The following is a 43246-nucleotide window of genomic DNA, read 5'->3' as shown; positions in this document are numbered from 1 at the left end:
GCCGGAGAGCACGGCGACCAATGCCGTTACCTACACCACGCCATGGGGCACGATCGAAAAATGCCGGATGTCGGGTAAGGGTGGAATGTTGCCGTATGGCGTGGCCGTTGGTACGACTTGGTTGCGCCACTTTCCGACCTCAGCACCTCTAAGCGCGAACGTCTGGTGTGATGCCCGATGCGCGCGTTCGTAGAGCATCTCGCTGTTACATCGCGGTGACAAAAGCACCGCCACGGTGGCGTCAACCGGTTACCAACGGCAGCAAATATCTCCGGCCTTCTGGGGGTGGCGTGTCAGCGTCCCCAGAGGCTGCGTGGGCGTGTCGCCGGTTGGCTGTTAGCGCGACGACTGGATCGCTCCACGCCTCGCAAGCGGGATAGCGAAATCTCGTGAAGGCAAGGTCAAGCTGCGTTATCCGTTCTGAATCGGCGACGGGCGGCAGCTGGGAGAGATGGATGCCATGCACGTTGAGCGTCTGGAAGTTGGCGGGGCATGGGCGCGAGGCAGCCCGCGTGCAGGCGCCTGGCCGGGCGGTGCAATGACCGCGCAGCGCCGCCTCGCAGCGATCCTGGCTTGCGACGTGGTCGGCTATTCGCGCCTGATGGAGCGCGACGAGCGCGGCACGCTCGAGCGGCTCAAGACATACCGCAAGGACCTCCTCGAACCGCTGGTCTCCGAGCATCAGGGCCGGATCGTCAAGCTCACCGGCGACGGCATGTTGTGCGAGTTCGCGAGCGTCGTCAACGCGGTGACCTCGGCGATGGCGATCCAGCAGGCTTTGGCAGAACACGAGGCGGAGACGACCGAGGAAATGCGGATTCGCTTCCGCATCGGCGTCAATCTCGGCGACGTGGTCTGCGAGGAGGACGGCGACCTCTACGGCGACGGTGTCAACATCGCCGTCCGCCTCGAAAGCATCGCCGATCCCGGCGCCGTGGTCGTCTCGGGCACCGCCTACGACCACCTTCAGGGCAAGCTTGACGGCGGCTTCACGCCGCTCGGCGACCTGCGCCTCAAGAACATCGAGCGGCCTGTGCGCGCCTATCGCGTCGAGACCGACGCCAGCGCCTCGGTGGCTGCACCGCCTCCCCTGCCCGCGAAACCCTCGATCGCGGTTCTGCCTTTCACCAACATGAGCGGCGACCCCGACCAGGAATACTTCGCCGACGGACTGGTGGAGGACATCATCACGGGATTGAGCCGGGTGAACTCCTTCTTCGTGATCGCCCGCAACTCGTCCTTCACCTACAAGGGCCGAGCGGTGGACCTGCGCCAGGTCGGGCGCGAGCTGGGCGTCCGCTACGTGCTCGAAGGTAGCATCCGCAGAGCAGGATCGCGGGTGCGTATCAGCGGGCAGCTGGTGGACGCGATCAGTGGGCACCATGTCTGGACCGACCGCTTCGAGGGCGACGTGAGCGACATCTTCGACCTGCAGGACAAGGTGACCGAGAGCGTCGTCGGTGCGGTCGAGCCGCGCATCCGGCTGGAGGAGATCAAGCAGGCGCGCATGAAGCCGACCGACTACATCGGCGCCTACGACCTCTACCTTCGTGCGCTGCCGCGCTTCTACAGCATGACGCGCGAAGGCTTCGTCGACGTGCGCCGGCTCACCAACGAGGCGCTCAGCATCGACCCAGGCTTCACCCTGGCGAAGGCACTCGGTGCCTATATCCGCAGCCTGTCCGTGAGTCAGTGCTGGCACGAGCCCGACGATATCCGCGTCGCCGTGCGCATGGCCCGCGAGGTGCTGGCGGACGCGCGAGACGACCCAACAAGCTTGCGTTTCGCCGCGCAGGTGATCGCCTACAGCGCCAAGGATTACGAGACGGCGCTAGACACGATCGAACGGTCACTGCTCCTCAACCCCAATTCGGCGCAGGGCTATACGGGCAGCGGCTGGGTGAACGCCCATTCCGGCCGCCCCCTCGTCGCGATCGAGCACTTTCACAGGGCAATGCGGCTGAGCCCGGTCGACCCCGAGAAGGGCATCGCGCTCTCCGGCATCGGGATGAGCTACCTGATGCTCGAGCGCTACGAGGAAGCGCTGGCATGGGGAGAACGCGCGCTGCGCGAGATGCCGAATTACGGCTCCTCGCACCGGGTGGTGATCATGGCGCTGGTCAAACTCAATCGGCCGGACGAAGCGCAGGCCGCGGCGCGGCGGCTGATGGAGGCGTTCCCGACTTACACGCTCGGCCTGCAGAGGCAGATCAACCCGTGGCGGGACAAGGTGTTCGCCGAGCGCTACGTCGAGGCGCTGGGTATTGCCGGCGTGCCGGAGTGATCGTCGCGTTTGCAAAGATGCCCTCTCCTGCGCGTCACGTCCGGCCAGGCGACGTCCCTTGATCCCGCGTCGCTTCTGGAAGGATAGTTCTCTGGCCGGCTTGTCCGAGGACTGAGCGCGTAGAGCAGCCGTGAACAGCCGGCGAGCTCTCTGTTGGGTTCGCGTCGAACTTCCGGTTTCCACCGATTGTGTTGAAAAAGTCGACGGTGAAGCTGGTAGTTCTGCCCACCCAACACGTGGCGCTTGAGCTCGAAAGGGCCCACCTCCTTAAACGGCTGGGATTGGCACTCGGGCGGTGCAGATCTTGGCTAGCTTCACCGCCGACTTTTTCAACACAATCGATCGAATCCGGTCGTTCAAAGCGATCGGGTTTGGCCCAGGACTAATCAACCCCGATCAGGCGGCGGATGCGACCGATGTCCGTGCCGATGAAGGACTGCATGCCGATGGCCACCTGTTCGGGCGCCATGGCGGCGACGAAGCGGCGGAACTCGTCATCCGACAGCGCTTCGCCCGTCCAGTGGACGCGGCAGAACTCCTCCGAGCCGTGGAAATGGCCGGCACCGTCGAGTACGTCGTCAACGTAGCGGCCATAGAGCATGCATTCGGAGAATTTGCGCGCCGCGCCGATGACCTCGACCCAGTCGCGGCCGTGGATCTTCTCGATCCGGGCGCACGTGGCCGTCACGGTTTCGCGGCGCCAGGCAACCAGCGTCGAAATATAATCGTGCGTTGAAACCACGGACGGGTCGATGCCGAGCGCCGAGCCCGCATTGCGCGACCAGACGCGGTGCTCCTCATGACCGTCGCCGGACAGCACGCCGTCGCGGCGGAACAGCCGCACCTTGCCATCGCGCCAGAAGGCGCTGCAGTCGAAAGGCTTGAGGAAGGCCACGTCGGAATCGCAGAAGACCAGCACGTCTTCCCCGGCATGCGCTGATATCGCGATGCGGCGAAGCTGCTGCACATGCCAGCCGCGCAGCGGCATGGTCTTCAGGCTGAGCCAGATGCGCCGGCGAAACAGGCTGAGCGGATCGTCGAAGGCATGCAGCCAGTGCGGTAACAGATCCCGCTCGTCGACGACGGTGCGGCGGCTGTTCTCCAGCTGACGAAACAGCGCCACGTCGCGATGCTCGACAAGCAGATAGTGGTGCGCCACGCCGGAAACGTAACGGTCGAGGGTTTCGCACAGCAGGCGGCAACGTTCGAAATCCGGCGCATAGCTTGCCGTCACGATCGCCGCCGTCGGCGTCCGGCGAAGGACATCGGCTTCGGGACCGGGGCGCGGTACGAACCGGCTGTTCAATGGCCTGCTCCGGGGCCTGCTCCGGGGCCTGCTCCGGGGCGTGCTTTGGCTGACGTTGACCGGCGTGAGAGTTTCTGACCGAGGACGCGCCACAGGAACAAAGGATTGCCGACGACGTAGCGGCGCCAGAGGCGGCCCGGTTCGATCCACAACCGAAACAGCCATTCGAGCCTGAGCCGGCGCATCCACAGCGGCGCCCGCGGTACCGCGCCGCTCAGGAAATCGAGCAGCGCGCCGACGGCGATCGGCAGCGTGCAGTGGCGGGCATCGATGTGGCGCGCGATCCACAGTTCCTGGCGCGGCACGCCCATGGCGACAAGCAGCACGTCCGGCCGCAATTTCGCGATGCGCTCGACGATTGCCGGTTCCTGGGCAGCGGAGAAATAACCGTCATGGATGACCACGAATCTGTGCTGCGCCGCAAGCGCCGCAAGCTGCGCCAACGCCGCCTCGGCGTTGACATGCGTCGCGCCGAGCAGCCCCACGGTCAGCGGCCTGGCGGACGCCTGCAGGAAGGCAGGGATGAAGTCGGTGCCATTGAGATTGTCCGGAAACGATGCCCCATAAAGCAGTTTCGCCGCCAGATCGACGCCGACGCCATCCGGCAGGATGAGAAAATCGTCGAGCGCCTCGGCAAAGACCGGGTCCGTACAGGCGACATTGGCGTTGTGGGCGTTGAGAAAGGTGACCTTGGTGAAGCGCCGCTCCGCAATCAACCGGGTCAGCAGGGCGACCGCGTCGTCCCAGCGGACGGCGAGGACCGATATGCCCAGGATCGATTTCAAACTGTCGACCCCGAACGCGGCGCGGGCGGTGTGCATGTTCATGCAAACACCTCCTGCCTGAGGGACCCGAGTTTTTTCAGGCCACGCCTGATCGCGGCATCGAGCGCCTTCACCTGCCGGTTATGGAAAGCGCTGCCGTCGACGTCCCTGATGTCGGCTGCTGCTGCTTCCAGGGCGCCGGCGAAGGCGATCGGATCATCGGTCACGACGCAATTGACCGGGCGATGGTCGATGCCGCGCAGCGAATGGCTGGTAGCGACGGAGGGCAGGCCGAGTTCGAAGGTCTCGATCGTCTTGAGCTGCACGCCGCTGCCGGCGGTGCTGATCAGCGGGATGACGGCGGCGCTGCGCACGAAAGCCTGCGCGTCCGGCACGCGCCCGACGAATTCGACGCCCGGATGCGTGGACGCGACGCCCGACGGCACGCCGCCGGCGATCCTGACCCGGAAATCAGCCTTTAGATGCGGCACCACCTTTTCCAGGAACCAGTCGAGGCCGATGCGGTTCGGCTGCCAGGTCCAGGTGCCGATCAGCGCCGCGTCGCAGTCGATGCGGCGCGGCTTTTCTTGCACGGGCGCCTCGGCGCAAGTCACCAGCGGCAGCACCGCCGAACGGTCGTCGGAGGCGACGCCGAGCGCTGAGCGATCTTCCTCAGCCAGCGTGAAGACGAAGCGTGCCTGGCGGCAGAGCCGTTCTTCCATCGTCTTGAGCAGCCTGGCCTCACGGCGAAACAGCAGGCGCTGGAAAAGACTGCCCGCGGCAGCGGCATTCTCCTTAGCCGAACTATGCTCGACATTGTGGGCGACGAAGATCGACGGCCGGTCGCCGAAGAGCTTTTCGAAAGCGCTGGCGAACTGCACGGAATTCAAGACATAGCCGTCGAAAGGACCGGCACGTTCGACGGCGGCGCGGACCTCGCTGTCGGTGACCACGCGCAGCTTGACCGACGCGAAAGTGAGGCCGGAGAGCATCGCCTTTGCAACCCAGCCGAGCTTTTGCAGCGACGAAGCGCTTTCGGTGCGCACATCGACGGACCCGAGCACGACGGTATTTTGCGGATCGCTCGCAGACTTGCCCGGCCAGGTGAAGCCGATCACGGTGACGCGCGCGCCGGCGCGCCGCAAGGCGGCGATGATCGCGGCATTGGCGATCTCATAGCCCGAGGCAAGAGCGCCGTCGGGCACGATCGATGTGGCGAACAGCAGATGCATCTCACCTATCCTGAGCGGATACAGCTAGCAAAGCGCGGTGAAGCCTTGATTAAGTGACAGTATCCGGTGGCCCGGAGTCGCCGCTTTGCGGGCTTGTCCGCGAAGGTGATTAACGAAACGTTATCATCGCGATGCTATCGAGATCCAAACTCACCATCCCGGACTGGACACGGATGATCCCTTTGCCATCGGACGGTTCGGTATCGATCGCGGGGCGGTCTCCGGGGCTTGTCGCGGCGGCCATCGAGGCGGTCGTCACGCTGCCGACCTTCAAACGGCCCGAGCAGTTGCTGGAGACTCTGGCATCGCTCAAGGCCCAGCAAACCGGCAGGCGCTTCGCGATCATCGTCATGGAGAACGAAGCCGAGGCGCGCGCCGGCGCCAAGGCGGCGCTGCCGCTGTTCGAGCGCGGCGACATTGCGGGCATGGTCATCGTCGCGCATGAGCGCGGCAATTGCAGCGCCTACAATGCCGGCTGGCAGACGGCGATCCTGCACTTTCCCAATTTCAGGCACTTGCTGGTCATCGACGATGACGAGATCGCCGATCCGCAGTGGCTCGAGCGCATGTGCACGGCGGCCGAGACGCTCAGTGCCGACATCGTCGGCGGCCCGCAAGTGCCTGTGTTCGCCGACGCTGCCCATGCCAGATGGGCCGAGCACCCGGTCTTTGCCCCACCCTACCGGGAGACCGGGCGTGTGCCCGCGCTCTATTCCTCCGGCAATCTGCTGGTCGGACGCAACGTGCTCACCGCCATGGGTCCGCCCTTCCTCGACCTGAAATTCAACTTCATGGGCGGCGGCGATTCCGATTTCCTGAGCCGTGCCGCGCAGAGAGGTTTTGTGCTTGGCTGGTGCGCGGAGGCGCAAGTTCGGGAAAGCGTTCCGGCCCGACGCGTCGAAGCCGACTGGATCCGTGCCCGCAGCCTGCGCAATGGCGTCATCTCGACACTGGTCGAAAAGAAGAAACGTGCCGGAACGCCGTTCGCCGGCACCAAGGTCTTTCTAAAGAGCCTGGCGCTGCTTGCCGCCTCGCCGTTTCGCGGCGCGGTCAGGCTGACGCGGACGGGATCGGCGGCGGCGGCTCTGTACCCCGTCCATGTCGCCCTCGGCCGCGTGCTGGCCGAATTCGGATATGCCAATGAGCAATACCGGCAGCCTGAGAAGAACTGAGCGCGCGCCGCTCAGCGCCGCGTTCACACGCGAAGGCGTCGCGACCGCGGTGGCGGCGCTGCTGTTCACCGTCGTCCTGGTGTCGTTCCGGCCTTTCCAGCCGGCCGGCGCCGAAACGACCGGCAACGGCGGCGACATCGTCAACCAGCTCGGTTTCGGCTCGCTCGGCGCGATCTCGATCTTCTCGCTGATGGCGTTCGCCGACCCGCGCGTGGTGCGCTCGCTGCTCAGCCCGTCCTGGCTGCTGATGCTGGGTTTCCTCATGCTGTCGGTGGTGATGGCAACCGACCCGCAGTCGGCAATGCGCGCCGCTTTCTTCACGCTGATCGGCATCTTGACCATGGCGACGATCCTGGCGCTTCCGCGCGACGCAGAGGCATTCTCGAAAGTCATCATCTTCACCATCGTCGTCGTTATGGGCCTCTCCTATATCGGGCTCATCGTCTTTCCGCACGAGGCCCTGCACACCACCGATTCACTGGAGCCGGAACATGCCGGCCTGTGGCGCGGCGTGTTCACCCACAAGAACATCGCCGGCCCGATCATGGCCTGCTTCAGCTTCGCCGGGCTCTACCTTTACCGGCGCGGACAGCGGCTTTGGGGCGCATCGATCTTCTGCGCGGCGATGATCTTCATGCTGCACACCGGTTCCAAGACGACAGCCGGACTGGTGCCGCTTTCGATCCTGATCGTCGTGCTGCCGAGCCTGATCGGCATGCGGCTCGGCACGCCGATCCTGTTCGCGCTGGCGGTCATCGCCACGGCGGTCGCCACGCTGGGCATCGTCTTCCTGCCGCCGGTGCAGCATCTGGCGGCGATCTATTTCCCCGACCTGACCTACACCGGACGCACGACGCTTTGGGAGTTTGCCGGCGAGATGCTGGCGAAGCGGCCATGGACCGGCTACGGCTATGAAAGCTTCTGGGGCACGCCGCTGCTGCTCAACCAGGACCAGCCGTTCGACCGGGCCTGGGATATCAGGACCATCGTGCATGGCCATAACGGCTATCTCGACATCGCGGTGCTGATGGGTATTCCGGCGCTGTGCGTGGCGGTCTACACCTTCCTGATCGCACCGCTGCGCGATTACATGCGCATCCCCTTGCGCAGGGAAAACATCTATCTCGGCGACTTCTTCATGATGGTGGTGCTGTTCACGGCGCTGAACGCCTTCCTCGAAAGCTTCTTCTTCCATCGCGCCGATCCGGTCTGGCTGTTCTTCGTGTTCGGCATGTTCGGCCTCAGGCAGGTGTCGCTGCGGCCGATCGCGGTTCGTGGTCCTTCCTGACCTCATTCGTCCCAAGAGGACTTTCCCGCTCCGCCACGAACGTTTATGGGAAGCCGTCTTATGGAGGGCTCTCGATGACGATCAGGCTTGTTCTCGCCGGCTGCGGCAATATGGGCTACGCCATGCTCTCGGGTTGGCTGAAATCCGGCAAGCTTCCGCCGGCGGCGGTTTTCGTGGTCGAGCCCAATGCCGAGTTGCGCAAGCGCGCCGAAGTGCTGGGCTGCAGTGCTGCCGCGGACGCCGGCGGTATTCCGGCGGATGCCGTGCCGAATCTCGTCGTCGTCGCCGTCAAGCCGCAAGTGATCCGCGACGTGACGGCCGCCTACAAGCGCCTCGGTGACGGCCGAACCACCTTCCTCAGCATCGCCGCCGGGACACCGGTCGCCACCTTCGAGGCCATCTTGGGCGACCGCGCGCCGATCGTGCGCTGCATGCCCAACACGCCGGCGGCGATTGGCAAGGGCATGATGGTGGTGTTTTCCAACCGACTGGTGTCCGACGACACAAAGCGTTTCGTCGCCGACCTGCTTTCGGCGAGCGGGCAAGTGACCGATATCGACGACGAGGGCCTGATGGATGCGGTGACGGCGGTGTCCGGGTCCGGGCCGGCTTACATCTTCCATTTCATCGAAGCGCTGACCGTGGCCGCCGAGAAGGCCGGCCTGCCGAACAAGACCGCCAGGCTACTGGCCATGCAGACGGTCTACGGTGCCGCCTCGCTTGCCGCCGAAAGCGGTGAGGAGCCGGGCGTTCTGCGCCAGCAGGTGACCAGCCCCAACGGCACCACGGCCGCCGCCCTTGCCGTGCTGATGGGTGAGGACCGGCTGACGCATCTGCTCACCGAAGCTGTGGAGGCGGCGCGGCTAAGGTCGATCGAACTGGGGAAGTAGTAGGCGCTCAGCCAGTTCCATACAGCATCTCGTCCTGCAGCCGGCGCAGGGCGAAAAGCCTGGTCGTCGGGTCGGGCGCAGCATTGCCTGATGTCAGCAGTTCGCCCTTCCTGACCGGTTTCAGCACCTTGCCGCCTTCGAGCAGGCCGACCGGCACGGCGCGATTGGCGCGGGCCTCTTCGACGGTCATGGTCCAGGAGCGGTAGCAGGTCTCGCCGATCGCATCGAAAATCTCGCCGGCTGCCAGATCGCGCTTGGCCACGGCGCAGACCTCGGCAACCGGTCTCGGCAGCGGAACCATGTCCGGCTTGCCATGGAGCGCGATGCGAGCGGCGGTCAGCGGCACTTCCAGCGAGGTCAAATGATACGGCCGAAAGAAGCTGTAATAGGGACCGTGGCCGATATGCAGGTCGTCCATGCGCTCGATGATGCGCGGATGCGTCGCCTCGACGATGACGAAAACGCCGGGCGCCACCCCCTTGCCGATGGTGTAGTCGACGACGCCCTTCTTCGATAGGATGCCGCCATCCGCGCGCGGGATGAGCACCTTGGCCAGTTCATCGCGGTCGGCCTTGGGGCCGTGCATGCCAGCAATGTCGGGCACCAGCCCGGTGGCGTTGGCGATGGCGCACATCTCGACCATGGTCTTGGATCCGTCGACGAATTCGACCAGCATGCGCGGGTTCATGTTGCGGCGCAGGGCTTCCGCGCGATAGTCGTCGGGAACGGCGTCATGATTGAGCGGGTTGTTCTTGCCCTTGCCGGCCGAGACGATGGTGTAGCCGAGCGCGGAAGCGAATTCGATCAGCTCCATGCAGCTCGACGGCTCGTCGCCGGCGCCGACCGAATAGACGACGCCGAGCCGGTCGGCCTGCTGCTTCAGATAGCAGCCGATGGTGACGTCGGCCTCGACGTTCATCATCACCAGATGTTTGCCATGTTCCATCGCCATCAGGTCGAAATCGGCGGCGACGCCGGGCTTGCCGGTAGCATCGATGACCACGTCGATCAGCGGATTGGTCACCAGCATCTCGTTCGAGGTGATGGCGATCTTGCCGCTCTCGATCGCCTCGGTGACCTTCGTGTCGCTCTCGGCTTCCCGTGCCATCGCCTCGTCGCCGTAGGCGATGCGGATGGCATCGCGCGCGGTGTGCGGGCGGCGGGTCGAGATGGCGCACACCGAAATGCCCGGCATCAGCATGCCTTGCGTCACCAGGTCCGTGCCCATCTCGCCGGAGCCGATGACGCCGATGCGCACCGGGCGGCCTTCCGCGGCGCGCTTGGCGAGATCACGGGCAAGCCCGGTCAGGGCGACATTGGTCATGCGCAAGTCCACTGAATCTTGATGTGTGGGCGGGAATAGCAGGGAAAGGTAACCTTTTGCCAACGAAACCGACCGCAGGCGTCAATTTTGGTACCCGCAAAGATCATGCTCCGACCCAAAGTTCCAGAGGATCTTTTTGGAGCCAACGTTCGCGTTCTATCCGGTGCCAGCAAAACCTGTGACGCCGCTGCGCGGCGTCTGGTCTGGAAAGAAGCTGGTTCAGCGCCAGCGGACGGCGAGGAGCGCAGCTAAACAAATGGAGGGAAATTCTTAGTCATTCCTTTATGCATCCTTGCTTAAATAGATGAATGAAATGGCGTGCCCGTACCTTCAGGCGTTTTTTCCGCTGCCCGCGACCAGACAGCGAGAGCGGCAACGTTGCTACTATTTTTGCCCTGTCTTTGCCAATTGTTGTCGGCGGAGCGGGCCTCGGCGTCGAGACTTCCTATTGGTACTACAGCAGCCTGAAGCTACAGGCGGCGGCGGATGCGGCAGCCTATGCCGGCGCTTTGGAAAAAGTTTCGGGATCCGACAAGCCGACGATTGTCTCTGCCGCGACGCTGTCGGCGACCACGAACGGCTGGGCACCATCGACAGGCACAATCGAGGTCTTCACGCCTCCATCGTCCGGACCGAATGTCGCGAAAAAGGCGGTCGAGGTCATCGTTCATCAGTACCTCGATCGATTTTTCACCTCGATATTCACGCAAAACGCGGTTGGCGCACAGGCAAGAGCGGTGGCTCTTATCACTGACGCTTCAAAAGCCTGCGTTCTGGCGCTCAATCCTTCCGCTTCGAAGGCGGCCCTGTTTTCCGGCAGTTCGACCACAAAAATGACGGGCTGCTCCGTCATGTCGAATTCGATAGCCCCGGACGCCCTCAAGCTTCAGGGATCGGCAAGCCTTGATGCCGATTGCCTGATATCGGCGGGCGGGATGTCATTGGCCAACCCTGTGAAGACCGTTTGCACCAGCCTGATGACCCAGGCGCTGCCCGCTGCCGATCCTTTTGCCGACCTGCCGACGCCACCGGCCACGAACCCGTGTCGAAACAGCAATCAGTCGACGTTGCAACCGGGAACATACTGCAAGGGGCTCAGCCTGAGCGGCAATGTGACGCTCTCGCCCGGGGTATATGTCATTCAAGGAGGCGATTTCAAAGCGAACTCGAATGCAAATATCTCCGGCGAGGGAGTCATCATCTATCTGGCCGGCAGCTCCGGCGTCAGCATGAACGGCACGGCCACGGTCAAGCTTAGCGCACCGACATCCGGCACCTATTCGGGTGTGCTGTTTTACGGCGACAGAGCGAACCTGGCGGGATCGAACACGTTCAATGGTACGGCGGATTCGCTTTTGACCGGCGCCCTGTATTTTCCAACCCAAGCGGTCAATTACCTCGGCAATTTCTCGGGCAACGGTGGATGCACACAGGTCGTCGCCAGCACCGTGCAGTGGTCCGGCAACGCAAACGTCAACCAGGACTGCACGAGCCTCGGGATGCGAGAGATCCCGGCGACGCAGTCCGTTCGGCTTGTCGAGTAATCTTCGTGGAACGGCGACCAGTCCGGGTTTTCCGGAGCGATTCGGGTGTTGCTGCGGTGGAGTTTGCGCTGGTCGTGCCGATCGTTTGCCTGGCACTTCTTGGCGTCATTAACGGCTGGTCTTTTGTATCAAGCTCGTTGTCGATGCGTGCAGGCGTCAAGACGGCGGCAAATCTTGTGATGCAAGGATCAGTCAACGACGCGGCCATCCAAGCCGTTGCCCTTTCGAGTTGGGAAAACCGTCCCGACGCTGCGCAGGTGACCTTAGGCCGCAAATACATGTGCGGGAGCACGGTGGTTGATGCATCGACCCTGTGTGGTGGGGTGAAGGCTCCCTCGGTCTTCGTTGAAATACAAGCGACGGCCACCTGGTCGCCGCCCTTCAGTTTTGGCGTGTTTTCCTTCTCGCGCGAGCTCAGTCACCAACAGGTGATTCGTGTCCGCTAAACGGAGAGCCTTCACGCGTGATCGATCAGGCGGAGCTGCGTTGGAGTTCGCGCTGATCGCGCCTTTTCTGATGGTGCTTCTGTTTGGGATCTTCGCATTCGGCTGGGCTCTGAATGCCATGTCGAGCGTTCGGTACACGCTGGAAACGTCTTCGCGTGCACTGCAGATGAAGAACTCGCTGACTCAAAGCGAAATACAGGCCATCGCTACGCAAAAATTGCTCGCCATGGGATTGAAAAATGTCAACGTGACGATAGCGATCGACCCCCCCAGCGGCGGCTTCCGCATGGCGCATCTTACGGCCAGATATGCTTTCGTGATCGAGTTCCCGTACTTCGACCAATATCCGATACATTATGCGACAACTGTCACAGTTCCGTTGGTCGCATCGTGAGCGCGTTCAATAGCCTCCTTACGGACAGGTGGCGGGGCGCCGATTGACTAGCGCCGCCGCGGGGTCGATCGGCCGGTCGGCGGCGTGAGCAAAACGGATCGTCGTTCCAATGCATGTCGCCCAAAGCGCGCAGTGGTTTTGGGATAATGACTGCATAGATAAACTTAAAGCGCGCCGCGTGAATCTCTTCAAACGCGGCGCGCTTTTAATGGCTGCAAAGACGTGTTTCCGAACAGGACAGCCGCACTGCAGTCGGCTCGTCTGCCGGCTGCTTCGTCAGAACTTGTATGCGACGCCTACGGAGACCGTGTGCATCGTCAGGTCGACTTCGCCGCGCGTGATGTCCTCTGTACCGAAATCGTAATAGCGATACTCGGCCCGGCCAAGCCAGTTGTCGGTGAAAGCATGTTCAACGCCGAGGCCCGCCGTCCAGCCGGTGAAGCTCAGATCGTCATCTTCCCCCACCACGATCGAAGGCACTTCGCCACTCGCGAAAGCAATACCCGCCGTGCCGAAAAGCAAGGTGCGATCCCAAGCGTAGCCCAGGCGTCCGCGCACGGATCCGAACCAGTCGATCTCGGCGTCTGCGTCATCGTCGAACTCGATCCAGCTCTTGTTTACATCGCCCTCGATACCGAACACGAAATTCCCGGACTGGAAATTATAGCCGGCAAGCGCTCCAACAAATGGTCCGTCCAGATCGGCCGATCCAACAGTTGGTGGATTGGTGAAAATGGTCACATCCGCATCAGCCCAGCCGTAGCCGCCCTGAACGCCAAGATAGACACCGCTCCAGTCATAGACCGAAGCAACCACAGGCTCCTCATACACCGGGTCCGCCGCGAGAGCGCATCCACCCCAGGCCAGCAGCATCGTGGCGGTGAGAGCAGTCCGTCTGATGGAAAACATGGCACCCCTCCTCGGTATAAAATAAAACTCATCGTAGCCTGCCATGCCCCCAAAGTCTGTTGCTGAATTGCAACGGTTGTGGGAAACGTTGGCGTCGACCTCCCGTCAACGGCACCATGGCGAGCGGCCGGGCATCGGAAGCGGCAACGTAACAGGGCCCGGGTCTTTCAAATAAATTGAAATCACGATTGGTAGAGAGTCGGAGGTGGCGCCAAAACCCAGGTCCATCACCTGAACTCCGACGTGCCGCTCTGGTCCACTGCCGTGTTGCCTCTAATTGCCTGCTGAGAAAGCAGGGGGAGGCAAAACATGTGGAATGTGGCGAAAGAGGGCTGGGCGCTCCTTGCGGAGAGCATTCTCGGCTTCATCAATGACAATGCTCTAACTCACGGGGCAGCAATGGCGTTTTATGCCACGACCTCGCTTGCGCCGATCCTGCTCATCGTTGTCGCTATCGCTGGCATGGTCTTCGGGAACGATGCGGCGCAACTGGCCCTTTCGGCGCAGATGGCGGGCCTGATGGGGCCGCAGAGCGCCGAGCTTTTGCAGGCGACAATCGAGAACACGTCAAGCCGGACCGCGGGCACCCTTGCTGCCATTTTGGGTCTCGTCACGCTGTTCGTTACCGCATCCGGCGTGTTCGGCGAAATGCAGCTCGCCCTGAATGAGATATGGAAAGTTGAGCCAAGCGGAGCATCGATTTCACGGATCGTGCGAGCCCGCGCCGCAAGCCTTGGGCTCGTCGCGGCGCTTGGCTTCCTGCTCCTAGTGTCCCTGGTCGCGAGCGCTGCAATTTCGGCACTTGGCGAAATCATCAATGCCTATCTACCCTTCGGCACCATGATCCTGAGCGCAATCAACGGGATCGTCTCGTTTGCCCTGATCGCGCTTTTGTTCGCGGCAATCTACAAGGTCTTGCCAGACCGCGCGCTACGATGGCGCGACGTTGGGGTCGGCGCCGTGGCAACGGCGTTTCTCTTCACGATCGGGAAATCGCTGATCGGCTGGTATATCGGAGCCAGCGCCATCGCATCCTCATACGGGGCAGCCGGTGCACTGCTCGTCGTGCTGCTGTGGGTCTATTATTCGTCCGAGATCTTTCTGTTGGGCGCCGAATTTACACGAGCCTATTCGGTTCGACACGGCAGCCGGCGCGATCTGAAGGCGACGATCAAGGCCAGTGATCGCGAACAGAAGCTGGCTGCTCGGGCCAGGATTGAAAGGTCTGAGAGCGAAGTCGTCGGCTGGATTGTCTTCAGCAGTCTCCTCACCGCGTTTCTAAGCCATTTCTGGCATCGACGCCGACACTGAGACGTCCGGCGCGGCGCCCCGAGGCTGGGATGGCCTTGGGGGCATCCGGTCGAAGCGACGTGCGAAGTTCCTTCGCCGCAGCCACCAGCTTGGCGCGGTTGCTTCCACATCTCTTGATCAGCTGGTGAACTTGCGCCGGGGTGATGCCGTTTTGCCGCGCAAAATGCCTTACTACGTAATCCTCGCTGCCGGAAATCCGATCCCGGTGGCGGGGATAGAGCTTCGCCGCGTCGGCTGTCATGCTTATTCTCCTTTGATACGTTTGCTCACGATGTATGGTTGGGCAACGCAACAGGGGCGATTTCGTTGCCGCATGCGACACCAGTGCACCTGTGCTTTCGCCGCAGACCCGAGCGCACCGCCAAGCAATCGGACGACACGCGACCCTTGGTTAAATCCACATGTTGATTTTTCGAGACTCAGACCTCTGGCACGCGCATGATATGGGCAGGAGGAAAAGCCATGCGCGAATTGCCGAAGAGCATTGACGCAGACGTTGTAATCGAAATCAGCAGGTTTCTTGACGACCGTGCAAAGTCGGCGCCAGTGCCGGTCCACAAGCTTGCCTCGATGATCTCGCACAGTGTCGAGACCGACCTGACGACAGCTTCCATTGAAGAGTTGATCGTTGAAATGGCCATGACCCGCCAACTCCCGATGCTGTTCGATCTACCGGAGGCGGATACAGATAACGTCATATCGATTGCCTTGGCGCGCGCCAGCTGATCCCACTGAGGAAACCGTTCGAATGTGATTTCAAGGTGCGGATCGCCGGCTCCGGCCGGCGGCCGTCTGCTGCGTCGCCAATAATCGTCATAGGCGATCCGATACTCGGGAACATGTGGTGTCCATTCGCATTTCCTTTGTACAACAAAGGAGGAATCCATGAATTGGGATCAGATCAAGGGAAAATGGATGCAGTTCAAAGGTAAGGCCAAGGAGCAATGGGGTGACCTCACGGACGATGACCTTGATCGCATCGAGGGCAATCGTGACCAGCTCGTAGGACGTATTCAGGAGCGGTATGGAATCGCCAAGGAACAGGCAGAGCGCCAGATAGATGACTGGTCCAGAAGGCTCACCTAGCGCTGGATTTAACTCAGCCCGACCGGAAAGTCGGCGCGCAGTCCGCCAGCCTTTGGCGCAACTGATAATCCACCATAGCCACGGCTGGAACTTTTAGCTGTACCTGATGTTCTAGATGCGTAGCGAACTTCGACCCGACGTTCGGGCGTGGGCACAGAGGCGAAGGAGCGTAATGATGAACAACATTATTTGGCTGGTCGGCGCCATCGTAATCGTATTGGCCATTTTGAGCTTTTTGGGTCTGCGATAGCGGCTGGACACCCATAAGATCCGGCAGTCGCGGATTTCAATACGCGAAAGTGTACCGTCCGGAAAGCAGAATCCCTGGGGTGCGGTTCGTCGCCAGCGGCAAAACGCTACGATTTTTGGGGATGTGCGCCGGAGCCTTGCCGCGTTGCGAACCAACCTTCGCCACGGCCGCTACGATAACATCTGCAATCGATTCCGCTCCCGTCTGATTGCAACCGACAACGATGCCGGATGACGCTGCTCAACTGTCTTCCTGGTTCCGCTCTCGCTGGGCCTCGATCTCTTCCGGTTCCTTGTCGTCGATTCTTGCGGTCTCGCTGTCAGCCTCACCCGTCGCGCGAAGCAATTCGTCCAGTTTAGCGTGCAGCGCCTGTGTGTCGCGCTGCTCGGCGCGTTGGATGAATAGGGTCATCGCCCAAGTCGCCAGTGTCGCAATGGCGTGCCAATCCACGCTGCGCCGGTCGAAGATGAGCCAGAGGCCGGCGTAGGCAAAGAAGATCAGAAATGCCTGCGGGCGCGATGTCAGCGTGCCAATATGTGTGATGGCGCTCCTGACCTGATTGCTTGTCATCTGCAGCAGTCTCCTGTGTCCAGTCAAGAATCGACTTCGAGCGGCTCGTCCCGGTTGATCATGCCAGATGACCTGCGGCAGGTCGCGCGCATCGACCGGTTAGCCGCATGGTGGGCAGGGATAGAAATGGTTCCTCTCATGCTCGACCTGTTCGCCGGGTCGCCTGGCGGTAATCGGCGGGCCCAGTGGAGATAAGTTTGTCATGGCGAATGAACGCGGGCCGGCGCGCTTTGTTGCGTAAGGGCGTGCCGGCTTTGGACTCCCAGCAGTCGGCGGCGCCTGCTGAGGGGAACGACAGGGCGCTTCACGCCTCATTGCCAATTCCAGCAGAAGGATCATGCTCCGTTCCCTAGTCGCCAGAACGGACGGGACTTTTGCGAACTTGCCTCGTTCAGAAGGTCCCCAGGCATAGTAGAAGGCGGCCTGGGTCCCTGCCGCGGGACCCTCGCGGGAGGTCAAGAAGCGACGGTTGGGGTCGAAATCTGCAAGCAGCCACCTTATGTGCGTGGGCCATGAATCATCCGACCCAACCTGAATGAACAAAACAGCTAACAGGCGCGCGTTGCTGCTCGTCAATCCCAAGGCGCGGCGCGGCCATGAGCCGATGGCGCCAATTATCGAGCGGCTGGAGGCCGGCGGGCTTTCCGTCACCGTGGAGACGTTCGAGGCGTTGCCCGAGCTTGCACGCGACATTGTACGCTTGCGGCACCTGGCCGATCTTGTGATCGTGTGTGGTGGCGACGGTTCGGTGTCGTCGGCGGCGATGGCGGTGGTGGAAAGCGGCCTGCCGATGGGCATTATCCCGATGGGAACGGCGAACGACCTCGCGCGCACGCTCCACATCCCGACGAATCTGCTGCAGGCCGCCGACGTGATCGTGCGAGGCACAACCCGACGGATCGATGTCGGCACCGTCAATGGGCATGCCTTTTTCAACGTCGCGAGCATCGGACTGAGCACCGAACTTGCGCAGGGTCTTGACCCCGCTCTGAAGAAGCGTTTCGGCAGGCTCGGGTATGCGTTGGCGGCGATGAAAGTGTTGACCAAGGCCGTGCGGTTCCACGCGAGAATCACCGAGAAGGGTGCGGCGATCGAGGCCGAAACCTACCAAATTGCGATTGGAAACGGAGTGCATTACGGCGGTGGCAACGTGGTGGAAGAGACGGCCGAGATCGACGACGGACATCTCGACCTCTATAGCCTGGAGATGACGAACCTCTGGAAGCTGGCGCTGATGGTCCGCTCGTTTCGCTCTGGAACGCATGGTGTCTGGCGTGAGGTGCGCACGGCCAGGTGCATCGAGTTCGACATCGAGACCAAAAAGCCGATGCCGGTTAACACGGATGGTGAGATCGTCACCTCGACGCCTGCCCATTTCAAGGTTCTGCCGAAGGCGATCTCGGTCCTCGCTCCGCCATCGCCCACGCGGGAAGCCGGAGTGAGCGCCTGGCCTTGGCAAAAGCAGCCCACCGCGCCGAAAGGTGCGCCGGGCTATCATGCTGCTCACGTCGGGAAGATGATCAACTGGGCGGCGGTGCGGTGGGCGCGGACGTTTGCCAGTCGCTGCCGGAAATTGTCGATTTCCTTCCTGAGGCCGATGATCACGTCGCGCCTGCCATAGGCGACGCCGGCATCTCGGCGGATGTCATTGATACGACGGCCGAGACCGGCGATCTCCTGATCGCCGGACTCATGCGGCGACGCCCATCAAAATGGCCTCCCTTGTCAGTCGAAATCGTTTCTCACAGCCAACCTCTGGGGAACCGTCTTCGCCTTTGCCTCGGTCTCCTGTTGCGTTAGCATAGGCGCAAATTAGCTACGCCTAACGATCGGATTTCGCTGAGGGGGGAAAGTTCATGGAAATGCAGCAGGTCCGTTATTTCCTGGCCCTGTCCGGCACGCTGAACTTCACCAGGGCGGCGGAAGAATGCAATGTCACGCAACCGGCGTTGACGCGCGCCATCAAGACACTTGAGGACGAGCTGGGTGGAGAGCTCCTTCGGCGCGAGCGCCAGCATTCTCACCTGACCGAACTTGGCCGGCGCATGCTGCCTTTGCTGCAGCAATGTTATGATGCCGCCACGTCCGCCAAATCACTCGCCAAAGCAGTGCAAAGCAGCGACGTGGCACCGCTTAATGTCACCATTTCCAGTAGCGTGAACATAGCGCTGCTGGTTTCGCCGTTTACGGAGCTTTTTCGGGCTTATCCCGGTGTGCATCTCAAGATCAGTCGCGGTTCGCCGACCGCTGTCGTCGATGCGCTCAAGAATGGTGCCGTCGAATTGGCGGTGGCCGGCCCGCTGGGGGCGGCTTGGGATCGGCTCGACACTTGGCCGCTCTTCCAGGAGGAGATCGAGCTGGTGGTGAATTCCGATCACCCGCTTGCCCGTCGCAACGAATCCGACGTTGCGCTCGATCAGCTTGCCGGAGAACCGGTGCTCAGCCGGATCGATTGGGAAACAAGCGAGGAGCTGTCGCGTCGCCTCGCTGCGAAAGGGTTCACGCCTCAGGCCGCCCATGAGGTCGAGACTGACCACGACCTACTAGCACTGCTGGAGGCCAACGCCGGTGTGGGCTTCGTCTCCACGACAGCGCCGCGGTCGTCGAGTGTCCGCAGACTCAAGCTGCGGGATGTCGACATTTCGCGCGTAGTCGCCGTCTACGCGGTCGCTGGCCGCCATCGTTCGCCAGTCGCCACGACGCTGCTCAACCTGTTGCGATCGACGGACTGGTCGCCATTTGGCGTTAGCGAGCCCGCTTGAGCGCCGCAATCAGGTCGTCGATGTCCATTCGCCGGCGGTAGTCCGGATCGACGAAGCGCTCTATAATCCGCCCGTCCGTGCCTACGATGAAAGTCGCCGGGATCGGCAGGAACCAGCTGCTGTTGCCCTGATAGCTAGGGAGATCATAACCAACTCCCATCAACCGTTCCATTTCAGCCCCGACCCAGATAGCGAGGTTGAGTGAGAGCGCATAGCCATTGTCCATGTCGGTCAGGAATGGAAACTGGGCACCTACCGTAGTCTTCATCGCCTTCGCAAATTTGCGTCGTTCGGGCATGATCACCGCCACTTGGCCACCCAGTGCGGCAATCTCCTCCTGGACCTCTACGATCCCGATCGCATTCAAGCGGCAATAAGGGCACCAGTGACCCCGCTGGAAGATTATTACTGCCGGCCCCTGCTTCAGCAGGTCCGCCAATCCGATCAGTTTGCCGCTGTCGTCAGGCAGGAGGAAGGCTGGCATGAGATCGCCAGGCGCCGGCGCCATCGCCCCTGCCCCCTGCTCCTGCAAGCGTGACACCAGGCGGTCGACCGCATCGGCAAAATCGCCGTTGAGTCGGCGAACAGCCCTTGCGACCACCTCCAGCCGCTCGTTCAGCGGCGCATCGAGTTCGACGGCAGCCTGCACGGACTGTTCAAGTGTCATTGTCTGGTCGTCGGCGGCCATTTCTGCACTTTCATAGCTTGCATGCAGCCTATCATCGAAACCCCTCGGCCACGATCATGCTTTTCTTGCATGGATTCGATGTCCTGCGTGCATCGAGCACAAGCGAGGTTCATATTCTGTTCGCGGCCTCAGCTCATTTCGTTACATCATGTTCCTGACATCCGAGGCGAAAGCAGGGAAGCCGTAGACCATGTCCGATAGCTGCGATGCCGTGATGCCGTGTTTCATGGCAAGCGCGAAAAGATGGATCAGCTCTTCGCCGGCATGGCCTACCATGTGGGCGCCGACGATCCTGTCCGCGGTCTCCTCGACAATGACCTTCGACCACGCGACGGTCTCGGCATAGGTCCTCACGGATAGCCAGCCCCGCATGTCGTTCACATGGACCCTGACGCCAAGGCCTTGCTCTTTCGCTTTGGCCTCGGTCAGCCCGACGCTGGCCAGGGCGGGGACCGTGTAGAGACACGCCGGTATCTGGCCATAGTCCGGCCGGTGTGTCGGCCCATCGACGATGTTTCGGCCGACGATGCCGCCCTCATAGGTCGCTACAGGAGAAAGCTGCGGAGAATTCCACACCGCATCGCCGCAGACGTAGACGTCAGGATTGGAACGCGAGCGCAGATGATCATCGATTTCGATGCGGCCTTCGCGATGCGCGATGACGCCGGCGCCGAGATCGAGCCCCTCGACGTTGGCGACACGTCCGGCGCAATTCACAACCCTGTCCGCATCCACGGCGCACTCGACGCCATCCGCCACAAAGGTGACACGCAACCGTCCGTCGACCTTGTCGATCCTCTCGACCCAGGCCAGTGTGCGGATACGAATGCCTATGCGTTCGCTCGCGCCACGGATCCGGGCAACGGCATCGGCGTCGAAACCTCCGAGCAGATGCGGCAGGGCTTCGAGGATCGTCACGTCGACGCCCGCGCGCGCGTAAACGTGGCCCAGTTCGAAGGCAATGACGCCGCCGCCGACGAACACCACCGCGCGGGGCAGCATCGGTTCGTTCAGGACATCGTCCGAAATGGTCAGGTGCTCGGCGCCTGGAATTGACAGTGAACGCGGCTTCGAACCGGTTGCGATGACGATGTTCCTGGCTTCAAGCTCGCGACCGTCGACGCTGATGGTATTGCTGCCGATGAACGCGGCCTCGCCGACGATGACATCGACGCCGCGCTTGGCCATCAATTCGGACAGGCGGGAGGGAATGTCCCTGATCATATCCTTTTCACGTTCGATCAGGGCTCGCCAGTCGAGCCTCGGAGTATCGACCGTGATCCCGTGCCGATCGGCGCGTTCGATCTCATGGAGCGCATGGGCCGCCGCGACGAGGACCTTCTTCGGCGTGCAGCCGCGATTGGGGCAAGTGCCGCCGAGGTCGCGTGCTTCTATCATGGCCACCGACATCCCGGCAGCGCACGTAGGCACCGTCACCCCCATCCCGGCATTGCCGCCGCCGAGGATCACGACATCATATTTTTCCACGGTCTTGCCCTCCCGGGATTCAATGCAATTTGAGTCGGGGTTTGGTGCGGTGCGCCAGGATACCGGCGATCGTGTCAAGTGCGGTCTTCAAGGTCCCGTGCACAGCCTTGAGATGCATCTTGTAGAGCGAGCGATACATCAGCCGGGCGAGCAGACCTTCGATCCTAAGTCCGCCAATCAGGCTGGCGAACGAGCCGTAGTCGGCAAGCGAAACAAGGGAGCCGTAGTCGCGGTAACGGAATGCCGGCGCGGCCCGACCCTCGAGACGCGCGGCAATCACCTTGACCAGGTGATCAGCTTGCTGATGGGCTGTCTGGGCGCGCGGCGGCAACGGATTGTCCTCGCCGGGCAGGACACAGCTCGCACAGTCACCGATCGCAAACACGTTTTCGTCCCCCCTGGCTTGCAATGTCTCATCCACGACCAGGCGATTGATGTGGTCAGTCTCAAGGCCGTCGAGTTTTTTCAGGAGATCCGGCGCCTTAATCCCGGCGGACCAGACGACGAGTTCGGCCGGCACAAACAGCTTCTCGCCAAGCCTGATGCCGTCCTTCGTCACTTCAGTGACCTTGGTCCCACACCGTATCTGGACGCCCAAATCAACAAGCAAGCGTGCTGAAGCGCGTGCGAGGTGTTCCGGCAAAGCCGGCAAGATGCGCGGCCCCGCTTCGACGATGGTGATGCGGATCAGCCTTTCGAAATCGATGTTGTCGAGGTTGTGCGACGCGATTTCCCGCATCGACTTGTGCAGCTCGGCAGCCAGTTCGACACCGGTAGCCCCCGCACCAACGATGACGCAATGGAGCTGCCCCGGCGAAAGCTGCTCGTATTGCGCATTAGCGCGCAGACAGGCGTTTATCATGCGGTTGTTGAAGCGGGCGGCTTGATCGGCCGTGTCGAGCGCGATTGCGTGACGGGCCGCCCCTGGCGTGCCGAAATCGTTGCTGACGCTGCCGACGGCCAGCACCAGTGTGTCGTAGCCCAGCACACGTGGCGGTATGATCTGCCTGCCATCGTCATCGAAGCTTGGGGCGACAAAGACCTGACGCCTGGTGCGGTCGATGCCGACGACCTCGCCGATACGGTATCGATAGTGGTGGCGACTGGCATGGGCAATGTATTCCACCGCATCGTTCGACATGTTCAACGCGCCGGAGGCCACTTCGTGCAGAAGCGGCTTCCAGATATGGGTGCGATTGCGGTCGACAAGCGTAATGGAAAGCCGCCGCTTGCCGAACTTGCGGCCGAGGCGTGTTGCCAGCTCGAGTCCACCCGCACCGCCACCGACGATGACCACGCGATGGAGCGAGCTATCCGCATGGGATGGTGTCTCCGGTATCGTGCGGAAAATTGCGGCGTTGTTGGCGAGCACTGCTTCTGGGACCAGTCGTATTCCCGGAGTGATGATCTGCATCGGTATTCTCCGTCACTTTCCTCGGCCGCGCCGCGCTCGAAAAATCACTCTTGCGATTCGTGGATGACGATGCCTTGCAGCATGTCGACGTCGCATTCCCACGGCTTCTCCGCGAGAACGCGCATTCCATGCTCGTGTCCTGCCTGCCAGCGGGTGCGGATGCCTGCCCGGGTGAAGTCGATGTCCTTTGTGTGGTCCTCGCCGTCGAGGCGCGGTGAAAGCAGCCGAACTAGGTGCATGACCGAGGGGCAGCCGTAGGACGCGAGTTCCTTGAACATCGGATCCTCGCGACGCTCCTCGGGGACGAGCTTTCCCATTTCGCGCACGACGTGCCGCAGACGATGCAGTTGCTCCTGCCGAGCCACGTGGCTCCGGCCTCGGCTGGCGTATTGAAGGTCCTTTTGCCGCCCCATCACCTGCCAGATCGATTTCGGCTCGGTGGCGCGGGGCTGCCACATGTTGACCGCGAAAATGAGCGCGTCGCGCCGCGGGCGCGCGTCCAGAACGACCTCGATGGGCGTATTGGAGTAGATGCCGCCGTCCCAATAGGGCTCGCCGTCGATGCAAACCGCCGGAAACGCCGGAGGCAAGGCGCCCGATGCCATGATGTGCGCTGGCGACAGCGTCATCTCGCGGCTGTCGAAATATTTGAGTTCGCTGGTGTTGACGTTCACCGCACCGACCGTCAGCCGCGTGTGGCGCCGATTGAGATAATCGAAGTCGATCAGCTCATTCAGCGTCCGCTTAAGAGGATCGGTGGTGTAGTAGGAGGCATTCTCCACACCTACTTCGCGATTCACCCCGAACATGGCGCTCGGGTTCGGTTCGAAGAACCCCGGTATGCCGCGCATCACCGTGCCCATGTTGGCAAAGATGTTGCTTGGAATCATCATCCGGAAAAACTCATCGAACGGGCTGCTTCGGCTGACGCCGTCCCAGAATTCGCGCAGCCTCGGCAGGCGGTCTTGCGGCTCGTTTCCGGCAATCAATGCCGCGTTGATGGCGCCGATCGAGGTGCCGATGACCCAATCCGGTTCAATCCCGCCTTCAACGAGCGCCTGATAGACGCCGGCCTGATAGGCTCCGAGGGCGCCACCGCCCTGGAGGACCAACACGGTCTGGCGCTGGATGGAACCATCGGCCACACGACCGGCCTCCGGCGCAGGTTCCGACGTCGAAGGATTTTGTGTGATCTTGTTCATTGTCTTTTCGCTCCTCGTTGCCGCATTCAATGGGCGGTCCAGCCGCCTTCGATCGGCATGATCGCACCGGTGATCGAGGCCGCGTCATCCGAAGCCAGGAACACGCAGAGCGCCGCAACCTCGGCCACGGTCACGAACTGCTTGGTCGGCTGGGCCGCCAGAAGCACGTCCTTGATGACCTGCTGCTCGGTGATGCCGCGGGCCTTGGCTGTGTCCGGTATCTGCTTCTCGACCAGCGGGGTGAGGACGTATCCGGGGCAAACCGCATTGACGGTGATGCCCTGCTCGGCGACTTCCAGCGCGACCGTTTTGGTCAAGCCGGCGACCCCATGCTTGGCGGCGACATAGGCGGACTTGAATGGCGAGGCGACAAGGGCGTGAGCGGACGCAACGTTGATGATGCGGCCCCATTTGCGCTCCTTCATCGCCTGCAGGGCGCGCCGGATCGTGTAGAACGACGACATCAGATCGATCGCCACGACCGCCTCCCATTTCTCGATCGGAAAGTCGTCGATCGGCGCGACATGCTGAATGCCGGCATTGTTGACGAGGATGTCGACGGCGCCGAACTCGGCGATTGCCTTGTCCATCATCGCGGTGATCGCCCCGCCCTTGCTCATGTCAGCATTGTCGTAGCGAACGGTGACCCTATGGTCGGCAGCAATCCTGGCGCGTAATTTCTCGATCTCTTTGGCATCGCCGAAACCGTTGAGCACAATATTGCAGCCCTTGGCCGCAAAGGCCTCGGCGATGCCTTGGCCGATGCCGCTCGTCGAGCCTGTGATGAGTGCTGTCTTTCCTCTGAGCATCATTGTTTCCTTCGGTTGGAGCTGCGACCGGAAGTGACGGCAAACGGCTGAGAGCAACGGGCTTCCGCGCCCAGGTCTTGAGTTCTGGAGCAAGTATGGCGAACCGCTCGAAGCAACGGAAATGCCGTTGAGACATGGATTCGATAGCCGACGGTCAGATCATCAGCTCGGCGCCGGCCTCGCATGCCCGGGCGGCGGCTCTCTGGCACATGTCCACCCTCAGTTCTTTCTGATCGTTGAAGTCACGGACTGAATGACCTCGGTCGCCATCTTGAACTGCGGCGCGCGGTCGGTAATTCCATGCCGCTTGGCGATCCAGTCGAAATCGCTGTAGGCGGCATAAACCGAACCGTCCGCGGCCTGGTAGACCAGCACGCGCACCGGCCAGTCGAGACCGGCTTGCGGATTGGACGTGATGAAGGTCGTTCCGAGCGCCGGATTGCCAAACATCACCAGCCGCGACGGCCTGACATCGTTGCCGGCATTCCGGCCAAGGCTTGCCTGGTCGATGACGCCAAAAAACTTGATGCCCTTCTCGAGAACGTCCTTCTTGATGCGGGCAACTGTCTCCGCGATGGAATAGTCGCTCTTCACCGTGACGACGCCATCCGAAGCGGCAGCTGGGACGATGATCGCCGTCAGCATGGCGGCGCCGGAAATCAAGGCTTTCAGGTAGGTGGTCATGTCGGTCTCCTTTGGTTTTCTCGGTTGCGTTGGTTTCGGCTATTGCATTGATATCTTTTTTCATTCTCGCCTGAATGGGTCGCCCTGCAGTCGACGATTTCCCGATCGTCAGGCGGTCGGCGACTTCAACGACCGCGCGATCGCGATCGCGCCGGCGAGGACCGCGGCGAGTACGGCCACGCATGCGGTCCAGCCGATCCGGTCGTAGATCTGTCCGATGACGAAGCTGCCGGCGAGCCCGCCTGCATAGTAGGAGGCAAGGTAGATGCCGCTTGCTGCGGCGCGGTCGCGCGAGGCGGTCCGGCTGACGTGTCCTGTCGCTATCGCCTGCGCCAGGAAGGTGCCAATGGCGACCAGCGCCATGCCGCCGAGAACAATGAGAAGGCTGGTCGTGAGCAGCAGAAGCAAACCCAGGATCGCCAGCGCAAGCGTTGCGCCGATGCCGATCCTTGGGCCAAGACCCGCAGCGACGCGCCCGGCGAGCGGCGTGGTCAGCATGGAGGGCAGAAAGACGAAATACACCAGCCCCAACGCCATCGGCGACAGCGATAGCGGAGCGGCGACGAGCTGGAAGTTGACGTAGGTGAAAGTGCCGATGAAGACGAAGAGGATAAGGAAGCCGATCGCGAAACAGGCGCGCAGCTCGGCGTTCTTCAGCGGGTTCTTCCAGGCCGCGCGGGCAGTCTCGCCTGTCGCGTCGGCGCGCATCATTGCGGATGTCTTCTGCAGCGTAAGCCAGACAAGTGCCGCGCCAATCAGATTGAGGGCGGCGAATGTCAGGAAATTGGTGGAGATGCCGAACGTGTCGGCGACGGCGGCCGACATGAGCCGTCCGAAGAAGTTGCTGGCAACGTTGCCGGTCACATAGGCCGCAAGCGCACTCGTCGTCTGCCGCGCGGAAAAATGCTCGGCCAGGTAGGCCATCGTCAGCGTGAACGCGGTCGACATGCACAAGCCTTGGAGGACACGCAGCAGGGCAAAGGCGACGATGCTGTCTGTTTGTGACAACAGCGTAGTCGGTATCGCCAGCACCGCAAGGCTGATCCAGATGCCGTTGCGGCGATCGAGGTTCCTGCCAAAAAGCGCCACCGCAATGCCGGCCACAGCCATGCCGAAAGTGCTGGCATTCACAGCAAAGCCCATCGTGGCGCGGCTGACACCGAACTTTACCACCAGCGAAGGCAGGATTGCCTGGGTGGCGAAGAGATCGACAAGTGTCAGGAAGGCGATCACAGCAATCATGCCGAAGCGCCAGCTGTCCGCGGCAACCATGCGGAGCCGCGTCGAGGAAGTCTGTTCCGTCGTTGTCACCATAACGAGGCTCCTTGGCGACACGTCCCCAGGTGACTGCCTGAGGACGCGCTTTCAGTTGCTGATGCTGGGAAACGGTCCCCGCAACGCGTGGCTCACATCGTGTGATCTTCACGCATTTCCGGCGGCAGGATGTCGGCCGAATAGAGCACCGCCGGGACCTTGCCGTTGTTCTTCCACCAATGAGCGAGCTGGCCGAATTCGACGCTCACGTCGCCAGCCGAATGCTCGATCCCCACCTTGCAGGTGCTGCTATATTCGGTGATCGAACCTTCGACGACGAGGATGTTGGCCGGACGAACGGTGTGCTCATGCCAGGGCACGACACCCCCTGGCTGCACGACGAGCTTGCGCAGGCGCAGCATGTTACCTTTCCAGGCCTCGCCCTTCGGGCTCAGATCGATGGCCGAAAGGACATCGTCGGTAACGTCAACCGGCTTGCTGGGATGCTCCTGGATGTCAACGGTCGCGGCCTGGCCGGCTGGGCAGTCTCCTGCAAAAGCCGGTGCGACGGAAAACGCCGCGGTTGCGGAAAGAAGGCCGAGCGCTAGCGCCACGTTGAGTGGCGCGCTGAATGCGATTGCTTTGGAAGCCATATCTTGTTTCTCCTTTGTCGGTGCCCAAACGCGGGAGGCGGGGCATGAGGAGGAGAGTGACGAGATCCGCAAAGAAAGAGAAATGCTGCCTGGCTCTCAATTCGATACCTGAAAACTATAGCAATCCACTCGTGCCGACACATAGGAGGCGCGGGAAAGCATGCCGCGAGAATGGAACTCTTCGACTATGCTTTAGGCCGCTGTCTTGCGGGGCGCCAAAGGTATGGCACTTTCCGGCCAACCATGCGCCTTGACGCTGTTTACGAAGGCCAATGCCGCGGGCGAGAACCGACGTCCCGCCACAACGACGAGGGATACCTCCCGCCAGACTTCGGGGTCGATGACGGGCCGGACCTGCAAGCCCGGGATCACCGCGCTGAACTCAGGGATGAAGCAGATTCCAAGCCCTCCGGAAACCATATTCTGGATCCAGTCCTCGCGCTCGCTGGCGTAGGAGATCCTAAGCTTCACCCCCCGATCGTTGCACAGGCCGGCAAGGTGATCGCGATACTCGCAGTTGAGACGCCTGAGATAGTTTTCACCGTCGAGTTCGGAAATGGAAACATTGTCGTTGCGGGCCAATCTATGGCCGTTGGGAAATGCCAGGACGAAGCGCTCGCGATAAAGCGGCGTCACGTCGAAGCGCTCCGGAAAACTGTCGCACGATGCCATGATGGCGACGTCGATCTCGCCTGATTCGAGCAGTTGGGAAAGCGATGCCGGCACGCCCTCTACCAGTTGGAGCTGGATCCCCTGCTGACGTCTGTTGAAGTCGGCCAGCAGCCCGGTGAACCGGCGCGGACCGATGGTGCACATGACACCAACCTTGAGGTTCGCATTTTCCAGACAGAGAAACCTTGATGCCTCTTGCCGAACGCCGGTTAGTTCGTCGAGGATCTGCTGGAAACGGGGTCGCAGCAGAGCACCCAGGTCCGTGAGATGGGTGAGGTTTCGCTCGCGGCGAAACAGCAGGCCGCCGACCTCTTCCTCAAGCTGCTGGATGGCGCGCGACAGCGCCGGTTGAGTGACATTGCATTTTTCGCCAGCGCGCGTGAAATTTCGTGTCTCGCAGACTGCGAGAAAATAGCGGATGTGATGGATGTCCATGCCGATGTCCCCGAACTGCATACGGTTCATGTGCTGGCTTCGAACCCTGCCGCAAAGCGTCCCGTCGTGCCAATGCACTGCCGCTATAAAGTCGATAGCGGCGCGTCATGATGCTGTCTGAAGTCAAGGCGCGGATTGTCCGCTACGGCTAGAGCTCCGCTCAGGCTGACCTAAAAGCATGATGGCGAGCCTTTGCTCGCCATCGTGCTTTTACTGCAGCGACAAGGCCAAGCGGCGTTTAGCTGTTGCCGCCAAGCTGATGGACTTTGACGCAAAACTCGGCATACGGCTTGCTCATCGCCGCGTCGTTGCATTCCTTCTTCGTCGCGTTCCGCTTGTCCTGCGACATCGCATTCCAGGCTGCTTTGAACTCTGTATCCGACTTCATCGTCTTCATGCTCGCATCGGTGTAGAACGGCTGCATGTTGGACGGTGAATCCAGTGCGCCGGCAAATGCGACGCTGCCGAGAACGGAAAGCGCAAAGGCGCCGAGGCAGATAGCTTTGATATTCATGGTTTTGTCCTTCTCTGAGGTTGAGCGATCGTCCCATCGACGGCCGTGGTAATGATCGGCAGCAATCAAAAACCTGCGGTTCCTGCTTGCCGAGACGAAACTTTGCTGTAATCGACCGCCACCTTGCCAATGCCATCTGAGCATGGAGTTTATGCCGGTTCTGCGTCCCGCGGATGCCTGGCGGAATAACGGTCAATTGACACCGCCCAAAGCCAGGATGTTTGCGCAGAATGCGGCATGGCGCCTGCTCATTGCCGGGTCGTTGCAAGCCTTGGTCGTTGTGACCCGATCATGCCCTGGCATCGTGAATCAGGCCTTCTTGAGCTCGGGCATTGGCTTCATCGTCTTCATCCCGGCGGCCGAATAGAATGTCGATAAAGCTTCCGCCGCGCAGCGATTGCAGCCAATGCAATCCGCCTATGAAGTTCATGCCACCTTGGCATTTCGCCAACAGGAGATGATGCGGCAGTCTCTTCGTCAAACGCCCTGGCTGGCGTTTTGGGATGGAGACTGAAAGATGCATGTCCAGACCGGAACCAGAACCGAAACCGACCAAGCAGTCGTAGCCGGCGGAAGAGCTGCTACCGACGACCGGCAACTCATCGACATTGTCCTGACAAGCGACGCACACGGCGCATTTGTCTGGGGCGTGCTCGACCGCTTGCTGGATGAGTCCGGCCTTTCGCTCGGCAACATCACCGCGTCCGGTTTCGGTGCGATGGAGGCGGCGGTTCTGGCCTATGGCCTGTCGCTGGGCGGTCGGCGTGGCGCACGGACGGCGCTCGCCAACTTCTGGCGACGCGTCAGTCACGCATCGATGTTAGCAGCCGATTCAGCCAATCCGCTGAGGTCGATTCTGGAACAGTCAATTGAGATTGCGGAGATCCGCAAGAAAAGCTGCCCTGTGAAACTCAGCATCCTGGCTTCAAATGCCCGCACTGATGCTGTGAAGATCTTCGCCAGCGATCAATTGTCGATCGACGCAATCGTGGCGGCGGCCACAGTCCCATTCCTCTTCCCGGCCGTGGAGATTGACGGCGACACCTATTGGGGCGACGGCGACCTTTCTTCTTTGCCACCGATCCGGCCGGTTGAAGCCGGTCATCGGCTCATCATCGCCGGCAAGCCCTCCATGTCCATGACGCCGTGCGAGGCATGTCGCCCCGCCGCCAGTCATGGTGCAATGAAGCCCGCACAGATTCACATCATCTTCGACGGTCGGCACCGGGCTGGCGCAGCGCTGCTCGCGAGACCCTGGACCGACTGGGGTGAGCTGACCGACATACGCGACCGAGGACGGCAACGAGCCGAGGATTGGCTTCTGGCCGATCATCTCTTTGTGGACGAACGCTCCGCCGTCGATAGCAAAAATCGATTCATCTAGGCGCCTCCCTCCCCGCCTAGCCGCACCTGCTTCGCCCTATTCACGAACGCAGGCGCCAAGCCCTCCGGTTCCCCACCGGAGGGCTTTTTGCTTGGGGCCTCCTTCAACATAGTGACCACGTATCAAATCCATGCCGAGACAGCATTTCAGTTCGGCCGTCTAATCGGGGACACTGCTTGCAGACAGGCCAAAACGCCGGTCTTTCCCTCGAAACGCAACCAGGAGACACGACTGTGATCAACACCAGAACCCTCATCGGATCGGCTCTCGCTGCCGCCACTTCGCTGGCCGCCACGGCCGCCCACAGCGGCCCCGCCGCCCAGCCCAGCTTCGCCTTCGAGAAGTGCTACGGCGTCGTCAAGGCCGGCCAGAACGACTGCCAGACTGCGACGCATTCCTGCGCCGGCACCTCGACCGCCGACAACCAGCCGGATGCCTGGCTTTACCTGCCTGCCGGTAGCTGCGCCAAGATCCCCGGCGGCAGCGACAAGCCGAAAGCCTGAGCGATCCAGACTTCGAGCCGACCCCTTTGGAATGGAGCAGACCGATGTCCCGTGCGTTTCAAGCCCTCGCGATCCCCGCAACCGCGGGCATCGGTCTTCGCTCTCCTCACATCAGCGAGATGCTGACCCGCAGGCCCGCCGCTGGCTGGCTCGAAGTGCATGCCGAGAACTACATGGGAGACGGCGCCGGCGTCGAGGCGCTGGAACGGCTGCGCCATATCTATCCGCTGTCGGTGCATGGCGTTGGCCTGTCGCTGGGCAGTGCACAGGGATTGGACCGCGATCATCTGGAGCGGCTGCGCAAGGTCTGCGAGCGCTTTCAACCAGATCTCGTCTCGGAGCATCTCGCCTGGAGCGTAGCCGACGGCGCCTATCTCAACGACCTGCTGCCGCTGCGTTACGATGAAGAGGCGCTGGCGATCGTGGCGCGCAATGTCGAAACCGTCCAGGACACGCTGAAGCGGCAGGTTCTCATCGAGAACCTCTCGGCCTATCTGGCCTTTGCGGACTCGTCGGTGAACGAGGCGGAATTCCTGACCGAGCTCGTCGCGAAGACCGGCTGTGGCCTGCTCCTGGATGTGAACAACGTCCACGTCTCGGCGCACAACCTCCAATATGACGCAAGAGCCTTCATCGATGCACTGCCTGCCGATTCTATTGGCGAGATCCACCTTGCTGGCCATGCGATTAATCAGGTCGGGGCCGACACGGTGCTCATCGACGATCATGGCTCGCGCGTGCCGCCGGTCGTCTGGACGCTATACCATCACGCCATAAGCCGGCTTGGACCGCGCCCCACCCTGATCGAATGGGATACCGATGTCCCTGTTCTCGATGTGCTGCTTGGCGAAGCCATGTGGGCCGACATGCTGTCCGCTTCGATCATGTTCAACCGCAAGCAGGCCGCGAGACAAGCTGCGACAGCCAAGCCCCGGCCGATATCCACGCTGCTTTCCTTCGAAAGTGACATGAGGAGCGGCATGCCCGTGCTTGCGGCATTTGCTGCCGTCAAAGCTGGACAAGCCATGCCTGCGGCGATGCCGCCAGTAGAGGGAGGATACCATGCTGCCGCTTGAACACCTGCAGACCACCATGGCGCGATCGGTGCTGGCGATGGAACCAGCGGTCACCGCGAAAATGCTAACCGCCGGCAAGGCCGATCCATTGGCCCGCCTGCGTATCTACCAGAACAATACCCGCAGTTCGCTTACCGCGGTGCTGATGGCGGTCTTTCCAGTCACGGTTCGCCTTGTCGATGAACGCTTCTTCCGTTTCGTGGCGAGCGAGTTCATTCGATGGCATCCGCCGGTGGAGTCGCGGCTTGCGCGCTATGGCGCCGGCTTCCCCCGCTTTCTGAAGACGATCGACACGCTTTCCGATATGCCGGTCGTAGCCGAAACGGCGCGGCTCGAATGGGCCATTGCCGAAGTCCTCGACGCGGCTTCGCTGCCGTCTCGTACCCTCGCGGAATATGACAACACCGATCTGGGGCCTTCGCCCGATATCCTGCTGCAGCCATCCCTGCGGCTGATCGTTTCGCACTGGTCGATCCTGTCCGTATGGATGGCGCATCAGCCGGAGACGGCGGTCGACCAGCACAGCGCCTGGACAAGGCGTCCTGAACGCGTGGCGTTGTGGCGGTCCGGTGAGAGCGTCCGCCTGGTTCTTCTCGATCGCGCCAATTTCGCGTTTAGACATTCGCTGAAGCACGGCCTCGGCCTGGAACACGCCACAGCCCGCGCCCTCGCTCTCGATCCGGCGTTCGATCTCTTGTCCGCGCTCGTGCGTCTGTTCGGCGACGGGCTCGTCACGGATGTGCGGATTCCGGCGCATCCCCTCTCAAACCGATGGAGATAGTCATGACCGCGATACGAGAATATTCCTCATCCACCTCGACTGGGCCTATCGGCCTCTACAGGCGTGCCCTCAAACTGCCAGAGCACATATCGTTGTCAATCGTCCAACTCGCCGCCCGCATCGCGGTCGCGCATGTCTTCTGGCAGTCCGCACAAACGAAACTGGCATCATGGCCGGTAACGGTGCAGTTGTTCGCCAACGAATACAATCTGCCCTTCGTCGACCCGACAATCGCCGCGCCCCTGGCGACGGCCGCTGAACTCACTGGCTCGGTGCTGCTTTTCCTAGGGCTGTTCTCGCGTCTCGGCGCGCTGATGCTGCTCGGGGTCGTGGCGGTTATTCAGATCTTCGTCTTCCCCGAGAATTGGGCCGAACACCTGCAGTGGGCGTCGCTACTGTCGCTGGTGCTGGCCCGTGGCGCCGGTGCTTTCTCGTTTGATCGGTTGGCCGACCGGGTTTTCAGCCGGAGTGCGTGACGCCTGAGCGGATCGCCTCCACAAGTCTAGAACGACCTGCGCCAGTGGTGTTCCAAGGGGATAAACTGGTGCTGCGAGAGAGGATTGAACTCTCGACCTCTCCCTTACCAAGGGAGTGCTCTACCACTGAGCTACCGCAGCCGCCGATGGCGGGGCTTCTGCCATATCGAACCGGTAAGCGCAAGCCGTGTGTGAAAGCCCGTGCCAGACGGTTTTGCGGACATGGCGGCGCCACAATGTTGGCTATCCCTGAATAGCGGGCTGGCTGGTCGCCAGCCGGGACGAGGACCATGAACGACAAGACAATTCCACCCGACAAGGGGGACGAATCGAAAAAGCGCGTTGTCGACCGCAAGACCCGGCTCGCCGAGCAATTGCGCGCCAATCTGCAGAAGCGCAAGGCGCAGTCGCGCTCCCGGCGCGCTGGCGACGCCGACAAACGGCGCGCTGGCGACGCCGACAAGCGGCCGGACGGGCTCGGCGCCTTGAGGGAAACGCAAAAGGATTGACCTATATCAACAGGCTTGGCCCAGGGAGCGGGAATCCTGTTTCTTGAACCAAGCCGGCCAATGGTCTAGATGGGCCACAACAGACTCAACCGATTGAAAACCGGCCTTTCGGCCGAGGGGACGTTCTTCAAATGGATCGCATCAGAATTGTCGGCGGCAACAAGCTTGCCGGAAGCATCCCGATCTCGGGCGCGAAGAATGCAGCACTGCCGCTGATGATCGCCTCGCTGTTGACCGACGACACGCTGACGCTCGAAAACGTGCCGCATCTGGCCGATGTCGAGCAGTTGATCCGCATCCTCGGCAATCATGGCGTCGATTATTCGGTCAATGGCCGCCGCGAAAAGCAGCAAGAGGGCTATTCGCGCACCATCACTTTTTCCGCCCGCAACATCGTCGACACCACGGCACCCTACGAGCTGGTGTCGAAGATGCGCGCGTCCTTCTGGGTGATCGGCCCGCTGCTTGCCCGCATGGGCGAGGCCAAGGTGTCGCTGCCGGGTGGCTGCGCCATCGGCACGCGCCCGGTCGATCTTTTCCTGGAGGGCCTTCAGGCGCTGGGCGCCGATATCGACGTCGACACCGGTTATGTCATCGCTAAGACCAGGAACGGCCGGCTTGTCGGCAACCGCTACGTCTTCCCGAAAGTGTCGGTCGGCGCCACCCATGTGCTGATGATGGCGGCGTCGCTGGCCAAGGGCGAGACGGTGCTCGAAAACGCCGCCCGCGAGCCCGAGATCGTCAACCTTGCCGATTGCCTCAACGCGATGGGTGCGAAGATTTACGGCGCCGGCACCTCGACAATCACCATCGACGGCGTCGAAGCGCTGTCAGGCGCGCGTGTCCGGGTGATACCCGACCGCATCGAGACCGGCACCTATGCGATGGCCGTCGCCATGACCGGCGGCGACGTTATGCTCGAAGGCGCGCGGGCCGACCTGTTACAGACGGCGCTCGACGTAATTGCCCAGACGGGTGCGGAGATCACGCCGACCAATTCCGGCATCCGCGTCAGGCGCAACGGCGCCGGCATTGCGCCGGTCGACGTGGCGACGGCGCCGTTCCCGGCATTCCCGACCGACCTGCAGGCGCAGTTCATGGGCCTGATGACCATGGCCAAGGGCAAGTCGCGCATCACCGAGACGATCTTCGAAAACCGCTTCATGCACGTCCAGGAACTCGCCCGGCTCGGCGCCCACATCACGCTTTCCGGGCAGACGGCGATCGTCGACGGCGTGGCGAAGCTGAAGGGCGCGCCGGTCATGGCGACCGATCTTCGCGCTTCGGTGTCGCTGGTCATCGCCGGCCTGGCGGCCGAAGGCGAGACCACGGTCAACCGCGTCTACCATCTCGACCGCGGCTTCGAGCGGCTGGAAGAAAAGCTGTCCGGCTGCGGCGCGGTGATCGAGCGGATTTCGGCTTAGGCGAAATCGGCAAGAGAGGGATCGCCAGCGTTGTGGCCAAGCCCCTTCTCCCCGTCCCTCACGGGGAGAAGTGCCCGGCAGGGCGATGAGGGGCAGCGCAAGCCTTAAGCGATTGCCTTGGCAGGATCCGTGGCGCGGTTGCACGGATCGCCAAGACCGCCTAACAGAAAGCCGATTGTAAACCTTCGCAGGTGCGAAATCCGCATGAACGCTCTCAAGCTTGTCGCGCTCGACGATCAGGATCTGAGCATCCTCTCGGCTCATGTCCAGGACGCCGTGCTGAAGGTCGGCGACCTCGAATACGTGCCGGCGACCAAACGCTTCGTGCTGACCATGAACCGCTTCGTCTGGGAAGCGAAATCCGGCCTGTTCCGCCAGCACAATGAGCGGCGGCAAAGCGTACTGCATTTCGACCGGGTTCTGGGCGCCAAGACCAGCGGCATTGCCCGCGACAAGCCTGATGAGGTCCTCTCCCTGCTGGCGATCAGCTTCGTCGCGCTCGACAAGCCCGCCGGCATCATAGAGCTGATCTTTTCTGGCGGCGGCGCGATCATGCTCGATGTCGAATGCATCGAGGCGCGGCTCGCTGACATCGGCGGCGCCTGGGAAGCGACGTCGCGCCCCTTCCACAGAGCCTGAGCAACACAAGATGGCCATCACGCTTCGTCTGTCCGACGCCGATTTCGAGCAGCGTTTTGCCGCCTTCCTTTTGACCAAGCGGGAGGCCTCGGCCGATGTCGACGCCGTGGTGCGCGCGATCATCGCGCGGGTGCGCGCCGAGGGTGACGCGGCGCTCATCGACTATACGCGGAAATTCGAACAGGCCGATCTGAAAGAGCTCGGCATGGCCGTGTCGCAGGACGACATCGCCAGGGCCTACGACGCCGCCGACCCGCAAACCATCGAGGCGCTAAAATTCGCCCGTGACCGCATCCGTTCCCATCATGAGCGGCAGCGGCCGAAGGACGACCGCTATACGGACGCCGCCGGGGTCGAGCTCGGCTCGCGCTGGACGGCGATCGAGGCGGTCGGGCTTTATGTGCCGGGCGGCACGGCGAGCTATCCAAGCTCGGTGCTGATGAGCGCCGTGCCGGCCAAGGTCGCCGGCGTCGAGCGCATCGTCATGGCGGTGCCCGCGCCCGGCGGCATCATCAATCCGCTGGTGCTCGTGGCGGCGGATCTGACCGGCATATCCGAGATCTACCGCATCGGCGGCGCGCAGGCGATCGCGGCGCTCGCCTATGGAACCGAGACGATAAAGCCCGTCGCCAAGATCGTCGGCCCCGGCAATGCCTATGTCGCCGCGGCCAAGCGCCAGGTCTTCGGCACGGTCGGCATCGACATGATCGCCGGGCCTTCGGAAGTGCTTGTCGTGGCCGACGGCGGCAACGATCCCGACTGGATCGCCGCCGACCTGCTCGCCCAGGCCGAGCATGACGTGTCGGCGCAGTCGATCCTGATCACCGACGATCCCGCCTTCGGCGAAGCGGTCGAACAGGCGGTCGAACGCCAGTTGCTCGGCCTGCCGCGCGCCGAGACGGCGGCGGCGAGCTGGCGCGACTTCGGCGCCGTCATCCTCGTTCCCCGAATCGAGGCCGCACTGCCGCTGGTCGATCGCATCGCCGCCGAACATGTCGAGCTTGCCATCGACGAGCCGGAAGCCTTCCTGGCGCGGATGCGCAACGCCGGTGCCGTCTTTCTCGGCCGCCACACGCCGGAAGCCATCGGCGACTATGTCGGCGGCTCCAACCACGTGCTGCCGACGGCGCGCTCGGCGCGCTTCTCGTCCGGGCTTTCGGTGCTCGATTTCGTCAAGCGCACCTCGATCCTGAAGCTCGGACCGGAGCAGCTGCGGGCGCTGGCGCCCGCGGCCATCGCGCTGGCCAAGGCGGAAGGCCTCGACGCGCACGGACGCTCCGTCGCCATACGGCTGAACATGTAGACTGACATGTCGGACTACGATCGAACCCATGCCAGGCTGATCGATGTCGAACTCGACGAATCGATCGGCCGTTCGACGCCCGATGTCGAGCATGAGCGGGCGGTGGCGATCTTCGACCTGATCGAGGAGAACCGCTTTCAGCCGGTCAATGACGACGGCGCCGGACCCTATCGGCTGAAGCTGTCGCTGGCCGAATCCCGCCTGGTCTTTGCGGTGACGCGCGAGGATGGTGCCGCCGTGGTCACCCACATCCTGTCGCTGACGCCGCTCAGGCGCATCGTCAAGGACTATTACATGATCTGCGAAAGCTATTACGAGGCCATCCGCACCTCGACGCCCAGCCAGATCGAGGCGATCGACATGGGCCGGCGCGGCCTGCACAATGAGGGCTCGCAGACCTTGATGGACCGGCTGGCCGGCAAGATCGACATCGATTTCGACACGGCGCGCCGGCTGTTCACGCTGGTCTGCGTGCTGCACTGGCGAGGCTGACCTGCCTGCCCCTCTGCCCCGCTCGATCCTGCCCCGCTCGATCCTCTTTGTGTGCGGCATGAACGCCGTGCGCTCGCCGATGGCCGAGTTGCTGGCGCGCCGGATGCTTCCGGCGACCACTTTCGTGGCGTCGGCCGGGGTGCGCGGCGGCGAACGCGACCCATTCGTCGACGCCGTGCTGGCCGAGGAAGGCCTGTCGCTGGGCGAACGGCATCCGAGGACGCTGGACGATCTCGAGGACGACTATTTCGACCTGATCGTCACGCTGTCGCCGGAAGCCCATCACACCGCGCTCGAGCTTACCCGCTCGCTCGCTGTCGATGTCGAATACTGGCCGATGCCGGATCCAACTGATGTCGTCGGCACGCGTGAGCAGATCATGGCCGCCTACCGCGAGGTGCGCGAACGGCTGAAGGCGCGGATCGGCGGCCGTTTTGCAGCGCCGGAGGCAAAAAGCGGCGCTGATTAAGCATGTTCACAAGCGCGCGATTATCATATAGGTTCCGCCCAAATTCCGGCCGGGCGCTGGGAATCCCCATCCAAGCAAAGGTATCGAATGCCGAAGGAAGAAGTCCTCGAGTTTCCGGGTGTCGTCACGGAATTGTTGCCCAACGCGATGTTCAGGGTGAAGCTTGAAAACGAACACGAGATCATCGCCCATACGGCCGGCCGCATGCGCAAGAACCGCATCCGCGTGCTGACCGGCGACAAGGTTCTGGTCGAGATGACACCCTACGACCTGACCAAGGGCCGCATCACCTACCGTTTCAAGTAAGATCGTCAGAGTTCGGCCGGGATCGCGATGAGCAATTTGCAGAAGCTCGTGCTTGCCTCGGGTTCGCCGCGCCGGATCGAACTCCTGCAGCAGGCCGGCATCGAGCCGGATCGCGTGCTGCCGTCTGGTGTCGACGAGACGCCGATGCGCGCCGAGCATCCGCGCTCGCTGGCCAAGCGCCTGTCGAAGGAAAAGGCCGAGAAGGCGCTGGCGTCGCTAAAAACCGAGGACGACTATCCGCCCAGCTTCGTGCTGGCCGCCGACACCGTGGTCGCCGTCGGCCGGCGCATCCTGCCAAAGGCCGAAACGCTCGACGACGTCGCCAATTGCCTCGGCCTGCTGTCCGGCCGTTCGCACCGGGTCTATTCCGGCATCTGCCTGATCACGCCGGGCGGCAAGCTGCGCCAGCGGCTGGTCGAGACCAGGGTGCGTTTCAAGCGGCTGCCACGCGCCGAAATCGACGCCTATGTGGCCTCGGGAGAATGGCGCGGCAAGGCCGGCGGCTATGCCGTCCAGGGCCTCGCCGGCGCCTTCGTCGTCAAGCTTGTCGGCTCCTACACCAACGTCGTCGGCCTGCCCCTCTACGAGACGGTGGCGCTTCTGACCGGCGAGGGCTTCAAGGTGCACGCCAACTGGCTGTCAGCTCGGCCATGAGCTCGGCGGTGGCCATGAATATGGGGCAACCATGAGCTCGGACGACAAGGTCACGCCGCTGCGCCCCAAGCGGCCCTGCCCCGAATGCGGCAAGCCGTCGGCGCGCGAGACCTATCCGTTCTGCTCGGTACGCTGCAAGGACATCGACCTCAACCGCTGGCTCAAGGGCGTCTACGTCATTCCGGGCCGCGACGACGAGGACGAAACGGACAACGACCCTCCCAAATGAGGCCATTCGGCACGGCCCGCCGACCTCGACCGAGCTCGATGAATCGTCCTGTCGGGCAACTGCTCGTTTCCCGCCTGAAATCAACGCTTAAGCGCTGGACAGGCCGAATTCCCGTGCTATAACCCACGCGCTTTCAAGGGGCGCCTGCGGCGCTTTCGTGAAATCCGGTGTGCGGAACTGCCCGCGTGCCGGAACAGGCCCAGATAGCTCAGTTGGTAGAGCAGCGGACTGAAAATCCGCGTGTCGGTGGTTCGAATCCGCCTCTGGGCACCATTCCCCCTTCTCCCTACACTCCCTTCCGCCAAGCCTTCCACGCTGCTGTTCGCGTAAACTTTTGAAAATAGGCGCTTTTTTGACGGCCTCATCGCGCTTTGGCGTATTCCGAAGCAGGTGATCGCATTTGGTCCAACGGCTTCGAGCTGTTGGTTTCTTCGTTGGTATCCGTCTACCCTGTTGGTATCACTCACCAGCAAAAAGCATTGGACAATGACACTCTCTGACGTGAAATGTCGAAATGCCCGCCCAGGGCCTAAACTTCGGAAAATCTCCGATGGAGGCGGTCTCCAGCTATGGGTACAACCGACCGGCTCACGCCTGTGGCGCCTTGCCTATCGCTTCGATGGCAAACAGAAGCTCCTGGCACTGGGAAGCTATCCGCTTCTGTCCCTGGCGGAGGCTCGACAGGCACGAGATGAGGCAAAGCGGCTGCTGATGAAGGGAATAGACCCCGCACGTGAGAAGCAGGAGCGGAATGCTGACACGCGCGATAGCTTCCGCGTCATTGCAGACGAATTCATCGCTAAACTAGAAAAGGAGGGCCGTGCGGAAAGGACGATCACTAAGAACAAGTGGTTGCTCTCTTTCGCCTATCCGACTTTGGGCGACCAGTCGATAAGGGCGATTGATGCGCCGTCCGTTCTCAATGTGTTGCGGGAAGTGGAAGTTCGTGGTCGACACGAATCGGCCCGTCGGCTTCGATCAACAATCGGAAGTATATTTCGTTACGCGATTGCCACCGCTCGCGCCAATGCTGATCCCACCTTGGCGCTCAGGGACGCTCTTGTTAGGCCAACGGTAACACCGCGAGCTGCAATTACCGACCCGAAGGAGTTCGGTGCTCTTTTGCGCTCGATTGATTCGTACGATGGGCAGCCAGGCACCCAAATCGCACTGAATTTGATGGCGCTCCTGTTTCCCCGCCCCGGAGAGCTGCGCGCCGCTGAATGGCCCGAATTCGACTTCGACAAAGCAGTCTGGACGATTCCTGCCGCTCGAGCAAAAATGCGGCGACCGCATAGTGTTCCTTTGTCGACCCAGGCGCTCAACCTCCTGAAGCGGCTGCGCGAGGTATATGGAGACGGGATGCTTCTGTTCCCCAGTGTCCGCACGACCACGCGCCCGATTTCCGACAACACCCTTAATGCCGCTTTGCGCCGGCTTGGCTATCGCAAGAACGAGGCCACGGCGCATGGTTTTCGGGCGACTGCGTCGAGCTTGCTCAACGAAAGCGGTAAGTGGCATCCCGATGCTGTCGAACGTCAACTTGCGCACGTGGAAGGCAACAATGTCAGGCGAGCTTATGCCCGCGGCGAACATTGGGATGAACGCGTGAGAATGATGCAGTGGTGGGCTGACCATTTGGACGAGCTGAAGCTGCCGCATCATGAACATCGTCATAGCATTCGTGGTGCAGGACGCGCCGCTTCCGGACGCCTGGCAGCGATGTACCCAACGTCTTGATCTGGGATGAGAGCCGACGGTCCGCTCTTCGGGCAGGAATCGGCGAAAACTGAAAGTTCGCTGTCAATGCTGGCGACGGTCGCCTAACGGTCGCCTGCCGCCGGAACTGCGGGTTTGTCTGTAAGGCCGCAGTTCCGGCCGCCAAACTACCAGATCCTCAAAAACAGTCCTAGGGGGCATTATTGTTATGGCTTGGCGAGGCTTACCTTCTTTCCAATATGATCGCGCCAAATTCCGAGGCGCTTTATTCGATATTCGACAAGTTCTGGTGAGGTCCCGAAGAAGGACGCGATCTCAGCAGCACTCTTGCCGTCCGAGACCATGCGCTTGATCGCATCTCGTGGAAGCAAAGTCGCCGACGCTAGGAAATAAGCGTCGTGTTCTTCGGCACTGTCATAAGTACGACCGAAGGAGCCGGCAATCTTCGCTATCTTAGTTAGCTTATGCCCGGAAAGAATGTGCCAATACTCTTCAAGCAGCGTTACTCTTTGTCTCTCAACGGTATGGTAGTCGTTTAGGAACACGACCCAGCTATCCTGATCAGCGTTCAAGGGAACGCTCATTGCCGACCACTCGTTACGGGATGGTCCTGCAAGCGTGTTCTTTGTCTTCTCATCGACGCAGGATGAATGTCCTAGGCGCTCTACTGTGACCGAATCAACAACCAAAAAAAACGGGTCCAATGGATCGTTCTTTTTCAATCCCAGGTCCTTTCGGAAAGCTTCAGCCGTCTGCTCCAGTTCTTCCTTGGACATAGGGATAACGTCAGCATCTGTCGGGGCGTTGCTCGGCTCTGATGTGTCACCCTCGGCATAGTGCCGCCGAACACACACGGCGGCCCGCAGCAGGGTTTGCACTGTCCCGGAGGACGCGTTCTTCCCGGCGCGGAAGTGGACGAATGCCACCCGATCAAAGCCAAGCTCGTGTTGATCGGCATCCGGGCCGAGCCACTCGAGCAGCCTTATCTTGGAGTTGTTGTCGGGCGATCCTTCGCCCCGCTCGATTCGGGCCAGCGTGGAAAAGCTGATCCCCACGATTGCCGACAGCGCTCTTATACTGAGGCCTTCACGTTCTCGCTTCTCGCGGACTGCCCTGACGAGCTTTTCCTCAAATTCGTTCATTTTCACCCAATTGTGCGATCAGCACGCGTTGACACGTCCCTCCCAGAATGCATCCTGTGCTGGTGACACAGATTCGCACATCGACAGGCAAAATGGAAGTGTTGTTGAGCGGCGATGCGCGGGCTGAGTTGCAACGGATTGGCGACGGTTTGGACGCGCGCCAGCCCGTGAGGGTGAGGGATCGGGGCATTGTGATTCTCGATCCGCAGCCCACCTTAGCACCTGTCCAGGAGAAAAGTGATGAGCAGCAACAAAGAGCGCGAGGACCCGCAGCCCGGGCATGGCAAGGGTCCACCCGACGGCAAGGGTCGCCCGGTCGATCACGGCCGCCCCGTGCCGGATCACGGGTCGTCGGCCTCGCCGGCAGCTACGCCCGGCAGCTAGAGGATGTGCAACGGGCATACCCCGGCGCAACTCTCCTCCCTGATGACCACGGAGTATGGCTTCTCGCTCGCAGCCGCGTCATAGATGGCCTAGCGCGGGAAGCCATATGTCTTATCGCCTTGCCAGACACACCAGCGGTGGAGCCGCGCGGATGGGCGTTCTGGGAGCAAGATGGGCAGGTCGAATGGATCGGCCCGCGGCACACCAATTTCCCTGATGGCTCGGTGTGCGCTTATCACGCGGAGCTCGACAAAGCTTGGTCGCCGGGCGGCGACTTGTGCACCTTGCTGGACCTCTACAGCGTGTGGGCGCTCCGTCACCTGCACTTGGTGGTGTTTGATCGGTGGCCAGGACGCCAGCATGCGATGCCGGATGATCTAGGGCAATCTGACCCTTACTATCGGCTACTCC

The 43246-nt window shown here is 61.9% G+C and carries 48 protein-coding genes and 2 tRNA genes; 30 read left to right on the top strand and 20 right to left on the bottom strand.

Annotated elements, in window-relative coordinates; all coding sequences use genetic code 11:
- The coding region (locus tag E5X88_RS18690) for a hypothetical protein (RefSeq protein WP_292163810.1) at positions 1 to 193 on the top strand (193 nt) is incomplete at its 5' end.
- Positions 194 to 538: 345 nt separating this feature from the next.
- Complete coding sequence (locus E5X88_RS18685; protein ID WP_292163808.1) at positions 539 to 2284, top strand: adenylate/guanylate cyclase domain-containing protein; 1746 nt, start codon at positions 539 to 541, stop codon at positions 2282 to 2284.
- Positions 2285 to 2666: 382 nt separating this feature from the next.
- On the opposite strand, the gene E5X88_RS18680 is transcribed toward E5X88_RS18685, so the two are convergent.
- The 3 genes from E5X88_RS18680 to E5X88_RS18670 are packed head-to-tail and all read right to left on the bottom strand — an operon-like array spanning position 2667 to position 5586.
- Positions 2667 to 3590, bottom strand: coding sequence for a DUF6492 family protein (locus E5X88_RS18680; RefSeq protein WP_292163807.1), 924 nt, complete (start codon positions 3588 to 3590; stop codon positions 2667 to 2669).
- Entirely contained in the window at positions 3587 to 4417 is an 831-nt protein-coding gene (locus tag E5X88_RS18675; protein WP_292163806.1) for a WecB/TagA/CpsF family glycosyltransferase, read from the bottom strand. Before E5X88_RS18675 ends, E5X88_RS18680 begins: the two co-directional genes overlap by 4 nt.
- Positions 4414 to 5586, bottom strand: a complete 1173-nt coding sequence (locus tag E5X88_RS18670; RefSeq protein WP_292163804.1) for a glycosyltransferase family 4 protein — start codon at positions 5584 to 5586, stop codon at positions 4414 to 4416. Before E5X88_RS18670 ends, E5X88_RS18675 begins: the two co-directional genes overlap by 4 nt.
- 173 nt (positions 5587 to 5759) lie before the next feature.
- Here E5X88_RS18670 and E5X88_RS18665 point away from each other — a divergent pair, with 173 nt between their 5' ends.
- The 3 genes from E5X88_RS18665 (at position 5760) to proC (ending at position 8936) form a co-directional block, all read left to right on the top strand.
- Complete coding sequence (locus E5X88_RS18665; protein WP_292163802.1) at positions 5760 to 6758, top strand: glycosyltransferase; 999 nt, start codon at positions 5760 to 5762, stop codon at positions 6756 to 6758.
- Positions 6727 to 8046: an O-antigen ligase gene (locus E5X88_RS18660; protein ID WP_292163801.1), complete on the top strand. Its 1320-nt coding sequence runs from the start codon at positions 6727 to 6729 to the stop codon at positions 8044 to 8046. The genes E5X88_RS18665 and E5X88_RS18660 overlap by 32 nt, the downstream gene beginning before the upstream one ends.
- A gap of 74 nt (positions 8047 to 8120) precedes the next feature.
- Positions 8121 to 8936, top strand: coding sequence for a pyrroline-5-carboxylate reductase (gene proC, locus E5X88_RS18655; RefSeq protein ID WP_292163800.1), 816 nt, complete (start codon positions 8121 to 8123; stop codon positions 8934 to 8936).
- 7 nt (positions 8937 to 8943) lie between these two features.
- On the opposite strand, the gene E5X88_RS18650 is transcribed toward proC, so the two are convergent.
- Positions 8944 to 10260 carry an NAD(P)H-dependent oxidoreductase gene (locus E5X88_RS18650; protein WP_292163798.1) on the bottom strand — a complete coding sequence of 439 codons (1317 nt, stop codon included), beginning with the start codon at positions 10258 to 10260 and terminating at the stop codon, positions 8944 to 8946.
- A 308-nt stretch (positions 10261 to 10568) separates the two neighbouring features.
- Between E5X88_RS18650 and E5X88_RS18645 the strand changes: the two genes are divergently transcribed.
- Genes E5X88_RS18645 through E5X88_RS18635 form a run of 3 tightly spaced genes read left to right on the top strand, consistent with a single transcriptional unit; the run spans position 10569 to position 12644 of the window.
- A complete protein-coding gene (locus tag E5X88_RS18645; RefSeq protein ID WP_292163797.1) occupies positions 10569 to 11804 on the top strand; it encodes a pilus assembly protein TadG-related protein in 1236 nt (411 codons plus the stop codon).
- A gap of 56 nt (positions 11805 to 11860) precedes the next feature.
- Positions 11861 to 12250 (top strand): pilus assembly protein, encoded by a 390-nt coding sequence (locus tag E5X88_RS18640; RefSeq protein ID WP_292163794.1) that lies wholly within the window; start codon positions 11861 to 11863, stop codon positions 12248 to 12250.
- Between the two features lie 40 nt (positions 12251 to 12290).
- Positions 12291 to 12644 (top strand): TadE/TadG family type IV pilus assembly protein, encoded by a 354-nt coding sequence (locus tag E5X88_RS18635; protein ID WP_292163792.1) that lies wholly within the window; start codon positions 12291 to 12293, stop codon positions 12642 to 12644.
- A gap of 276 nt (positions 12645 to 12920) precedes the next feature.
- Here the strand turns inward: E5X88_RS18635 and E5X88_RS18630 are convergent, their stop codons facing one another.
- Complete coding sequence (locus tag E5X88_RS18630; protein ID WP_292163790.1) at positions 12921 to 13553, bottom strand: outer membrane protein; 633 nt, start codon at positions 13551 to 13553, stop codon at positions 12921 to 12923.
- 309 nt (positions 13554 to 13862) lie between these two features.
- Here E5X88_RS18630 and E5X88_RS18625 point away from each other — a divergent pair, with 309 nt between their 5' ends.
- Complete coding sequence (locus E5X88_RS18625; RefSeq protein ID WP_292163789.1) at positions 13863 to 14864, top strand: YihY/virulence factor BrkB family protein; 1002 nt, start codon at positions 13863 to 13865, stop codon at positions 14862 to 14864.
- Here E5X88_RS18625 and E5X88_RS18620 read toward each other — a convergent pair.
- Positions 14821 to 15105, bottom strand: a complete 285-nt coding sequence (locus tag E5X88_RS18620) for a DUF3606 domain-containing protein (protein ID WP_292163787.1) — start codon at positions 15103 to 15105, stop codon at positions 14821 to 14823. The genes E5X88_RS18625 and E5X88_RS18620 overlap by 44 nt on opposite strands.
- A gap of 221 nt (positions 15106 to 15326) precedes the next feature.
- Here E5X88_RS18620 and E5X88_RS18615 point away from each other — a divergent pair, with 221 nt between their 5' ends.
- Both E5X88_RS18615 and E5X88_RS18610 read left to right on the top strand, forming a co-directional pair.
- The gene (locus E5X88_RS18615) at positions 15327 to 15590 is read left to right on the top strand and encodes a hypothetical protein (protein WP_292163785.1); all 264 of its coding nucleotides are present in this window, start codon (positions 15327 to 15329) and stop codon (positions 15588 to 15590) included.
- Positions 15591 to 15749: 159 nt separating this feature from the next.
- Positions 15750 to 15950: a CsbD family protein gene (locus E5X88_RS18610; RefSeq protein ID WP_292163783.1), complete on the top strand. Its 201-nt coding sequence runs from the start codon at positions 15750 to 15752 to the stop codon at positions 15948 to 15950.
- A gap of 490 nt (positions 15951 to 16440) precedes the next feature.
- On the opposite strand, the gene E5X88_RS18605 is transcribed toward E5X88_RS18610, so the two are convergent.
- Positions 16441 to 16770, bottom strand: a complete 330-nt coding sequence (locus E5X88_RS18605; protein WP_292163781.1) for a low affinity iron permease family protein — start codon at positions 16768 to 16770, stop codon at positions 16441 to 16443.
- A 535-nt stretch (positions 16771 to 17305) separates the two neighbouring features.
- Between E5X88_RS18605 and E5X88_RS18600 the strand changes: the two genes are divergently transcribed.
- Complete coding sequence (locus E5X88_RS18600; RefSeq protein WP_292163779.1) at positions 17306 to 18391, top strand: lipid kinase; 1086 nt, start codon at positions 17306 to 17308, stop codon at positions 18389 to 18391.
- A 235-nt stretch (positions 18392 to 18626) separates the two neighbouring features.
- Positions 18627 to 19532, top strand: a complete 906-nt coding sequence (locus tag E5X88_RS18595) for a LysR family transcriptional regulator (RefSeq protein WP_292163777.1) — start codon at positions 18627 to 18629, stop codon at positions 19530 to 19532.
- On the opposite strand, the gene E5X88_RS18590 is transcribed toward E5X88_RS18595, so the two are convergent.
- From E5X88_RS18590 to E5X88_RS18540, 11 genes are all read right to left on the bottom strand, one after another.
- Positions 19516 to 20220 carry a peroxiredoxin-like family protein gene (locus E5X88_RS18590; RefSeq protein WP_292163775.1) on the bottom strand — a complete coding sequence of 235 codons (705 nt, stop codon included), beginning with the start codon at positions 20218 to 20220 and terminating at the stop codon, positions 19516 to 19518. The two genes, E5X88_RS18595 and E5X88_RS18590, sit on opposite strands and share 17 nt — an antisense overlap.
- Positions 20221 to 20361: 141 nt before the next feature.
- Entirely contained in the window at positions 20362 to 21708 is a 1347-nt protein-coding gene (locus tag E5X88_RS18585; protein WP_292163774.1) for an NAD(P)/FAD-dependent oxidoreductase, read from the bottom strand.
- A gap of 19 nt (positions 21709 to 21727) precedes the next feature.
- A complete protein-coding gene (locus E5X88_RS18580; protein WP_292163773.1) occupies positions 21728 to 23122 on the bottom strand; it encodes an NAD(P)/FAD-dependent oxidoreductase in 1395 nt (464 codons plus the stop codon).
- A 44-nt stretch (positions 23123 to 23166) separates the two neighbouring features.
- Positions 23167 to 24324, bottom strand: coding sequence for a patatin-like phospholipase family protein (locus E5X88_RS18575; RefSeq protein WP_292163771.1), 1158 nt, complete (start codon positions 24322 to 24324; stop codon positions 23167 to 23169).
- Positions 24325 to 24350: 26 nt separating this feature from the next.
- Complete coding sequence (locus E5X88_RS18570) at positions 24351 to 25133, bottom strand: 3-hydroxybutyrate dehydrogenase (RefSeq protein WP_128169136.1); 783 nt, start codon at positions 25131 to 25133, stop codon at positions 24351 to 24353.
- A gap of 219 nt (positions 25134 to 25352) precedes the next feature.
- A complete protein-coding gene (locus E5X88_RS18565) occupies positions 25353 to 25817 on the bottom strand; it encodes a DUF302 domain-containing protein (protein ID WP_292163769.1) in 465 nt (154 codons plus the stop codon).
- A gap of 108 nt (positions 25818 to 25925) precedes the next feature.
- Positions 25926 to 27131 carry an MFS transporter gene (locus E5X88_RS18560; RefSeq protein WP_292163768.1) on the bottom strand — a complete coding sequence of 402 codons (1206 nt, stop codon included), beginning with the start codon at positions 27129 to 27131 and terminating at the stop codon, positions 25926 to 25928.
- Between the two features lie 92 nt (positions 27132 to 27223).
- Positions 27224 to 27724, bottom strand: a complete 501-nt coding sequence (locus E5X88_RS18555) for a cupin (RefSeq protein WP_292163767.1) — start codon at positions 27722 to 27724, stop codon at positions 27224 to 27226.
- Positions 27725 to 27916: 192 nt separating this feature from the next.
- Positions 27917 to 28831 carry a LysR family transcriptional regulator gene (locus E5X88_RS18550; protein WP_292163826.1) on the bottom strand — a complete coding sequence of 305 codons (915 nt, stop codon included), beginning with the start codon at positions 28829 to 28831 and terminating at the stop codon, positions 27917 to 27919.
- Positions 28832 to 29069: 238 nt separating this feature from the next.
- Positions 29070 to 29489 (bottom strand): hypothetical protein, encoded by a 420-nt coding sequence (locus E5X88_RS18545; RefSeq protein WP_292163766.1) that lies wholly within the window; start codon positions 29487 to 29489, stop codon positions 29070 to 29072.
- 145 nt (positions 29490 to 29634) lie between these two features.
- Complete coding sequence (locus E5X88_RS18540) at positions 29635 to 29775, bottom strand: hypothetical protein (protein ID WP_292163765.1); 141 nt, start codon at positions 29773 to 29775, stop codon at positions 29635 to 29637.
- Positions 29776 to 29862: 87 nt separating this feature from the next.
- On the opposite strand from E5X88_RS18540, the gene E5X88_RS18535 reads away from it, so the two are divergent.
- The 5 genes from E5X88_RS18535 (at position 29863) to E5X88_RS18515 (ending at position 33565) form a co-directional block, all read left to right on the top strand.
- The gene (locus E5X88_RS18535) at positions 29863 to 30729 is read left to right on the top strand and encodes a patatin-like phospholipase family protein (protein ID WP_292163764.1); all 867 of its coding nucleotides are present in this window, start codon (positions 29863 to 29865) and stop codon (positions 30727 to 30729) included.
- A 233-nt stretch (positions 30730 to 30962) separates the two neighbouring features.
- Positions 30963 to 31232 (top strand): DUF2282 domain-containing protein, encoded by a 270-nt coding sequence (locus E5X88_RS18530; RefSeq protein ID WP_292163762.1) that lies wholly within the window; start codon positions 30963 to 30965, stop codon positions 31230 to 31232.
- A gap of 44 nt (positions 31233 to 31276) precedes the next feature.
- Positions 31277 to 32308 (top strand): DUF692 domain-containing protein, encoded by a 1032-nt coding sequence (locus E5X88_RS18525; protein WP_292163760.1) that lies wholly within the window; start codon positions 31277 to 31279, stop codon positions 32306 to 32308.
- Positions 32295 to 33089, top strand: a complete 795-nt coding sequence (locus tag E5X88_RS18520; protein ID WP_292163758.1) for a DNA-binding domain-containing protein — start codon at positions 32295 to 32297, stop codon at positions 33087 to 33089. The genes E5X88_RS18525 and E5X88_RS18520 overlap by 14 nt, the downstream gene beginning before the upstream one ends.
- Positions 33090 to 33091: 2 nt before the next feature.
- Positions 33092 to 33565 carry a DoxX family protein gene (locus E5X88_RS18515; RefSeq protein ID WP_292163756.1) on the top strand — a complete coding sequence of 158 codons (474 nt, stop codon included), beginning with the start codon at positions 33092 to 33094 and terminating at the stop codon, positions 33563 to 33565.
- Positions 33566 to 33631: 66 nt separating this feature from the next.
- Here E5X88_RS18515 and E5X88_RS18510 read toward each other — a convergent pair.
- Positions 33632 to 33706 (bottom strand) — tRNA-Thr (locus tag E5X88_RS18510).
- A gap of 149 nt (positions 33707 to 33855) precedes the next feature.
- Here E5X88_RS18510 and E5X88_RS18505 point away from each other — a divergent pair.
- From E5X88_RS18505 to E5X88_RS18455, 11 genes are all read left to right on the top strand, one after another.
- Entirely contained in the window at positions 33856 to 34074 is a 219-nt protein-coding gene (locus tag E5X88_RS18505) for a hypothetical protein (RefSeq protein WP_292163755.1), read from the top strand.
- Positions 34075 to 34205: 131 nt separating this feature from the next.
- Positions 34206 to 35498, top strand: a complete 1293-nt coding sequence (murA, locus tag E5X88_RS18500) for a UDP-N-acetylglucosamine 1-carboxyvinyltransferase (RefSeq protein ID WP_292163753.1) — start codon at positions 34206 to 34208, stop codon at positions 35496 to 35498.
- 204 nt (positions 35499 to 35702) lie between these two features.
- Positions 35703 to 36137, top strand: a complete 435-nt coding sequence (locus E5X88_RS18495) for a DUF2948 family protein (protein WP_292163752.1) — start codon at positions 35703 to 35705, stop codon at positions 36135 to 36137.
- A 10-nt stretch (positions 36138 to 36147) separates the two neighbouring features.
- On the top strand, positions 36148 to 37440 hold the full coding sequence (gene hisD, locus E5X88_RS18490) for a histidinol dehydrogenase (RefSeq protein WP_292163750.1): 1293 nt from the start codon (positions 36148 to 36150) through the stop codon (positions 37438 to 37440).
- A gap of 6 nt (positions 37441 to 37446) precedes the next feature.
- On the top strand, positions 37447 to 37932 hold the full coding sequence (locus E5X88_RS18485) for a UPF0262 family protein (RefSeq protein ID WP_126034253.1): 486 nt from the start codon (positions 37447 to 37449) through the stop codon (positions 37930 to 37932).
- Between the two features lies 1 nt (position 37933).
- The gene (locus tag E5X88_RS18480; protein WP_292163824.1) at positions 37934 to 38401 is read left to right on the top strand and encodes a low molecular weight phosphatase family protein; all 468 of its coding nucleotides are present in this window, start codon (positions 37934 to 37936) and stop codon (positions 38399 to 38401) included.
- 87 nt (positions 38402 to 38488) lie between these two features.
- Positions 38489 to 38707: a translation initiation factor IF-1 gene (infA, locus tag E5X88_RS18475; RefSeq protein WP_006200926.1), complete on the top strand. Its 219-nt coding sequence runs from the start codon at positions 38489 to 38491 to the stop codon at positions 38705 to 38707.
- Positions 38708 to 38734: 27 nt separating this feature from the next.
- Positions 38735 to 39361: a Maf-like protein gene (locus E5X88_RS18470; protein ID WP_292163749.1), complete on the top strand. Its 627-nt coding sequence runs from the start codon at positions 38735 to 38737 to the stop codon at positions 39359 to 39361.
- A 31-nt stretch (positions 39362 to 39392) separates the two neighbouring features.
- Positions 39393 to 39590: a DNA gyrase inhibitor YacG gene (gene yacG, locus E5X88_RS18465; protein ID WP_292163747.1), complete on the top strand. Its 198-nt coding sequence runs from the start codon at positions 39393 to 39395 to the stop codon at positions 39588 to 39590.
- Positions 39591 to 39787: 197 nt separating this feature from the next.
- Positions 39788 to 39863, top strand: a tRNA-Phe gene (locus E5X88_RS18460).
- Positions 39864 to 40076: 213 nt separating this feature from the next.
- The gene (locus E5X88_RS18455) at positions 40077 to 41330 is read left to right on the top strand and encodes an integrase arm-type DNA-binding domain-containing protein (RefSeq protein WP_127403661.1); all 1254 of its coding nucleotides are present in this window, start codon (positions 40077 to 40079) and stop codon (positions 41328 to 41330) included.
- Positions 41331 to 41515: 185 nt separating this feature from the next.
- Here E5X88_RS18455 and E5X88_RS18450 read toward each other — a convergent pair whose 3' ends face one another.
- Positions 41516 to 42451: an XRE family transcriptional regulator gene (locus E5X88_RS18450; protein WP_127403660.1), complete on the bottom strand. Its 936-nt coding sequence runs from the start codon at positions 42449 to 42451 to the stop codon at positions 41516 to 41518.
- Between the two features lie 240 nt (positions 42452 to 42691).
- Here E5X88_RS18450 and E5X88_RS18445 point away from each other — a divergent pair, with 240 nt between their 5' ends.
- Positions 42692 to 42835, top strand: coding sequence for a hypothetical protein (locus E5X88_RS18445; RefSeq protein ID WP_245459698.1), 144 nt, complete (start codon positions 42692 to 42694; stop codon positions 42833 to 42835).
- Positions 42836 to 43246: the final 411 nt, after the last annotated feature.

The organism is Mesorhizobium sp. (assembly GCF_004962245.1).
GTDB lineage: Bacteria > Pseudomonadota > Alphaproteobacteria > Rhizobiales > Rhizobiaceae > Mesorhizobium.
The sequence above is the reverse complement of the archived record's forward strand: the minus strand, read 5'-3'. Positions and strand labels throughout refer to the sequence as shown.

Excerpts from the sequence above, each read along its gene's own strand:
- E5X88_RS18685 (WP_292163808.1), top strand. The coding sequence starts at position 539 with ATGACCGCGCAGCGCCGCCTCGCAGCGATCCTGGCTTGCGACGTGGTC.
- E5X88_RS18675 (WP_292163806.1), bottom strand. The coding sequence starts at position 4,417 with ATGAACATGCACACCGCCCGCGCCGCGTTCGGGGTCGACAGTTTGAAA.
- E5X88_RS18670 (WP_292163804.1), bottom strand. The coding sequence starts at position 5,586 with ATGCATCTGCTGTTCGCCACATCGATCGTGCCCGACGGCGCTCTTGCC.
- E5X88_RS18665 (WP_292163802.1), top strand. The coding sequence starts at position 5,760 with ATGATCCCTTTGCCATCGGACGGTTCGGTATCGATCGCGGGGCGGTCT.
- E5X88_RS18660 (WP_292163801.1), top strand. The coding sequence starts at position 6,727 with ATGAGCAATACCGGCAGCCTGAGAAGAACTGAGCGCGCGCCGCTCAGC.
- proC (WP_292163800.1), top strand. The coding sequence starts at position 8,121 with ATGACGATCAGGCTTGTTCTCGCCGGCTGCGGCAATATGGGCTACGCC.
- E5X88_RS18650 (WP_292163798.1), bottom strand. The coding sequence starts at position 10,260 with ATGACCAATGTCGCCCTGACCGGGCTTGCCCGTGATCTCGCCAAGCGC.
- E5X88_RS18645 (WP_292163797.1), top strand. The coding sequence starts at position 10,569 with ATGAAATGGCGTGCCCGTACCTTCAGGCGTTTTTTCCGCTGCCCGCGA.
- E5X88_RS18630 (WP_292163790.1), bottom strand. The coding sequence starts at position 13,553 with ATGTTTTCCATCAGACGGACTGCTCTCACCGCCACGATGCTGCTGGCC.
- E5X88_RS18625 (WP_292163789.1), top strand. The coding sequence starts at position 13,863 with ATGTGGAATGTGGCGAAAGAGGGCTGGGCGCTCCTTGCGGAGAGCATT.
- E5X88_RS18620 (WP_292163787.1), bottom strand. The coding sequence starts at position 15,105 with ATGACAGCCGACGCGGCGAAGCTCTATCCCCGCCACCGGGATCGGATT.
- E5X88_RS18615 (WP_292163785.1), top strand. The coding sequence starts at position 15,327 with ATGCGCGAATTGCCGAAGAGCATTGACGCAGACGTTGTAATCGAAATC.
- E5X88_RS18610 (WP_292163783.1), top strand. The coding sequence starts at position 15,750 with ATGAATTGGGATCAGATCAAGGGAAAATGGATGCAGTTCAAAGGTAAG.
- E5X88_RS18605 (WP_292163781.1), bottom strand. The coding sequence starts at position 16,770 with ATGACAAGCAATCAGGTCAGGAGCGCCATCACACATATTGGCACGCTG.
- E5X88_RS18600 (WP_292163779.1), top strand. The coding sequence starts at position 17,306 with ATGAACAAAACAGCTAACAGGCGCGCGTTGCTGCTCGTCAATCCCAAG.
- E5X88_RS18595 (WP_292163777.1), top strand. The coding sequence starts at position 18,627 with ATGGAAATGCAGCAGGTCCGTTATTTCCTGGCCCTGTCCGGCACGCTG.
- E5X88_RS18590 (WP_292163775.1), bottom strand. The coding sequence starts at position 20,220 with ATGGCCGCCGACGACCAGACAATGACACTTGAACAGTCCGTGCAGGCT.
- E5X88_RS18580 (WP_292163773.1), bottom strand. The coding sequence starts at position 23,122 with ATGCAGATCATCACTCCGGGAATACGACTGGTCCCAGAAGCAGTGCTC.
- E5X88_RS18575 (WP_292163771.1), bottom strand. The coding sequence starts at position 24,324 with ATGAACAAGATCACACAAAATCCTTCGACGTCGGAACCTGCGCCGGAG.
- E5X88_RS18570 (WP_128169136.1), bottom strand. The coding sequence starts at position 25,133 with ATGCTCAGAGGAAAGACAGCACTCATCACAGGCTCGACGAGCGGCATC.
- E5X88_RS18565 (WP_292163769.1), bottom strand. The coding sequence starts at position 25,817 with ATGACCACCTACCTGAAAGCCTTGATTTCCGGCGCCGCCATGCTGACG.
- E5X88_RS18560 (WP_292163768.1), bottom strand. The coding sequence starts at position 27,131 with ATGGTGACAACGACGGAACAGACTTCCTCGACGCGGCTCCGCATGGTT.
- E5X88_RS18555 (WP_292163767.1), bottom strand. The coding sequence starts at position 27,724 with ATGGCTTCCAAAGCAATCGCATTCAGCGCGCCACTCAACGTGGCGCTA.
- E5X88_RS18550 (WP_292163826.1), bottom strand. The coding sequence starts at position 28,831 with ATGGACATCCATCACATCCGCTATTTTCTCGCAGTCTGCGAGACACGA.
- E5X88_RS18545 (WP_292163766.1), bottom strand. The coding sequence starts at position 29,489 with ATGCTCAGATGGCATTGGCAAGGTGGCGGTCGATTACAGCAAAGTTTC.
- E5X88_RS18540 (WP_292163765.1), bottom strand. The coding sequence starts at position 29,775 with ATGAACTTCATAGGCGGATTGCATTGGCTGCAATCGCTGCGCGGCGGA.
- E5X88_RS18535 (WP_292163764.1), top strand. The coding sequence starts at position 29,863 with ATGCATGTCCAGACCGGAACCAGAACCGAAACCGACCAAGCAGTCGTA.
- E5X88_RS18525 (WP_292163760.1), top strand. The coding sequence starts at position 31,277 with ATGTCCCGTGCGTTTCAAGCCCTCGCGATCCCCGCAACCGCGGGCATC.
- E5X88_RS18520 (WP_292163758.1), top strand. The coding sequence starts at position 32,295 with ATGCTGCCGCTTGAACACCTGCAGACCACCATGGCGCGATCGGTGCTG.
- E5X88_RS18515 (WP_292163756.1), top strand. The coding sequence starts at position 33,092 with ATGACCGCGATACGAGAATATTCCTCATCCACCTCGACTGGGCCTATC.
- E5X88_RS18505 (WP_292163755.1), top strand. The coding sequence starts at position 33,856 with ATGAACGACAAGACAATTCCACCCGACAAGGGGGACGAATCGAAAAAG.
- murA (WP_292163753.1), top strand. The coding sequence starts at position 34,206 with ATGGATCGCATCAGAATTGTCGGCGGCAACAAGCTTGCCGGAAGCATC.
- E5X88_RS18495 (WP_292163752.1), top strand. The coding sequence starts at position 35,703 with ATGAACGCTCTCAAGCTTGTCGCGCTCGACGATCAGGATCTGAGCATC.
- hisD (WP_292163750.1), top strand. The coding sequence starts at position 36,148 with ATGGCCATCACGCTTCGTCTGTCCGACGCCGATTTCGAGCAGCGTTTT.
- E5X88_RS18485 (WP_126034253.1), top strand. The coding sequence starts at position 37,447 with ATGTCGGACTACGATCGAACCCATGCCAGGCTGATCGATGTCGAACTC.
- infA (WP_006200926.1), top strand. The coding sequence starts at position 38,489 with ATGCCGAAGGAAGAAGTCCTCGAGTTTCCGGGTGTCGTCACGGAATTG.
- E5X88_RS18470 (WP_292163749.1), top strand. The coding sequence starts at position 38,735 with ATGAGCAATTTGCAGAAGCTCGTGCTTGCCTCGGGTTCGCCGCGCCGG.
- yacG (WP_292163747.1), top strand. The coding sequence starts at position 39,393 with ATGAGCTCGGACGACAAGGTCACGCCGCTGCGCCCCAAGCGGCCCTGC.
- E5X88_RS18455 (WP_127403661.1), top strand. The coding sequence starts at position 40,077 with ATGACACTCTCTGACGTGAAATGTCGAAATGCCCGCCCAGGGCCTAAA.
- E5X88_RS18450 (WP_127403660.1), bottom strand. The coding sequence starts at position 42,451 with ATGAACGAATTTGAGGAAAAGCTCGTCAGGGCAGTCCGCGAGAAGCGA.
- E5X88_RS18445 (WP_245459698.1), top strand. The coding sequence starts at position 42,692 with ATGAGCAGCAACAAAGAGCGCGAGGACCCGCAGCCCGGGCATGGCAAG.